This is a genomic window from Bacillus salacetis (genome assembly GCF_003581585.1).
GTDB lineage: Bacteria > Bacillota > Bacilli > Bacillales > Bacillaceae_B > Rossellomorea > Rossellomorea salacetis.
The window spans coordinates 1-57,671 of sequence record NZ_QXIR01000031.1 but is presented as its reverse complement, the minus strand read 5'-3'; the positions used below and the strand labels follow the sequence as shown (position 1 = coordinate 57,671).

Annotated in this window: 47 protein-coding genes, 16 tRNA genes, 1 rRNA gene and 2 pseudogenes (1 of these 66 running past the window's edge); 11 read left to right on the top strand and 55 right to left on the bottom strand. The window is 43.8% G+C overall.

The genetic code is table 11. From position 1 onward, the window contains the following. A protein-coding gene (locus D3H55_RS18655) for an MFS transporter (protein ID WP_168413172.1) crosses the window boundary here: on the bottom strand, positions 1-738 show its 5' portion. The gene continues 465 nt to the left of window position 1, outside the view; the window shows 738 of its 1,203 coding nt (coding positions 1-738); its start codon is at positions 736-738; its stop codon lies off the left edge, out of view. A gap of 397 nt (positions 739-1,135) precedes the next feature. Next, entirely contained in the window at positions 1,136-1,438 is a 303-nt protein-coding gene (locus D3H55_RS18650) for a DUF3889 domain-containing protein (RefSeq protein ID WP_119548810.1), read from the bottom strand. A 169-nt stretch (positions 1,439-1,607) separates the two neighbouring features. Between D3H55_RS18650 and D3H55_RS18645 the strand changes: the two genes are divergently transcribed. Both D3H55_RS18645 and D3H55_RS18640 read left to right on the top strand, forming a co-directional pair. Then, entirely contained in the window at positions 1,608-1,862 is a 255-nt protein-coding gene (locus D3H55_RS18645) for a YhdB family protein (protein ID WP_119548809.1), read from the top strand. A gap of 357 nt (positions 1,863-2,219) precedes the next feature. Next, entirely contained in the window at positions 2,220-2,579 is a 360-nt protein-coding gene (locus tag D3H55_RS18640) for a VOC family protein (RefSeq protein WP_119548808.1), read from the top strand. On the opposite strand, the gene D3H55_RS18635 is transcribed toward D3H55_RS18640, so the two are convergent. The 6 genes from D3H55_RS18635 to D3H55_RS24495 all read right to left on the bottom strand — a co-directional run bounded on the left by D3H55_RS18635 (position 2,576) and on the right by D3H55_RS24495 (position 8,856). Beyond that, the gene (locus D3H55_RS18635; protein ID WP_119548807.1) at positions 2,576-3,220 is read right to left on the bottom strand and encodes a response regulator; all 645 of its coding nucleotides are present in this window, start codon (positions 3,218-3,220) and stop codon (positions 2,576-2,578) included. The two genes, D3H55_RS18640 and D3H55_RS18635, sit on opposite strands and share 4 nt — an antisense overlap. A 14-nt stretch (positions 3,221-3,234) precedes the next feature. After that, positions 3,235-4,350 carry a GAF domain-containing sensor histidine kinase gene (locus D3H55_RS18630; RefSeq protein WP_119548813.1) on the bottom strand — a complete coding sequence of 372 codons (1,116 nt, stop codon included), beginning with the start codon at positions 4,348-4,350 and terminating at the stop codon, positions 3,235-3,237. 187 nt (positions 4,351-4,537) lie between these two features. After that, on the bottom strand, positions 4,538-6,283 hold the full coding sequence (locus tag D3H55_RS18625; protein ID WP_119548806.1) for a phospho-sugar mutase: 1,746 nt from the start codon (positions 6,281-6,283) through the stop codon (positions 4,538-4,540). A 190-nt stretch (positions 6,284-6,473) separates the two neighbouring features. Then, complete coding sequence (locus D3H55_RS18620) at positions 6,474-8,015, bottom strand: bifunctional GNAT family N-acetyltransferase/carbon-nitrogen hydrolase family protein (RefSeq protein WP_119548805.1); 1,542 nt, start codon at positions 8,013-8,015, stop codon at positions 6,474-6,476. Between the two features lie 62 nt (positions 8,016-8,077). Next, positions 8,078-8,629, bottom strand: a complete 552-nt coding sequence (locus D3H55_RS18615) for an NAD-dependent epimerase/dehydratase family protein (protein WP_119548804.1) — start codon at positions 8,627-8,629, stop codon at positions 8,078-8,080. Between the two features lie 65 nt (positions 8,630-8,694). Beyond that, a complete protein-coding gene (locus D3H55_RS24495) occupies positions 8,695-8,856 on the bottom strand; it encodes a hypothetical protein (RefSeq protein WP_168413171.1) in 162 nt (53 codons plus the stop codon). Positions 8,857-8,988: 132 nt separating this feature from the next. Here D3H55_RS24495 and D3H55_RS18610 point away from each other — a divergent pair, with 132 nt between their 5' ends. Continuing rightward, complete coding sequence (locus D3H55_RS18610; protein ID WP_119548812.1) at positions 8,989-9,894, top strand: nuclease-related domain-containing protein; 906 nt, start codon at positions 8,989-8,991, stop codon at positions 9,892-9,894. A 1,858-nt stretch (positions 9,895-11,752) separates the two neighbouring features. On the opposite strand, the gene D3H55_RS18605 is transcribed toward D3H55_RS18610, so the two are convergent. Then, a complete protein-coding gene (locus D3H55_RS18605; protein ID WP_119548803.1) occupies positions 11,753-12,148 on the bottom strand; it encodes a DUF5365 family protein in 396 nt (131 codons plus the stop codon). A 174-nt stretch (positions 12,149-12,322) separates the two neighbouring features. On the opposite strand from D3H55_RS18605, the gene D3H55_RS18600 reads away from it, so the two are divergent. Continuing rightward, positions 12,323-13,228, top strand: a complete 906-nt coding sequence (locus D3H55_RS18600; RefSeq protein WP_119548802.1) for an RluA family pseudouridine synthase — start codon at positions 12,323-12,325, stop codon at positions 13,226-13,228. A 92-nt stretch (positions 13,229-13,320) separates the two neighbouring features. Here the strand turns inward: D3H55_RS18600 and wrbA are convergent, their stop codons facing one another. The 6 genes from wrbA to D3H55_RS18570 form a co-directional block, all read right to left on the bottom strand. Then, positions 13,321-13,926 (bottom strand): NAD(P)H:quinone oxidoreductase, encoded by a 606-nt coding sequence (gene wrbA / locus D3H55_RS18595; RefSeq protein ID WP_119548801.1) that lies wholly within the window; start codon positions 13,924-13,926, stop codon positions 13,321-13,323. Between the two features lie 271 nt (positions 13,927-14,197). Further along, positions 14,198-15,028 (bottom strand): aldo/keto reductase, encoded by an 831-nt coding sequence (locus tag D3H55_RS18590; protein ID WP_119548800.1) that lies wholly within the window; start codon positions 15,026-15,028, stop codon positions 14,198-14,200. 91 nt (positions 15,029-15,119) lie between these two features. Then, positions 15,120-17,390: an RNA polymerase recycling motor HelD gene (gene helD / locus D3H55_RS18585; protein ID WP_119548799.1), complete on the bottom strand. Its 2,271-nt coding sequence runs from the start codon at positions 17,388-17,390 to the stop codon at positions 15,120-15,122. Positions 17,391-17,540: 150 nt separating this feature from the next. Beyond that, positions 17,541-17,978: a large conductance mechanosensitive channel protein MscL gene (gene mscL / locus D3H55_RS18580; RefSeq protein WP_119548798.1), complete on the bottom strand. Its 438-nt coding sequence runs from the start codon at positions 17,976-17,978 to the stop codon at positions 17,541-17,543. A 71-nt stretch (positions 17,979-18,049) separates the two neighbouring features. Further along, positions 18,050-18,616 (bottom strand): hypothetical protein, encoded by a 567-nt coding sequence (locus D3H55_RS18575; protein WP_119548797.1) that lies wholly within the window; start codon positions 18,614-18,616, stop codon positions 18,050-18,052. Continuing rightward, positions 18,613-19,500 (bottom strand): hypothetical protein, encoded by an 888-nt coding sequence (locus D3H55_RS18570; protein ID WP_119548796.1) that lies wholly within the window; start codon positions 19,498-19,500, stop codon positions 18,613-18,615. The genes D3H55_RS18575 and D3H55_RS18570 overlap by 4 nt, the downstream gene beginning before the upstream one ends. 799 nt (positions 19,501-20,299) lie before the next feature. Here D3H55_RS18570 and D3H55_RS18565 point away from each other — a divergent pair. Then, on the top strand, positions 20,300-20,917 hold the full coding sequence (locus D3H55_RS18565; RefSeq protein WP_119548795.1) for a nitroreductase family protein: 618 nt from the start codon (positions 20,300-20,302) through the stop codon (positions 20,915-20,917). Between the two features lie 557 nt (positions 20,918-21,474). Here the strand turns inward: D3H55_RS18565 and D3H55_RS18560 are convergent. Continuing rightward, positions 21,475-23,124: a M20/M25/M40 family metallo-hydrolase gene (locus tag D3H55_RS18560; RefSeq protein WP_420808768.1), complete on the bottom strand. Its 1,650-nt coding sequence runs from the start codon at positions 23,122-23,124 to the stop codon at positions 21,475-21,477. 176 nt (positions 23,125-23,300) lie between these two features. Between D3H55_RS18560 and D3H55_RS18555 the strand changes: the two genes are divergently transcribed. The 4 genes from D3H55_RS18555 (at position 23,301) to D3H55_RS18540 (ending at position 26,941) form a co-directional block, all read left to right on the top strand. Then, positions 23,301-24,599 (top strand): NCS2 family permease, encoded by a 1,299-nt coding sequence (locus D3H55_RS18555; RefSeq protein ID WP_119548793.1) that lies wholly within the window; start codon positions 23,301-23,303, stop codon positions 24,597-24,599. A 163-nt stretch (positions 24,600-24,762) separates the two neighbouring features. Beyond that, positions 24,763-25,710, top strand: coding sequence for an L-lactate dehydrogenase (locus tag D3H55_RS18550; protein ID WP_119548792.1), 948 nt, complete (start codon positions 24,763-24,765; stop codon positions 25,708-25,710). Between the two features lie 94 nt (positions 25,711-25,804). Further along, positions 25,805-26,266 (top strand): transporter, encoded by a 462-nt coding sequence (locus tag D3H55_RS18545; RefSeq protein WP_119548791.1) that lies wholly within the window; start codon positions 25,805-25,807, stop codon positions 26,264-26,266. A gap of 9 nt (positions 26,267-26,275) precedes the next feature. Further along, positions 26,276-26,941 carry an SIMPL domain-containing protein gene (locus tag D3H55_RS18540; RefSeq protein WP_168413170.1) on the top strand — a complete coding sequence of 222 codons (666 nt, stop codon included), beginning with the start codon at positions 26,276-26,278 and terminating at the stop codon, positions 26,939-26,941. A gap of 169 nt (positions 26,942-27,110) precedes the next feature. Here the strand turns inward: D3H55_RS18540 and proC are convergent, their stop codons facing one another. The 7 genes from proC to D3H55_RS18505 form a co-directional block, all read right to left on the bottom strand. Then, positions 27,111-27,917: a pyrroline-5-carboxylate reductase gene (gene proC / locus D3H55_RS18535; protein ID WP_119548789.1), complete on the bottom strand. Its 807-nt coding sequence runs from the start codon at positions 27,915-27,917 to the stop codon at positions 27,111-27,113. A gap of 83 nt (positions 27,918-28,000) precedes the next feature. Beyond that, complete coding sequence (locus tag D3H55_RS18530; protein WP_119548788.1) at positions 28,001-29,023, bottom strand: phosphotransferase enzyme family protein; 1,023 nt, start codon at positions 29,021-29,023, stop codon at positions 28,001-28,003. 140 nt (positions 29,024-29,163) lie between these two features. Next, the gene (gene yhbH, locus D3H55_RS18525) at positions 29,164-30,330 is read right to left on the bottom strand and encodes a sporulation protein YhbH (protein ID WP_119548787.1); all 1,167 of its coding nucleotides are present in this window, start codon (positions 30,328-30,330) and stop codon (positions 29,164-29,166) included. Positions 30,331-30,835: 505 nt separating this feature from the next. Beyond that, positions 30,836-32,731 carry a PrkA family serine protein kinase gene (locus tag D3H55_RS18520; protein WP_119548786.1) on the bottom strand — a complete coding sequence of 632 codons (1,896 nt, stop codon included), beginning with the start codon at positions 32,729-32,731 and terminating at the stop codon, positions 30,836-30,838. 658 nt (positions 32,732-33,389) lie between these two features. Then, positions 33,390-34,139, bottom strand: coding sequence for an oxygen-insensitive NADPH nitroreductase (gene nfsA / locus D3H55_RS18515; RefSeq protein WP_119548785.1), 750 nt, complete (start codon positions 34,137-34,139; stop codon positions 33,390-33,392). Between the two features lie 587 nt (positions 34,140-34,726). Then, positions 34,727-35,209 carry a tRNA (uridine(34)/cytosine(34)/5-carboxymethylaminomethyluridine(34)-2'-O)-methyltransferase TrmL gene (gene trmL / locus D3H55_RS18510; protein ID WP_119548784.1) on the bottom strand — a complete coding sequence of 161 codons (483 nt, stop codon included), beginning with the start codon at positions 35,207-35,209 and terminating at the stop codon, positions 34,727-34,729. A 64-nt stretch (positions 35,210-35,273) separates the two neighbouring features. Beyond that, positions 35,274-36,131 (bottom strand): amidase domain-containing protein, encoded by an 858-nt coding sequence (locus tag D3H55_RS18505; RefSeq protein WP_119548783.1) that lies wholly within the window; start codon positions 36,129-36,131, stop codon positions 35,274-35,276. A 192-nt stretch (positions 36,132-36,323) separates the two neighbouring features. Between D3H55_RS18505 and D3H55_RS18500 the strand changes: the two genes are divergently transcribed. After that, positions 36,324-37,220 (top strand): glycerophosphodiester phosphodiesterase, encoded by an 897-nt coding sequence (locus D3H55_RS18500; RefSeq protein WP_119548782.1) that lies wholly within the window; start codon positions 36,324-36,326, stop codon positions 37,218-37,220. Positions 37,221-37,260: 40 nt separating this feature from the next. Here D3H55_RS18500 and D3H55_RS18495 read toward each other — a convergent pair whose 3' ends face one another. The 5 genes from D3H55_RS18495 to queG all read right to left on the bottom strand — a co-directional run bounded on the left by D3H55_RS18495 (position 37,261) and on the right by queG (position 42,487). Then, entirely contained in the window at positions 37,261-37,560 is a 300-nt protein-coding gene (locus D3H55_RS18495) for a protein mistic (RefSeq protein WP_168413169.1), read from the bottom strand. A gap of 291 nt (positions 37,561-37,851) precedes the next feature. After that, complete coding sequence (locus D3H55_RS18490; protein WP_119548780.1) at positions 37,852-39,129, bottom strand: MDR family MFS transporter; 1,278 nt, start codon at positions 39,127-39,129, stop codon at positions 37,852-37,854. 13 nt (positions 39,130-39,142) lie between these two features. Beyond that, positions 39,143-39,754 (bottom strand): TetR/AcrR family transcriptional regulator, encoded by a 612-nt coding sequence (locus D3H55_RS18485; protein ID WP_119548779.1) that lies wholly within the window; start codon positions 39,752-39,754, stop codon positions 39,143-39,145. A 213-nt stretch (positions 39,755-39,967) separates the two neighbouring features. Then, complete coding sequence (locus D3H55_RS18480) at positions 39,968-41,197, bottom strand: Bcr/CflA family efflux MFS transporter (RefSeq protein WP_119548778.1); 1,230 nt, start codon at positions 41,195-41,197, stop codon at positions 39,968-39,970. Positions 41,198-41,338: 141 nt separating this feature from the next. Further along, entirely contained in the window at positions 41,339-42,487 is a 1,149-nt protein-coding gene (queG, locus tag D3H55_RS18475; RefSeq protein WP_119548777.1) for a tRNA epoxyqueuosine(34) reductase QueG, read from the bottom strand. A gap of 493 nt (positions 42,488-42,980) precedes the next feature. Between queG and D3H55_RS18470 the strand changes: the two genes are divergently transcribed. Then, positions 42,981-43,649 carry a B3/B4 domain-containing protein gene (locus D3H55_RS18470; RefSeq protein WP_119548776.1) on the top strand — a complete coding sequence of 223 codons (669 nt, stop codon included), beginning with the start codon at positions 42,981-42,983 and terminating at the stop codon, positions 43,647-43,649. A 674-nt stretch (positions 43,650-44,323) separates the two neighbouring features. Here D3H55_RS18470 and D3H55_RS18465 read toward each other — a convergent pair. The 27 genes and pseudogenes from D3H55_RS18465 to rrf all read right to left on the bottom strand — a co-directional run. Further along, positions 44,324-44,656 (bottom strand): annotated as a pseudogene (locus tag D3H55_RS18465) (redoxin domain-containing protein); the annotation flags it as partial. Positions 44,657-45,012: 356 nt separating this feature from the next. Further along, positions 45,013-45,981, bottom strand: coding sequence for a sugar phosphate isomerase/epimerase family protein (locus tag D3H55_RS18460; protein WP_119548774.1), 969 nt, complete (start codon positions 45,979-45,981; stop codon positions 45,013-45,015). Further along, on the bottom strand, positions 45,982-47,037 hold the full coding sequence (locus tag D3H55_RS18455) for a Gfo/Idh/MocA family protein (protein WP_119548773.1): 1,056 nt from the start codon (positions 47,035-47,037) through the stop codon (positions 45,982-45,984). 12 nt (positions 47,038-47,049) lie between these two features. Then, on the bottom strand, positions 47,050-48,078 hold the full coding sequence (locus D3H55_RS18450; protein WP_119548772.1) for a Gfo/Idh/MocA family protein: 1,029 nt from the start codon (positions 48,076-48,078) through the stop codon (positions 47,050-47,052). After that, positions 48,075-48,809: a ThuA domain-containing protein gene (locus tag D3H55_RS18445; RefSeq protein WP_119548771.1), complete on the bottom strand. Its 735-nt coding sequence runs from the start codon at positions 48,807-48,809 to the stop codon at positions 48,075-48,077. The genes D3H55_RS18450 and D3H55_RS18445 overlap by 4 nt, the downstream gene beginning before the upstream one ends. Positions 48,810-48,826: 17 nt before the next feature. After that, complete coding sequence (locus D3H55_RS18440; protein ID WP_119548770.1) at positions 48,827-50,410, bottom strand: response regulator transcription factor; 1,584 nt, start codon at positions 50,408-50,410, stop codon at positions 48,827-48,829. Further along, a complete protein-coding gene (locus D3H55_RS18435) occupies positions 50,385-52,196 on the bottom strand; it encodes a cache domain-containing sensor histidine kinase (protein WP_119548769.1) in 1,812 nt (603 codons plus the stop codon). Before D3H55_RS18435 ends, D3H55_RS18440 begins: the two co-directional genes overlap by 26 nt. Positions 52,197-52,327: 131 nt before the next feature. After that, a pseudogene (locus tag D3H55_RS18430) lies at positions 52,328-53,610 on the bottom strand (ABC transporter substrate-binding protein). Positions 53,611-53,681: 71 nt separating this feature from the next. Further along, a complete protein-coding gene (locus D3H55_RS18425; protein ID WP_119548768.1) occupies positions 53,682-54,509 on the bottom strand; it encodes a carbohydrate ABC transporter permease in 828 nt (275 codons plus the stop codon). After that, positions 54,509-55,450 carry a carbohydrate ABC transporter permease gene (locus tag D3H55_RS18420; RefSeq protein ID WP_119548767.1) on the bottom strand — a complete coding sequence of 314 codons (942 nt, stop codon included), beginning with the start codon at positions 55,448-55,450 and terminating at the stop codon, positions 54,509-54,511. The genes D3H55_RS18425 and D3H55_RS18420 overlap by 1 nt, the downstream gene beginning before the upstream one ends. A gap of 300 nt (positions 55,451-55,750) precedes the next feature. Further along, positions 55,751-55,824: transfer RNA gene (locus tag D3H55_RS18415), tRNA-Gly, on the bottom strand. A 10-nt stretch (positions 55,825-55,834) separates the two neighbouring features. Further along, positions 55,835-55,919 (bottom strand) — tRNA-Leu (locus D3H55_RS18410). Between the two features lie 10 nt (positions 55,920-55,929). Then, positions 55,930-56,003, bottom strand: a tRNA-Cys gene (locus D3H55_RS18405). Positions 56,004-56,008: 5 nt separating this feature from the next. Further along, positions 56,009-56,083, bottom strand: a tRNA-Gly gene (locus tag D3H55_RS18400). A gap of 5 nt (positions 56,084-56,088) precedes the next feature. Then, positions 56,089-56,163 (bottom strand) — tRNA-Gln (locus tag D3H55_RS18395). Between the two features lie 43 nt (positions 56,164-56,206). Beyond that, positions 56,207-56,282: transfer RNA gene (locus D3H55_RS18390), tRNA-His, on the bottom strand. Between the two features lie 12 nt (positions 56,283-56,294). Further along, positions 56,295-56,368 (bottom strand) — tRNA-Trp (locus tag D3H55_RS18385). An 11-nt stretch (positions 56,369-56,379) separates the two neighbouring features. Further along, positions 56,380-56,463: transfer RNA gene (locus D3H55_RS18380), tRNA-Tyr, on the bottom strand. A gap of 12 nt (positions 56,464-56,475) precedes the next feature. After that, positions 56,476-56,551, bottom strand: a tRNA-Thr gene (locus D3H55_RS18375). A gap of 13 nt (positions 56,552-56,564) precedes the next feature. Next, positions 56,565-56,640, bottom strand: a tRNA-Phe gene (locus D3H55_RS18370). 231 nt (positions 56,641-56,871) lie between these two features. After that, positions 56,872-56,948, bottom strand: a tRNA-Asp gene (locus tag D3H55_RS18365). 6 nt (positions 56,949-56,954) lie between these two features. After that, positions 56,955-57,028, bottom strand: a tRNA-Met gene (locus tag D3H55_RS18360). A gap of 8 nt (positions 57,029-57,036) precedes the next feature. Next, a tRNA-Val gene (locus D3H55_RS18355) sits at positions 57,037-57,112 on the bottom strand. A 91-nt stretch (positions 57,113-57,203) separates the two neighbouring features. After that, positions 57,204-57,278, bottom strand: a tRNA-Glu gene (locus D3H55_RS18350). A gap of 10 nt (positions 57,279-57,288) precedes the next feature. Beyond that, positions 57,289-57,380, bottom strand: a tRNA-Ser gene (locus D3H55_RS18345). A gap of 6 nt (positions 57,381-57,386) precedes the next feature. After that, a tRNA-Asn gene (locus tag D3H55_RS18340) sits at positions 57,387-57,461 on the bottom strand. A gap of 8 nt (positions 57,462-57,469) precedes the next feature. Then, positions 57,470-57,586: ribosomal RNA gene (rrf, locus tag D3H55_RS18335) — 5S ribosomal RNA — on the bottom strand. Between the last annotated feature and the right edge of the window lie 85 nt (positions 57,587-57,671).

The following is a 57,671-nucleotide window of genomic DNA, read 5'->3' as shown; positions in this document are numbered from 1 at the left end:
CTGCTGGTCTGTATACACATATAATATCGCTGCAGCCCAAACAGCTGTTGCGGCCGATTCTGTTGCATATATAATGAAGATATTCCTTAATTTTGAACTTTTCCAGATTTCTGCCCACCCTTCTGCCATTTCCCCTGCAGGGTTTAACTCCCTGCTTTTCTTCAAAGGAATTCCAGCGCCATACATAGGCAGACTATACATCATAAAGCTGCTTGCTAGGAATATGGCTCCTGACAAGACAATTGTCCATCCTTCTCCTGCAAACGACACAAGAATCCCGCCAACAGCCCATGCAGAAAATTGAACAGCTTGATCAATCGTGGACAAGAATCCATTCGCCCCCATCAAATCTTCTCTTCTAACAATTGATGGAACAAATGAGTTCCGGGCAGGCAATGCCCACCCATCCAAAAAAGCGACACTGCCCACAAGGAGAAACAGGAATGGAATATTCCCCAATCCGTTAAACAGGATCACTGCAGTCACGCCCATTAAGACAGTTTTCAGCATTTGTGAATGAAACAAAAGATTCTTTAAATGAAACCGGTCCAAAATCAAGGGTGCCAGGACACTGCTGACAAACCGGGAAAAGGTCATCACGACCGGAATGATGCTCATCATGAAAGGGGAATGAGTCCATTCATAGGTGGCTGCAATTACGGCTGCAATGAAAAACACATCTCCCCCATTCGCCAAAGCCTGTCCAACCCACAAGTAACGAAAAGCCCTTGTCTTCATCATTCTCCCTCCTTAAAAAGTATGAAATCGTCCGGAAAAAGAATGAACGTAATAATGAAAAGTCTCCATTCATATAACACGAAAGTGACCCGATCAAGCAGCGTACAGATTGAAGCACTCCCGCATCGGATAAAGGAAATACCGCCAGTGCAGTGGCCGATGTTCCTTTTTGGTAAGGAGGAGCCGGAAAGTACGCTGGCAGGTTTGTCCTTAAATCTTTATCCGCAAGGAAAGAGACCGAAATCTCCAGCCGCCGGGGCACTGTATCTGGATTAAATAGAAAGTTCAATTTGCCTTTTTCAATCTTTTCTTTCTATTAGTGTATTATCATTTTCCCTTTATTGGCAATCAAAAACAAAAAGCTTGTCCCTTTAAGGGCAAGCTCATTTCGCCTTGACTATAATTCATTGACTGAAATAGTTAAATCTGCAGGCTTTTTAGGATTATGGATAATATTCACCTTTACGGTTACATCTTTTCCATCCTTCACTACATCGAAAGTGAAAGTATCCTGTACCTGTCCTTCAGCCAAGGACTTCCTTCCATTGTACTTATAATCAGCAAGCTTTTCTCCTGTGTAATCTTCCTTCACCACAGCTGTTGCAATTCGTCCATATTTTTCGTAATCCTGTTGAGCGAATGTCTGCTGGCTTCCCAATAGAAAGAATACAAGTGAAAAAATCACGGTCCATTTTTTCATCTTTATCTCACCTCTGCATATAATTTCATATATAATATGCAGTTATATTCCGCTTACTATTCATCCAATAGAAGGAAAGCCCTGAACAAAGGGACAGCCAACTTTTTCAGTGAAGATTGAGCAGTGCAGTGAACATACTAGTAGTAACCCTTCAGAAGGAGGGAGACAAATGAACAAAGTCGATTACGATAGAGCTTTGTACTATACACATCGGAGTGAATGGGATAACCTTCTCATACTCATGGTACGGACCAAAGACGACCTTTTAGCTAAAAGGATCGAGCATTTCCTGCACGCTTATCATTTTTCCCATGACTACACAATAATTGAACAGAATATGTATACCCTTCTCAGATATATCGAACATGCCAATCTGACTGCAAGTCAAATTGAGCCAATCGAGGAACACGTCATGAAAATATAGGATTCCACCAATCCTGCGGGCTGAGTCATCAGCCCGCTTTTATTTTTGTCCCTTTTCGTAAACTTTGTGGCTATTCAATATAAATTGCAAATAATCTCCTTGGAGTCCGCAGCAAAAACCCGGTAAGCAGGACAGAAAAAAGTTGCTTCTTCTCTTCGAAAGTAAAACCTGGAATACAGGTGAAGAATCCGGCACTTGAAATTTTTTTCGAAAACAGCAGCATATGCGAAAGCAGCCTCCAATAAAGTTTATCACCTAAAAAAGCTGGTACAACTTAAAGGGATAAACAAAACTTTGTCAAATAAAACTATAGGAAGAGGTAATCAATTTGAAGCAAATACATAGTTCACTGAAAGTTTGGTATCTGACTTAAGAAGATCAAAGGAATTTTACGGGGAAAAGCTGGGGTGTGAAGTAACGGATTGGTGGGTCATCAGGGACGGATTCAGCGGGCTCGCACTCAAGCTCCTGCAGGCAGAATCCCCTGAGGATGTCAGGCCGAATAAAGCAGGCAAAGGATCACAAACCGCCTGCGATCTATATTGTTACACAGAAAACTGGAAAGGGCTGGACGAACTACACCGGGATTTCACTTCAAAAGACGTGCCAATCGCCGTCCAGCCATGGATAGATGAAGCCAACGGTCCCTGGAAAGAATTTGTGATTAAAGATCCCGATGGTTATCAGATTGCGTTTGGGGGCACAGACGGCCACTAATTCTTTTCAGACAGTCCATGCTTAACTGCATACAAGGCTGCCTGCGTCCTATCGGAAACTTCAAGCTTTGTGAAAATATTGGAGATGTGGGTTTTGACCGTTTTTTCAGTAATGAACAAACTGGAAGCAATTTCCTTGTTGCTTTTGCCCTTGGCCAGTTCCACCAGCACATCCTTTTCGCGTTTAGTAAGCTGGTGAATAAGATGCGGGGGCCGATTATTCCGTGAAACCCTCTTCAGCAAATGATTGGTAGCCTTGGGGTGAAGAGAGTTTTCGCCGCTCACGAGCTTTCGGATGGAATACACCAATTCATCAGGTTCTATGTCTTTCAGCTGATACCCCGCTGCACCGGCTTCAATGGCAGGAATTACATGATCTTGATCTGAAAAGCTTGTCAGCATCATGATCTCAATGGAAGGATGGGATTGCTTGATATGCTTTGTCGCTTGAATTCCATCCATTTCCGGCATGACCAGGTCCATCAAAATCACATCAGGTTTGTATTTTCCCGCCAATTCCACAGCTTCACGCCCGTTCGCCGCTTCCCCGACTATTTCTATATCTTGTTGGGTTTTCAAGAAGAAGGCCAGTCCCCTCCTTACCACATGATGGTCATCTGCAATCAGTACTCGAATCGTCATTTAGGTTCCCCTCTTCAATATGGAATTTCCACAGTTATTTTCGTTCCAGAGCCCGGCCTGCTGTCAATATGAAATTCCCCTCCCAGGTTTGCCGCCCGTTCCTTCATACCTTGAATGCCCATTGAAGGGATTGACCGGGAAGGACTATATTGAAAACCGCAGCCTTTATCTTCTATTTGCAGAACGACCAACTTTGGAGAGGTTTTCAAGAAGAAATAGATGCAATCTTGACCGGAATGTTTTTTGGCATTATTGACCGCTTCCTGCCCGATTCTCCAAAGGGCTTCCTCGATTTTGGATGGCAGTGCAACGACACCCTCGACTTTTACAATGGTTTCCATTCCAAGCATACCAGCATAGCCTTTTACAGCTTCACCAAAACCATTTTCCAGCCCTTGAGGTTTGAGCTGCCAAATCAAGGCGCGCATTTCCGTCAACGCTTCCTGGGCAAGGCTTTGGATAGTGGAGAATGTCTCCTTCACGTTTTGGTCTTCACTCAGCATCGTTCCCCCTCTGGCTGTCAATGTAAGGGAAAAAAGCAGCTGATTGACTGAATCGTGCAAATCCCTTGCCAGCCTGTTCCGCTCCTGCATCAGTGCCACTTCCTGTTCCTTTTTCGTGAGCATGACCCGCTTTATGGCTGAACCTATTTGAAATGCAACCGATTCCAACAAGGCGAGTTCATGGTCATGGAAATGAGTCTTCTCGGGAGCGGCTACGTTCAATAAACCGAACGATTCATTCCCGGATTGGAGCGGAACCGTTGCATGGTATACAATTCCTCCTGTATCGCCCCGTTCTTCAGTGATTGACTTCTCGATTCTCTGGCACTCAATAATGTTGGACGCTTTCGTCAACTTACCTGCCCTAAAGCGGTTTACACACCAGCAGCCTCCATTTCTGAGCAGGCAGCATCCTTCTTCAGAAAGAGAAGAGGGGATATTATGATAAGCCTCAAGCGAATGGCCGCCTGATTTATCTATAAAGAATATCCAGCCGGTTGAAAAATCTGTACCATTTATCAAGACCTGGAGAGCACAAGAGAGCATCTGCTGCAATTCAGTCTCTTCATTCAACAGTTCCGCAATTTTCTTTAGTAAATGTATATTGGAGTTGCTTCTGTTTTCTATATCCAAAAGGTTCTGCCTCCTTCATGAATAGTATATATACTTTCACGTATGTTTCGTTGGCATTTTGTATGAAAATTTCTACGACTTTAGTTGTAGAAGGAGAATCAAGCAGGGCTCCATCCCTTATTCAACCCCAATAAAAAACAGGCAAACCAATGTCTGCCTGCTATTTGTCAGCTGATCGCTGTTAATCTGCAAAAGAGTTGATCATGGCATGGATCTTTTCCATCAAAGCCTGTTTCAGCCCTTGAAGTTTCTCCTGGCTTTCACCTAAAGACTCTCCGGTAACGCTAAAATAGAATTTAATCTTTGGCTCAGTACCTGATGGGCGGAGACAAATCCATGAACCGTCTTCAAGGAAATACTTGATAACGTTTGACTTTGGCAGGGAAATGGTTTCTTCGATTCCACTTTCAAGTGTCGTGCTAAGACTTGTTTTGTAATCTTCCTGCTTCGTTACCGCAAGTCCGCTGATTTCCTTAAGCGGCTCTTTACGGAAGCTTGATAGGATGGACTGAATTTGTTCTGCTCCTTCTTTACCCTTTAACGTAAGGGATTCAAGACCTTCCTGATAGTAACCGAAGCGTTTGTAGAGATCGATCAACGCATCGTACAGCGTCATCCCTTGCTGTTTAAAGTATGCGGCTGCTTCAGCTGCCATAAGAACAGCCTGGACAGCATCCTTATCTCTTGCAAAATCCCCGATCAGATAGCCATAGCTTTCTTCATATCCAAACAAGAATTGATATTCACCGGATTCTTCGTAATTCTTTATTTTTTCTCCGATGAATTTAAAACCTGTCAAAACATCCTCTACAGACGCCCCATAAGATTCAGCCACTTTTCTGCCTAATTCGGATGTGACAATCGTTTTGAACACTCTTCCATTGGATGGAATCATATTCTTTTCTTTCTTTCGTCCAAGAATATAATCAATCAACACAGCACCGGTTTGGTTGCCCGTTAACAGAATGTACTCGCCATTCTGATCTTTAACAGCAACACCCAAACGATCCGCATCTGGATCTGTAGCAATGAGGATATCGGCGTCCTTCTCCTTTCCGTCACGAATCGCAAGTTCAAATGCCGCTTTGTCTTCTGGATTAGGAGATTTCACTGTCGAAAATTCAGGATCCGGTACAGCTTGTTCTTTAACAATATGAACACCGGCATAGCCAAGGGCCTCAAGTCCTTTTTCCACCATCTTCAAAGCTGTCCCATGAAGAGGGGAGAACACAATGCTTAAATCCACTTCTTTGGCGATCCCTGGCTTTTCGGAAATGGACAGGAGATGTTCCAGATAGGATTGGTCGATTTCTTCACCGATCATTTTAATAAGTCCGGCTTCTTTTAATTCATCTTCTGATTTCACATTGATTTTCAGCTCATTCTCAACTTCATTCACTTTGGCAATGACTTCATCCGCTTCTTTTGGCGGAAGCTGTGCTCCATCTTCACCATACACCTTATAGCCGTTGTATTCAGGCGGATTATGGCTTGCAGTCACCACTATTCCGGAAAAAGCATTAAGTGACCTTACGGCAAACGACAGCTGCGGCGTCGGTTTCAGTTCATCAAACACATAGGTTTGAATGCCGTTTGAAGCAAGAGTCCTGGCAGCTTCCATGGCAAACTCAGGAGACTTATGGCGGGAATCGTATGCGATCGCAACTCCCCGTTTTTTAGCTTCCTCTCCATGAGAGATTATGTATTGAGCCAGGCCTTCTGAAGCCTTTCGTACAGTATAGATATTCATGCGGTTGATTCCAGCGCCGATTTCCCCGCGCATACCGCCAGTGCCGAATTCCAAATTTTTATAGAATGCATCTTCCAGACTTTTTTCATCTTTTTTCAAATCAGTCAAAAGATTGCGCAATTCACTATCCAGATCAGTATGTGCATCCCATTTTTCCCAAGCTGATTTCCAATTCAAGTTCAATCTCCTCCTGTCGGTGACTTACAATATGTAATTCTTGGTGGATTGGTATTTTCCTGTTAAAAGAATCCGCCTTTTTTTGACAACCTTTTCATCCTTTCCATTTTATCATATGGCAAGGACTTTTATGGAGAGCAAACCTTGGAATCCCATAAAAAAATGACCGCTCGCCGGCGGCCATTTTCAATCATTTTTTATAATTTACATTATACACATCGTGACGGCGGTCCTTCAGCTGTCGGACTGTACCGGATTGGCGCTGGCGGCGAAGGACTTCAAGGTCCACATCCCCGATCATTACCATTTCGATATTCGGATTCGTTTCTCCGACGATGCCGTCGCGGGCAAATTCAAAGTCAGAAGGCGCAAAGATCCCTGACTGCGCATACTGGATATCCATGTTTTCAGTTTGCGGAAGGTTTCCGACTGTTCCGGAAATAACTGTATAGACCTGGTTTTCCACTGCACGGGCCTGGGCACAATAACGGACCCTCAGATAGCCTTGGCGGTCTTCTGTACAGAATGGGGTAAAGATGATTTTCGCTCCCCGGTCTGTTGCAATCCGGGCAAGTTCAGGGAATTCAATGTCATAGCAGATCTGGATGGCGATTCTTCCACAGTCCGTGTCGAAGACTTTGACACTGTCTCCAGGACTGATTCCCCACCATTTGCGTTCATTCGGCGTGATATGGATTTTGTATTGCTTTTCAATCGTTCCATCACGACGGAACAGGTAAGCAATATTGTAAATTTCTTCGTCTTCTTCTTTTACAAAATGAGATCCGCCTATGATATTCACATTGTACCGGACGGCAAGATCTGTAAATAATTCGATGTATTCCTCTGTATACTCAGTCAGCTTGCGGATGGCCAGGCTCGGCGACTTTTCATCAAGGAAGGACATGAGCTGTGATGTGAAAATCTCCGGGAATACGACGAAGTCCGACGAGGCATCTGATGCTACATCTGTAAAATATTCCACCTGATTCGCGAATTCCTCAAATGAGTTGATTTTTCTCATCATATATTGAACGACGCAGATCCTGACAGGATAGCTCGTCTTGAAATGGCGTTTGCTTGATGGACGGTAATCGACGTTATTCCATTCCATCAAGGTAGCGTACTTTTTGGACTTTGTATCATCCGGCAGGTAATTCGGATTGATCCTCATCAGGGTAAAACTATTCATCAACTGGAAGGACAGGACTGGATCGTATATTTTATGCCTTGAAACCGAATCCACATACTCCCTCGGTGACATTTCATCATCATGCTTATGGTAGTTCGGAATGCGGCCGCCGATAATGATGCTCTTCAAGTTCAGCTGGCGGGCAAGATCCTTCCTGGCTTCATACAGACGGTGCCCAACCTTCATACGGCGGTAATCAGGATGCACCATCACTTCTATGCCATAAAGATTATATCCATCAGGGTTATGGTTGGTAATATAACCGTTATCTGTAACATCATCCCATGAATGACGATCATCATACTCATCAAAGTTGATGATCAAGCTTGAACAGGATCCTATGATTTCCCCTTCCAGTTCAGCTACAAGCTGGCCCTCCGGAAATACTTCCAGGTGGCTTTCCAGATGTTCCGGTTTCCATGGATCCATTCCCGGGAAACAGAAACTCTGCATCTGAATGATATCGTTAATATCTTTGTGCTGCATCTGCCTTATTATCATCTTTTTTTCAAACTGAGATAAATCCAGTTTTTCTGACATGTATCGTTACACTCCTTTTGTACTCATCTTTATGTTGTACCCGGCAGGCTGCCGGCTTCAAACTAGTACCCCGGCCTCTTCTCCCAAGGTTCTGTAACCCCTGCAACTGTTAAGGGAATCCTTGTATTCAACGCTTTAATGACCCCTTCGGATATCTCATCATCCGTCAGCCATCTGGATTCACCATTCTCTATTTTAAACCCTAAAATGATTTGATGCATGTTTATTGACCGATATTCACTCGATGGCAGAGGGCTCCTGGAGGCAGAGCTGCCGTTCACCTTAAAAATATCGACAGGGCGCCCGTCCCTGCCCAGAATCCCCATAATGGCATCGAAAGATTCAGCCGCCGCGCTCCTCATCCAAATCACCGCTGCATCAAAAGCCCCTTCCGTTTTAATATGCTCATTCAGAAGTTCTACTACCTCATCGGTTTTGAAATAATCTGCCGGCATGAAGGAGACATCCCCATTCATAAGACCGTTATGTACCAGCATCCTGTTGAACTTATCTGTTGACCTGGCAAGGACGGTGACCTCGTCTCCCCTCTTCACCAAATGACGGACTGCTCCCCCGAGCATACCGGTACCTCCGATGACCAACGTATTTCTCAAGATATTTCCCCCTCTCAAGCATTTTAAAAAAGCTCCCTTTCATTCAAGAGAGCTTTTCCAGATTATTATTCATTTATATCCTTGCCATGAATAGATAAAAACTTTTGATAATCCTTCTCTAATTCTTCTTTCGTTTCTTCCCAGGTATAACCAGCTTCTTTAAACATTCTAACGACATCCCAGATTCCGACATCCCAGGGTATTTCTATTTTTTTCTTTTCGTTCATTTTTGGCAGCCTCCTTGTCCAGTTCTTTGACTAATTTGTACCGTATTATTATTGCCGTTGTCAATAGAACCTTTGTTTCATTTGTGGGAATTTATGGTATGATGAATTCAAAAGGAGTGATGTTTATTGAAAGTGAAAGAACGTTTGGAATCCGAAGAATTAAGGGTTTACAAATCCCTTGATCCCCGAAAAAAATTAACCCCTAAAGAAAAATACTACTTTGCCGGCTTGGAAAAAGGATTTATTGGAGAAAAATTATTCGACCAATGGCTGGAGCCGGTACTGGAGAATCGGATTCTGCTGCCTGACATGCAGTTCATGCCAAGTACCACCTTTGTGCAAATCGATACCCTCCTGCTGACTTCCAAGCAACTCTACTTATTTGAAGTCAAATACTACGAAGGCGATCATGTCATTGAAGGGGATAACCTTCTCAGGATGGACGGCACAGATGCCAAAAACCCCCTCCTTCAATTAAAACGGAACGAACCCGTCCTTCGAAGAATCCTGGACAACGTGGGATGCAGCCTCCCCATCCAACCCATCGCTGTCTTCGTCAATCCCCGCTTCCACCTCTATAATGCACCGGTCGGCCTTCCCATCATTTACCCCGCTCAGTTGGAACGATTCATTGCAAAGCTGAACCAGACTCCATCTTTCCTAAAAAGAACCCATACAGACCTCGCCGAAAAATTGATATTTTCTACAGTGGCGGATAATCCGTATGTGCGGCTGCCTGACTATCGGTATAGCGAATTGAGGAAGGGGATTGTTTGTCCTGGGTGTGGGAGGTTTTACAATGGATATTCCAGGGCCGTCTTAGTATGTAGTTTTTGCGGAGGTAACGAGACAGCTCATTCAGCAGTATTAAGAACCATTGAGGAATTTAAATTGTTATTTCCTGATGTCAGAATTACTGTTTCTCAAATTCATGATTGGTGCAAAATAGTAAAAGGGAAGAAAACAGTTAGAAAAATTCTTGAGGAAGAATACTTGTTGAAAAACCAAGGGAGAAGTTCTTTTTATATCGAAAAGTAACAATTTTTTAGCGTAATAGTTCCGGCCGCGATCTATATAGAATAATTAGCCCAAAGTTACATTTTTTAGCTGATTGCCCTCTTTCTGCTGGTTCTCTTCCCTTGATGGGACATTTCATTGCTAAGGATGAACGTTCACTGGGGGTTTTGCCTTTGTTAAGGTAGGTTTCTTGTTTATTCTTACCGCTTCAAATGGAATCCACTCTTTGAATGGTACGTTTATTGACTAATGGTATCTCTCCAACCAGGAATAGAGCCTTGTAGGGGTACGTTTGCTTTCTAATCGTACCTCTCCCTTAGGATTCTGCCCTTGAAAGGGTACGTTCCTCGGCTAATCGTACCCCTTCAACCTAGACTCTCGCCTTGTAGGGGTAAGATTACTGTTTAATCGTACCTCTTCCTTAGGATTCTGCCCTTGAAAGGGTACGTTCCTCGGCTAATCGTACCCCTTCAACCGGAACTCTCATTTTGTAGGGGTAAGATTACTGTTTAATCGTACCTCTTCCTTGAGATTCTGCCCCTGAAAGAGTACGTTCCTCGGCTAATCGTACCCCTTCAACCGGAACTCTCATTTTGTAGGGGTAAGATTACTGTTTAATCGTACCTCTTCCTTAGGATTCTGCCCTTGAAAGGATACGTTCCTCGGCTAATCGTACCCCTTCAACCTAGACTCTCGCCTTGTAGGGGTACGTTTGCTTTCTAATCGTACCTCTTCCTTGGGATTCTGCCCCTGAAAGAGTACGTTCCTCGGCTAATCGTACCCCTTCAACCTAGACTCTCGCCTTGTAGGGGTAAGATTACTGTTTAATCGTACCTCTTCCTTAGGATTCTGACCTTGAAAGGGTACGTTCCTCGGCTAATCGTACCTCTTCCTTGAGATTCTGCCCTTGAAAGGGTACATTCCTCGGCTAATCGTACCCCTTCCACCGGAACTCTCATTTTGTAGGGGTAAGATTACTGTTTAATCGTACCTCTTCCTTGAGATTCTGCCCTTGAAAGGGTACATTCCTCGGCTAATCGTACCCCTTCCACCTAGACTCTCGCCTTGTAGGGGTAAGATTACTGTTTAATCGTACCTCTTCCTTAGGATTCTGCCCTTGAAAGGGTACGTTCCTCGGCTAATCGTACCCCTTCAACCTAGACTCTCGCCTTGTAGGGGTATGTATCCCTCTAATCGTACCTCTCACTTAGGATTCTGCCCTTGAAAGGGTACGTTCCTCGGCTAATCGTACCCCTTCAACCGGAACTCTCATTTTGTAGGGGTAAGATTACTGTTTAATCGTACCTCTTCCTTGAGATTCTGCCCTTGAAAGGATACGTTCCTCGGCTAATCGTACCCCTTCAACCGGAACTCTCATTTTGTAGGGGTAAGATTACTGTTTAATCGTACCTCTTCCTTGAGATTCTGCCCTTGAAAGGGTACGTTCCTCGGCTAATCGTCCCCCTTCAACCTAGACTCTCATTTTGTAGGGGTAAGATTACTGTTTAATCGTACCTCTTCCTTAGGATTTTGCCCTTGAAAGGGTACGTTCCTCGGCTAATCGTACCCCTTCAACCTAGACTCTCGCCTTGTAGGGGTATGTATCCCTCTAATCGTACCTCTCACTTAGGATTCTGCCCTTGAAAGGGTACATTTCTGTCCTACCCACCCATCCACAAGCAACCTGCACCCCCACCTCCACCAAAAACAAAAAACCACCAAGCGCATTCCAAGCACTCAGTGGTTGATGATCCTGCACAAGGCAGAATAATAGAGGAGAATTACAAGATGAATCAATGAAGAGATTGGTGAGGATCTCTTCTTGATTATTTATAAGTATGCCTTACTAGACCTGTTTTATACGGAAATTTGAATTTTTTTAGACAAGCAGCTGATTGGCTGGTTTAGCGTAGAGGCTGACTTTATCGTGGTAATTGCAGCATCCGCGGAAATGGTACAGCTCGAATGGGAAGAATAGATTGAAGCTTTTTAAGATGCACAGATTGTGATCATACATTTCTTCATAATCATTTTTTGAAGAGTCTGCCTCGATTAAGGAAATGAGCGTTTGGAGACTGGAGATCAATTGAAAAGCCTCTTTCAGCGTACCATTATACTTTGCGTAATCTGTATTAGTGTGGAGAATTTCGAGTTCTTCAAATTGTTCGATCTCGTCATCTGTAAAATAACGAGGGAAAATAGTACAATAAATGTACGAAATTAATTCTTGGATGGTATCCTCCTGTTCCTCTGTGGAAGCCAATAATATTTTCACATATAACCCACCTTTGTAACGATTGTCATCTCTATGTAATAGTTATTCTAAGAATACCATAAATATAGTTCTTTCCGGGTGGTAATTATAGCCATGGTGACATCGGAACTAATTAAAAATAAGGATTAAATACCTATATAATGCGCTACCAGCCACGAAAAAAGGAGTTTTTTGATGAATACATGCGATAAAGGTCCTGAATTCAATATTTCCATTCCGGCGAAATGGGAGAAAGTAACAGCGGAGGCTTTAATGAGGGACATTTGGCGGGCACCAAAAAAGACAATCCATCAGTTAAGGATGGACAAGGCCATCACGTTGAATGGAAAGCCGCTCCATTGGAACCAGCCGCTTAATCAAGGGGATGTTCTTCATTTTTCCCTTCAGCGGTTTGATTACGGAGTGATCCCTGCCAAAATGCCGTTGATAGTTCTCTATGAAGATGCCCATTTGCTGATTGTCAACAAACCTGCCGGGATAAATACACACCCAAATGATCCCCATTCCGAAAAGGACACATTAGCCAATGCCGTTGCTTGGCATCTGCAGGATAGAGGAGAGAACGCCCAGGTGCAGCATATTCACCGGCTTGACCGGGATACAACGGGGGCCGTCATATTTGCCAAGCACCCCTTGGCGAAAGGGATTTTGGACCGCCTCCTTGCGGAAAGAGAAATCAAGAGAACCTATTGGGCGATTGTCCATGGATTCCTGAAACAGAAAAAAGGCACGATCAATAAAGCGATTGGCCGTGACCGGCATCATAATTCACGGAGAAGGACTTCTCCGGCAGGACAGTCTGCAGTGACACATTTTCAGTCGCTGGAGCAAAATACATCCAAGAGCCTGAGTTTAGTGCAGTTGATTCTTGATACGGGGAGGACCCATCAAATCAGAGTCCATATGAGTTCAATCGGCCATCCTCTTGCAGGGGACCTCCTGTATGGCGGAACTAAGATTGCCAATAGGCAGGCCCTCCATGCCAAGTATATTTCCCTGCCTCATCCTCTCACCGGGGAGAGGATGACATTTGAAGCCCCTTTCCTGGATGAACCGCCGTTGTTTCAGGCTTTTTTTTGAAAAAGCAGGGTTCCCAAAATAATTTCACATAGGGGATTATCCCCTCATAAAAAAGCAGATATCCCAATGGATACCTGCTTTTTTCGAAGAAATTATTTCAAGCCGTTTGCGACTGCTTCCGTCACAGCTACTGTGCGTTTTGCCTGATGTTTGACTGCTGCTTCAACATCCTCGACCATGTTGCCTTCCTGATCGACCGTTACGCTCGTTCCGTAAGGATTACCACCTGCCGCAAATAAAGCCTGGTCAGTGTATCCAGGAGCTGCAAGGATTGCACCCCAGTGCATCATTGTAGTGTAAAGGGCAAGGATCGTCTGCTCTTGTCCGCCATGAGGGTTAGCAGCTGAAGACATTGCACTTACAACTTTGTTGGCTAACTTGCCTTGTGCCCATAGGCCTCCTGTAGAATCCAGGAATTGTTTTACTTGTCCAGGTACATTGCCGTAACGAGTCGGTACACTGAAAATGATTCCGTCTGCCCACTCAAGATCATCTGTAGTCGCTGTCGGGATGTCCTTTGTGTTTTCAAGATGCTGTTCCCAGGCAGGGTTTGAAGATATTGCTGCTTTTGGCGCAATTTCTTCTACTCTTAATAACTTAACCTCTGCACCCGCTTCTTTAGCTGCCGATTCAGCCCATTGTGCAAGCTGATAGTTTGTTCCAGTAGAACTGTAATAAATCACCGCGATATTTGCCATCTTTAAAAACTCTCCTTTTCCTTCAATATATTTTTAACCTGTAACAGGTTAAATTCTTGCCAAATTTCATATGGCACAGCTTTTTACTCCATCCCATACTTTTCCCTTCGCAGTCTGGAATAAACCTTTCATATTCCAATATTACGAATATATTTATCTTTAATTCGAGATAATTATATATCCTATCTGACTTGTCTGTCAAATAAGAAATTTCCCTTTAACGCATTAACGCACCGGGGGACTGTCCCCCGGTGCGTTAATGCAATAATGTTTAAAAGTCTAATTTATCAGGATCTGCGCCGTATCGCTCGTCCATGTTTAATGAGTTGATCTGGCTCATATCTTCGAGACTAAGTTCAAAGTCAAAGAGATTGATATTTTCTTTCATCCTGCTTTCACGGACTGACTTCGGAATAATGATAACCTCATTCTGCAAGTGCCAGCGCAGGATGACCTGTGCGGCTGATTTGTTGTATTTTCCAGCGATATGGTTCAATGTCGGTTCTTCCAGCAGCCTTCCGCGCGCAATCGGCGACCAGGCTTCCACTGCTATTCCGTTTTCCTGGCAGTAGTTCCGCAGCTCCTGCTGGCTTAATCGCGGGTGAAGTTCAATCTGATTGATGACCGGTTTCTCATTACTGGCCTTCATCAAATCTTCCAGATGGTGCTCCTTGAAGTTACTTACACCTATGGCTTTAATAAGCCCCTCTCCATAAAGGCGTTCCATTGCTTTCCATGTGTCCTTGTATTTATCTGCTACCGGCCAGTGAATGAGATATAGATCCATATAATCCATATCAAGTTGCCTCAAACTCTCTTCAAATGACTTGAGAGTGGAATCGTATCCCTGGTCAGTATTCCAGACCTTGGATGTAATGAATAGGTTCTCCCTGCCGGCCCCTGATTCTTTCACTGCCTGCCCGACACTCTTTTCATTTTCATAAAATGATGCTGTATCTATGGAGCGATACCCTGTCTCTATCGCTTTTTTGATAGAGCCCACCGCTTGTTCATGGTCATCCATCTTGTAGACCCCGAGTCCGACAGACGGTATTTCCACTCCGTTATGCAGCCTTTGTGTACTTTGAAGATTTACAGCCAAATTCATTACCTCCTTTTCTTCTATTTTACTTTCATTAGGATCAAAACGCTAAAAAAATGGCCCTTCCTGAATTCAGGAAGAGCCATCCCTTTCATTCAAGAAGGAAATCCGATTTATCTTTACCAAAGAAGTACAGCCTGTGGAGCGGCCTGGTCATCCCGACATAAAGAAGCTTGATATCAAGCTCGTTCTCTTCTTTATATTGCTCTTCTATGGAGGCGATGATCACACAATCGAACTCAAGTCCTTTTGACAGATAAGAAGGAACAACAACGATCCTGTCCTTTGGAATGCTTTCCTGTTCTGCGAGAAGCTTGACTCCTCCCGGAAATTCAGATTCCAATAGTTCAGCAATTTTCACACAGTCTTTCATTGTCTTCCCTATTACCGCAAACGTCTGGAAATCCTCCTCTTCCCTCAGTTCCGATACCAGCTTGGCCAATCCGTATTTCAATTCTTCCTCTTTATGATACGAAAAAAATTCAGGCTTATCACCATGGCGCACTACCGGGTTAACCTGTGGGAAGTCATGTGGAAGCTTCTTAAGCAGCTTATTGGCTTCTTCCATGATTTCTATGGTTGTCCTGTAACTTTTCTGCAGTTCGGTATAGGTGGCCCTAGGGAAGATTTCTTTGTAAACCAGTTCCCAGGATTCCAGCCCGCGATAGGAATGGATGCCTTGTGCAAGATCTCCGACCAATGTGAACATGTCTGTCTGCAATGCGGTTTTCAGAGAATACAGCTGTAGATAACTGTAATCCTGAGCTTCATCAATCACGACATTCTTTGCTTTGTAAAAAGAATCGATTCCATAAAGAGCCGTCTGCATATACAGCATGGGGGCAAGATCCTCCATCTCGAATGTCTTCTTCTTCAGCCGTTTCATTGTATATTCACAGATTTCCCTAGCTTGTTCCTGCGAAATACGTCCGTTTCCGTACTCCACGAGTTTATCCCAATCGGAAAACAATTCCTCATAGTATTGAACCAGTGTTTTCTTTTCGAATTGTTTCATATATTGAGTCAGTCCCGAGCGGATCGCTTTCTGTACTTCCTTCATACGCTGCGCTTTTTTGTCCAGCGCCTGGGAAATATACTCCTTCCGATTGGCCGCGTATTTCTTATGATAGAGCGCTTTTTCAATCTTCTCATCGAAAAATTTCTCTACTTTATCAATCATCATCTTTTTATTGGAACGAACATAACTCTGCAAGAGGAGCTTCAGCTTTTCGACCCTTCGATAAATAGGCATGTACGTATAGTCCTCTTTCAAAAGAGAAGTGAACTTTTTAGCTGAAAACAGCCTGTACTTATCAATCACAAAGTCCTCTTTTGGGTAAAACCTGCTTTCAATGTCGGCAATATAGGCATCGAGGATTTTCCGGAAATCCCGCGACCCCTTCCAGCCCGATACCCAGGCTGCCCGTTTTGCTTCCTCGTCCGTCTTCTCTATCAAACGGATCAATTTGTCATCATCAGCCAGTTTCAGCTGTTTTTCCAGGCAGGTCATTACATAATCACTGAAAGTCGTCTGGCGTACTTTTTCAACCCCAAGCTCGGGGAGTGCTTCTGAAATATAATCTATGAACAGCTTGCTGGGTGCGAGAATCATGAGCTGGCGCGGATCAAAATGCTGCTTATAGTTGTAGATGAAATAGGAAATCCGGTGAAGGGCAATGGTCGTTTTCCCGCTTCCCGCCGCTCCCTGGACGATGATCGGCTTATTTAGATCTGCCCGGATGATTCTGTTCTGTTCTTCCTGGATAGTTGAAATGATCTCAGTCAAACGATTGCTGGAGCTTTTGGAAAGTGAATCCTGAAGAAGCTCATCAGTAGTTGTCAGGTCAATATCACGAATCTCATCCAGGTCTCCGTCCTCGATCATATACTGCCTCTTTAGAGAAAGATGGCCGTGATAGGTTTCATCTTCAGCTTCATAGGAAACATCCCCTATCCTTCCTTCATAATAAAGGTTGGCAACCGGGGATCGCCAATCGACTATGATCTGTTCCTGATTTTCCCGCTGATACAGAGAGGTTTTTCCGATATAGTGCTTTTCTTCATGTGGAGAATCATCATGCTTGAAGTCTATCCTGGCGAAATATGGTTTGTTTTTAGCCTTCTGTAGGGCCTCCAGCTCTTCTTTGGACATTTCAAAAAAGCTCGCATTTGTCAGGATATCGATATACGCTGCAGATGATTCAAGCCAGTCGGCGTCGCCGAAGGCATTTTCAATATTCTCTTTGAATTTGTCTTTGCTGGTCCGGGCGGTTTGAATTACAACATCGATGTAGCGCTTCGTAAATTCGAGCCTGTCTTTTTCCTTTGAAAAATCGGGGTGGTTTTGCGTTTCGTCCGTCATTTATTTCTCCCTTCCTTTGTATTCAGCCGCAATGGAGAAAGTTGACAATTATGTAGGCGTTTTGGTGAGCAGAAGAATATATTATCAGAAAAGTTGGACCTTTTCAATATTAAATAAAAAAATAAGACTGCGACTACAGAATGAGTCGAGTCAGTCACGTTTTTTAAAGCGTATGGATGTTCTTCTTCCTTGAATTGGAGGAAGTTTTTCCTTTTTCCCATCCTGCATCTTCTGGAGGAGCTCCCTGATCTCCATCAAAACTTCAAGTTGTGTGGCAGCTTTGATCTCGTAGGTTTTTCCCTTTCCCCTTAATTTGTTAAAGACTTTGATCATAAAAAAAATGGACGCAGCCACCAGAAAGAAATCAACAAGAGTCTGGATAAATACGCCATAATGAATAACTTCTGCTTTAATCCGGTAACTGAGACCAGCGAAGTTGATGCCCCCAAACATAATCCCTATGACCGGCATCATCAAATCTTTGACCAGGGACTCGACTATTTTACTGAACGCTGCCCCGACCATGACTGCAACAGCCAGATCGAAGACGTTCCCTTTTGAGATGAACTCCTTGAATTCCTTCCACATAAATCCTCCGTACCCTTACTGGATTAAGGCTTATTGACCACCTTGTAATACCTTATGCAGCTGACCCAAGGTTAAGAAGCCCGTTCTTTAAATGGAATGAATCGTTTAATGGAACTGATTTTTACAATAAACACAATCTCGATTATAAAGCCGGCAGCAATCAAGATGATTAGATAGAAGACAAGATCCTCCTGAAAAATCATCAGTGCAGGAAGGCTCATGATATTGATTAAGCTGAAGATAAGGTAAAACCTTTTGAACTTTTGAAGGGAGGAATACTGCCCTTTCAGGTAATTCTCATCTACTGAATCAAGCAGACCGGATAACAGGTTTATATGGAAGAAAAGAGAGAGAATGGCCAATACACCGGCAGCGCCAAGTCTGATAGTAAAATCCTGATTTAATTCATTTAAATTTATATACCCCAATCCAAAGATTTCAATAACGGATAAAATCCCGAGGAAAACGGCTGAAATTTTAGCATAGCCCAGCCAGCGTGACAACGGAAGCTTTTGGATTCCTTTGTATATAAAGATATAGCCGATTAAATCATGGATGATATCAAATGTAACAATCTTTAAATCTATGAGGACGAAAAGCAGTCCCCATACAATCAATTGAACAGCCCTCTCTTTCATCTTGGGCCCTCCTCTCTTAATTCTTTCAGCTCTTTGATCTGCGTGGAAGTCAGGTAGGGCTGTTCAGTAACATACATCAGATGTTGTTTGACTTCCTTCTCATTCAAAAGGAAGGTGCCGGTGATCCCAATCTGCAGTGCATGGATATCATTTTCATACATTTCTGTTTTATCCACAAATCCATTTACACGAATCATTTCACCTTTTATGAGGCTGACAGGCAATTCATCTTTAGGGAAACCGGACATATCCCCGCTTATCTTGAATTCTTCAGGCTCCGGGTTGATTGAAATGGATGCTGAATTGCTCTTATCCAGCTTCAGATCCAGAAATCCAGTAAGCTCGTTGGAATATGGAAGATTAATGGCTGCTAATTGGCTGTCCTTAAGTATGTTTACGGCTGCAAATGACTCGCCTGCATTGCTGCTGCCGCTTGAAGGAATGTCCACAACCATTTCATCTGCCCCTGGTCTATCTGCCTCCAGAAGCAGAATCGCACCAATATCGGTTTCAACCGAAGTCCCATCAGAAAACTCAAACAGAAAATTTTCAAGCATGATATCCCTTTCCTCAATGTTAGTCAGGTTGATAAGCGCTTCATGCTGATTATAGATCCCCTCAGAATATTGAATCATATCGTGGTCTACATAGAACTGCCTTCCCGGAAGCTCTTTTGACTTGGCACTGACAAGCTGCCGCTGGTCTCCCTTGTTGGTTATGTAGAAAATTGAAACATAATCATCTGATGAGTCAAAAATCTCCTTCTCATAATAATGAGTCAAAAATAATGGCTCCTCCACTCGGGAAAATTTCAAAAATGTATAAAAGCTTCCGAATATCAATCCATATACTAAAAATATGATCAACAGAGTCTTTATCTTCATCCCGCTTCCCCCCTCTCATTCATTTTACCAAAACCCGCTTGTGAACAAGCACACAAAAAAAGAGGGAGCCGCAATACAGCTTCCTCAAAATAAAAATTTCCTTAGTATGGCTATCAACAAAAATGCCGCGACGACAAACATTACAATGACAAGAACTTTTTCTTCTTTGTTTCCCAGCAACATGAACACCCTTCCTTTTACTGATTTAGTAATCAACCTGCTGTTTTTCGCTTTTGCTATTCGTTATATCCTGAGTGGTACTGTTATCCAATAAAATCTGGTATCTGCAGGGGAGATCCGGCTCTTAGATAATTTCTTTGGTAACATTCTATAATGGCATTTAACAAGAAAGGGAAAAATAACGATGTGTTTCGCTAAAAGAAAAGAACCGCTCTTCTTATCTGATTTCTCCCAAAGCCGTATACTGAACGATAACCTCTTTTATCAAAAGGCTTTTTTTCGTAAACTTTGTTGCTATTCACTACAACTTTCTAATAAAGTCTGGTTAATCACCATAAAACCCCGGTGTAGAGGGAAGAAAAGAGCTGTTCATTTTTTTTTCGAGAGTAAAACCTCTGAATACAGGTGAAAAATCCGGCATTTGGGATTCTTCCGAAAGCAACAATAAATGCGAAAACAGTCTATCAAAAAAACCGGTCATGCTCAGTCAAATGTATTATATATGCTGACCTTGACGGTGACCGCCTTCTTCTATAAGATGGCTGTTGAAACTTATTGAGAGTCATTCACTTTCTAAAAACATATCACAGGAATAATCAAACAGACAATTAAGGGGGCTATCATCTTGGAAAACATCTTTGACGCTATGCGGGAAAGACGTTCGACTAAAAACTATGATCCGAATAAAGAAATCTCTGCTAATGAACTTGTAGAAATACTTGAACTGGCAGGATTGGCACCATCTGCCTGGAACCTGCAGCAATGGCACTTCCTCACTTTTCATAACAAAGAGGCTCAGCAAAAATTGCTTCCGGTCGCTTATAATCAACAGCAAATCCTGGATGCTTCAGCAGTCATCGCGGTTCTCGGTGACTTAGAAGCCTACAAAAATGCCGATCCTGTCTTTGATCCCTCCATTGATAAAGGGGAAATGACCCAGGAGTTAAAAGAAGTACTCGTTAAACAAATCGATGGTGCCTATTCCCGTGAACCGTATGCCCGTGATGCAGCATTCAGCAACGCCTCACTGGCTGCTATGCAGCTAATGCTGGCTGCAAAGGGAAAAGGCTGGGACACTTGCCCGATTGGCGGCTTCAATCCTCAAAAATTGATGGAAGAATTCGATGTATCCGATCGTTATATCCCCATCATGCTGATTACCATTGGGAAACCCGCTGCAGAGGCACGAAAGACTGAGCGCCTTGATATCAAGAGCATCATAACCTGGGCGAAATAATCTGGGTAGCAAAAAAAGAAGCTGGCTTTTCAGCTTCTTTTTTGTTCATTCCCTTATTTGTATCAAGGTAAGCTAATTTGATAATAAAGATGGCTTACAGACCCCAATCAAGCTATACAGGGAGATTGAGGTTGTTGAATTATCGAATTCAGAGTTCAAATCGGAGGGCCTGATGAACCTGGGCTGTAAAAAACCATTCCACTTGGTCCGTTTATCTCGTGTACGGTCCAGTATCCTTCGGGTTCCCGATTCTCACTGGCCCATTTACCTCTTTATCGGCCCAGCATCCTTCCCTTTCCCGATTCTCATTGGCCCATTTATCTCTTTATCGGCACAGCATCCTTCCCTTTCCTGATTCTCATTGGCCCATTTACCTCTTTATCGGCACAGCATCCTTCCCTTTACCGATTCTCATTGGCCCATTTACAACTTAATTGGCCCACCATTCTTCAAGTAACAGATTCTTATTGGCCCATTTATCCCGCTTTTGGGCCAGCTTCCCGCTCATTCCCTGCTGTCCCTGGCCTATTTAACACAATCAATCAGCCTCCAAAGCATCATTCGACTTTAAGGAGTTCTGTCGCCACCCCTCTGATTATCCCCGGGAGGGTCGAGAAGGAATATGGCTTGTAGACCCTCTCTGTCCACTGATGTCCGTCCCTTCCATATACCCCAAGATTAATGGATGGAATATTAAGCTCACGAATCCGGTCGATGGGTACCGGATACAGTGACTCGATCATCGGCATATTGTCCTTGAAAGCCTCGATATCCTCATCACTTTCATGAAGAGATAAAAAACTTCCATCCGCCAGATAGGGAAAGAAGCGCTTGATTTCAAACTCTTCCCCGGTTTCTTCCTCCGTCTTTTTCAAACAATCCCTTAATACCTTATTGACTTTCTTTCCATATTCGTTTTCTTCATTTAAATAATTATGCGGCAGGAACGGCGGCGCAAAGAAAATGATGACCCTCGGAGTTTTATCAGGATCCAGCTGCTGCAATGCTTCCACAATGGAAAAGGCAATTTCTCGGTTGTCTTCTCCCTTCATATTCTCAAGGACCCCTTTCATTACCTCTTCAGGCCGCAGCCCTTTTCCCCGAAGGTCCGCTAGAAAATCTTCAAAGGTAACTACATCCACTTTCCAGGAAACCTCCCTTTCCGGAAAGCCATGGAGTGTGCGGTATTTTTCAAATTTATTCCTGGAAGAAGACTCCAATCGATCCACGGAGTCTTTTGCAATACTCACGAGCTCCTCCAACACTTCCTTGGATGTTTTTTCATAAACAAAGTAATTGAAATACATCCTTGTTTCCAGAGGAGTCTGCACGTTATAGACCGTTTTCTTATCTTTAAAATATAAGCAAGATGGCGGAAGAACGAACTCTCCTTCAATGTCCTCCAGCAATTCAATGTTTTGATTGATTCTCAGGTTGATATCAGAGGCTATCCTTGTTGGATCAATGGATGTCAGTATATCACCGACATGTGCTTCCCGTCCGACTATATAAAAACAAGGCAGAAGCTTCCCAGCAGCACCCGTGTAAATGTACCTTTTACAATCACCGTCGTATACAGGCGAGATGAAGTCATCATTGATCGCAGCCAAAAACTGAGTTCCCTCCTGCTTCAGCCGGTATAATTCATCAATTGCGGCAATCATCCCTGCATGCTCGCTTTCCTCGTCAGGATTGAATAAAAACAGCAGGTCGCCATCGGGCTCTTCCTCCATCTCGGAAAAATATAAAAGATTGGCTAAATGGACAGCTATTCCGCTTTGCATATCCAGTGCCCCCCTGCCAAACAGCCATTTGCCGGACCGGGCATCTTCCTTCACCTTGTCATCACCCTCAAATTCCGAAAAAAACGCTTCCAAAAAATCGGGGTCATGAGCGTGTTCTTTCAATATGCCATAGTCATCAGTGCCAACAGTATCAATGTGGGCATGGAACAGCAGCGTCCTTTTCGAATTTCCGCTCACTTTTGCAAAAACGTTGAATCGGCCGTGTGGATCATCAGGTATCTCCTGCGTCCAGAGGTTCTCAGGATGCTTCTCGAAATAGGGAAACGTATTGACGATATCTTTAATTTGCTGTGCTTTCCTTCTTTCCCCTTCTGTATTATTGAAGCTTTTATTCTCCATCAACCTTTTGGTCATCCATTCAATCTGGTCATACATTGACTTCCCTTGGAGTACACTATACACGTCCAGAACATCCTTTCACTTTTGTATTTATATCATCTTATCGAAGTCCCGTTTCCTTTGGAAGTCATGCGGGGAAAAATTTCAGAGATTTTCCTCTCCCTCTTGAAAAATGATAAATAAACGAATATTATAGAATTTGTGTTTAAAAATCGTTCGTCTTTTTTGGAGGTTTCTCTATGTTTAAATTAAAAGATCATAATACAAATGTAAGAACTGAAATCATTGCAGGGATTACTACATTTTTAACTATGGTATATATCGTCATTGTCAACCCGGTCATTTTAGCAGATGCCGGAGTACCGTTTGAGCAGGTATTTACGGCGACGATCATTTCTGCCGTGGTAGGTACTTTGTGGATGGCCCTGTTTGCCAACTATCCGATTGCCATTGCCCCTGGTATGGGGTTGAACGCCTATTTTACTTATTCAGTGGTGGGCGCAAACGAAAATATCACGTATGAAACAGCATTTGCTGCGGTTTTTGTTGCCGGGATCATCTTTGTGATTTTGTCTTTGACTCCTTTCAGGAAAAAATTGATTGAAGCGATTCCTGATAACTTAAAACATGGAATTACTGCTGGTATCGGCTTATTCATTGCCTTTATCGGCTTGCGCCTGACCGGGATCATCACATCCCACCCTGAGAACCTTGTAGCACTCGGCGACCTTCATTCCTCGTCAGTAGTTCTTGCTTTGATCGGTCTTGCTGTCACATTGATCCTGATGGTCCGCAATGTACACGGTGCTTTGTTCCTTGGAATGATTGTAACGGGAATTATTGCTTTTTTCACAGGCGAGTTGAAATTCGAAGGGATTGCCTCCCTTCCTTCACTTCCGGATGGAGTGATTGTGGCAAATCCGATCACGGCATTTGCTGATGTTTTCCAGCACAGCCTGTATGCTGTGGTTTTCTCTTTCCTTCTTGTGACCATCTTTGATACAACAGGTACCATGATTGGTGTTGCTGAACAGGCGGGATTGATGAAAGGAAAATCAATGCCGAGGGCAAGGGCCGCACTTCTTGCTGACTCTGCCGGAACAACGATTGGGTCTATGTTCGGTACAAGCCCGACAACCGCTTATATTGAGTCATCTGCGGGTGTTGCTGCAGGGGGAAGGACCGGGCTGACTTCTCTGACCGTGTCCGTCTTATTCATCGCTGCCGCTTTCTTCGGCCCGCTTGTAAGTGCCGTTTCAGGCATCTCCGCCATCACGGCTCCTGCCCTGATCATTGTCGGAAGCCTGATGATGGGAAGCATCTCTCATATCAAATGGGGTGAACTTGATGAAGCCTTCCCTGCGTTCCTGATCATTCTCAGCATGCCGCTGACTTCAAGCATCGCTACTGGAATTGCGCTTGGGTTCATCTCTTATCCACTGCTGAAAATCGTGAAAGGGCAATGGAAACAAGTCCATCCCCTTGTATACCTGTTTGCGGTCCTATTCATGTATCAATTGGCATTCCTGCCTCACTGATAAGCAAGCAAAACAGCCTGAACCCTCTCAGAGTGTTCAGGCTGTTTTTGCTTTGTGTTAAATTTTTATTTTGTCACATGCATTTTTTCATAGGATATGTTATATTAATATTGTGAAATATTTCACAATATAAAATACCAAATACTCATAAAGGGTGATATCCATGACAAATTTCAAAAGTAAAGTCGCTTTAATTGGAACAGGTTTCGTAGGCTCCAGCTATGCGTTTGCTCTTTTAAACCAAGGTATTGCACGCGAACTTGTATTGATCGACCTTAATAAAGATAAGGCGGACGGAGATGCCCGTGATTTGAACCATGGACTTCCTTTCTCTTCTCCTTTAAAGATCTGGGCAGGAGACTATAGTGACTGCAGCGATGCCGACCTTGTTGTCATAACGGCCGGTGCAAACCAGGCACCGGGCGAAACCCGATTGGATCTGGTTGAAAAGAATATAAAGATTTTCAAAATGATTGTAAAAGAAGTTATGGAAAGCGGATTTAACGGCATTTTCCTGATTGCCACTAATCCAGTTGATATATTGACTTACGCTGTCTGGCACTTTTCCGGACTGCCTAAAGAGCGTGTAATCGGATCGGGAACCATTTTGGATACTGCCCGTCTCCGCTATCTGCTGGGAGACCATTTCGATGTGGATGCACGCAATGTCCATGCTTATATAATGGGCGAGCACGGAGATACTGAATTCCCGGTATGGAGCCATGCGACAATAGGTGCAAGCCCGCTGCGGGAGATGATAGATACAGAGTCCCCTGAGACACAAAGAGAACTGGACGAAATATTTATCAATGTCCGCGATGCTGCCTATCATATCATCGAAAGAAAAGGGGCCACTTATTATGGAATAGCAATGGGGCTGGTGAGGATCACCAAAGCCATCTTCAATGATGAAAACAGTATTCTGACCGTTTCTGCTCTGCTGGATGGAGAGTACGGTGTGAATGACCTTTATATCGGTGTCCCGGCAATCATAAACCGCAAGGGAATACGGAAAGTTATTGAAATGCCGCTCAACCAGATGGAGAAAGATCAATTTACCCACTCTGCTAACACTTTAAGAAATGTCATCAAAACGTCTTTTGCAGAGTGATGGGACATTCGACAAATTCCGGGTTGTGACAGTCACCCAAACAGCCCCCTCTGCATATAGTGAAACTGACTATATTTGAGAGGGGTATTTTTTTATGTATTATGATTATAGACAAATGCAATTTCCCGGGTTTCCTCCCGGACAAGGCGGAGCAGGATTCCCTTCGTTTCCACCGGGCGGCGGAGGGCAGGGATTCCCTTCTTACCCTCCAGGCGGCGGACAGGGATTCCCGGGATTCCCGCCAACACAGCCAGGGGGACAAGGACAGGGACAGCAGCCGCCTGGACCGCCTCCTTCATTCACGCCATCACAAGCCCAAGCACAAACATTGACCACAACCAGCAGCCAGGGGGCCACCACATTCGCAGTAGACCCAGGCGCCATCCAAAGATGTCTGTTCCGCTACACCTTCATCTGGATGAGAGGCGGCCAATCCTTCTGGTTCTATCCTACCTTTGTCGGCCGCAATTCGATTGCTGGCTTCAGATGGACCGGTTTCAGCTGGTTCTACTTTGGAACAGACTTGCGTAGAGTTCGTTCATTCCAGTGCTTTTAGGTGATGAATATGTATTATCAGCAGCCCTACCGAACTCATACAGATAAGAAAAGCGCAAGGACTATCACGGTTACAGGCGATGAAACCATAGAGGTTCAGCCTGACATGGCAGTCGCACAGATCGGAATTGTTACAACTGACAAAGAGTTGTCAGAAGCTCAGCATAAAAATAATGAAATCAGCCATTCCATTTTAAAATCCTTTGCCCGGAACGGCATTGAAGAAAAAGATATTCAAACCTCAACCTATCAAATTTATCCTCAATATGACTTTATCGACGGCAAACAGGTTTTTAAAGGGTATGAGGTCAGGCAGGTTTTTTCAGTGAAAATCAAGGAGATCAACAAGATCGGGGAAGTTATAGATGATGCCGTCCAAAGCGGAGCCAATATCATTGAAAGGGTCCAGTTCACTATTGCAGAACCGCAAACTTTTTATATGCAGGCTTTATCAAAGGCGTATGAAGATGCGTTCAAGAAAGCACAAGTCCTTGCCAAGTCATCGGGGATGACATTGAACCCCATGCCGCTTGAAATCAATGAAGACCGCAGCATTCCTTTGGTTCCCGGACCTTCCAAGGCGTTTGTGCTTGCAGCTGAAAGCACTTCTCCTGTACAGCCGGGTGAAGTCGGTATTACAGCACGCGTGACGGTTAAGTATAAATTAATGAAATAAGAGGCTGGGACAAAAGCTTTTCAGCAACTAAAAAAGCCGGACTATTTTAAAAATGCTATTTCAGCATTCTAGAATAGTTCGGCTTTTTGAATTCAATTAGATCTAAAGTGAAATTAGCATTCGACTTTTGACGCTAACAAAATAGTTATGTCCCAGCCTCCTTTTTACATCAATCGATCATTTTCGAAGATTTTTTATAACAGCTTTCCATAGCAGATAAGACGGAAGCCCGGAAGCCCGTCTTCTCCAAGGTACTTACGGCTTCAATCGTTGCGCCGCCTGGAGAGCAGACTGCATCTTTGAGTTCTCCTGGATGGCTCCCTGTTTCGAGCACCATTTTCGCAGCACCCAAAACAGCCTGGGCAGCCATCTTATATGCTTTATCCCTTGATATCCCCTGCTTTACCGCACCGTCAGCAAGAGCTTCTATGAACATGAATACATATGCCGGGGATGATCCGCTGACTGCAGGGACTGAATCCATCAAACTTTCCGGAAGCACCTCTGCCTCTCCAAAGCTTGAAAACAATTCCACTACCTGAGCCATTTCTTCTTCGGTCACCTTTTCGTTAGGACACAAAGCGCTCATGCCTTCCCCGACCAGGGATGGTGTATTAGGCATCGTACGGACGATCTTTACACCTTGGCCAAGTTGTTCTCCCAATGACTCCAGAGTAACACCGGCTGCAATCGTAATGACAATCGTATTTTCTTTAAGGTGATCTTTCATCTCATTGATTACGCCTGCATACTGATCCGGCTTTACCGCTAAAAAGAGGTAATCCGAAACCGCTGCAACACTTATATTATCTCTTGTTGTGTTGATGTTGAATTCTTTTTTTATGGATTCAATGGTTGCATCGGTCAATGCACTTGCCATGATGTTTTCCGAGGCAGCAACCCCAGAGGAAAGCAGCCCGCCCAAAATTGCTTTTGCCATATTGCCGCTTCCGATAAATCCTATTTTCTTGTCCATTTTCTCACATCCTGTATCTATTCATTGCCTCTTCTACAGTATTATAACGCCAGACTGTTTTCAAGGATTAGGAGATGGGGGACTTACGCATTCTTCACGGATTTAAGGATTTTATCATAATCCAGTTCAACCATCAGTTCACCTTCCATGAGTCTCTTCCTTATACCTGCAACCGCCGCTGCTTCTCTGTCTGATAGATTGTTAATATCAAACTTCTTATGAAACACTGTGTAAAGTACAATATCCCTTAATTTCAAAAAAACAGGGATGCGCTTGATCCACTGGTCATGAAGTTCATTTTCTTTAAAATAGCCAACCAGGAAGTTTGTCAAAAATTCTTCCCCGAATGCCGATCGCTCTTCAAGGCTGCTTTTCCCCATCTTCCCCCAGGTAGAGTAATAGAGAGGGATGGCAATATCGCTGGAAAACCAATGGTAGGAGCTGTCATCGAAATCAAAGACATGTATTTCCCCTTCATGATAAAAGAAATTCCCGAGGTGGATGTCAGAGTGAATCAGCCCGTATTCATCCCTATTTGTTGTAAAACTGTGAAGGGTTTTTATAATTTCACCTGCTCCTTCAATGATTTCCTGGTCTTCTTCAGGAAGATAACTGCTGATATTCTTCAATAAATCGTCATCATACCACTGCTCCCTGTGTGAACTTCCCTTTTTGAAATCCCTGGTCACCCTATTCATCTTCCCGACAGTCCTTCCCCATTCCCGGTAAAGAGCAGACCCCAGAAGATCGGATTGAACACCGACAGGTACCCCTGGTGCTTTGTCAAGAAGGCAGACAAAGAAAGAGGACTCACCTGCGGGAATTTCCTCCACAAGATTTCCGCCTGCCGATTGGCTCGCTGGCGATACATTTACTGTCTTTAAGTGCAGATAGTTGACCCATTCCAGCTCTGCCACAATTTGGCCCTTGTCCCTATGAGAACTATGGGTCAGACGCAAAATATACGGTTTGCCATCTTTATGTATCTCATATACGTAATTTTCAAAATCCCCCAGCTTTTTAGCACTGGATATATCCCCGCCAAAATAATCAGCAGCCTTTTGCAAAATCTCTTCATTAAAAAGTTCTTCAACCCATTTTTCCATATCGGACCCCCAAAAGTAATTTCTTTAATAAATTCGCCGCAGGATTTCATTTCCCTCTAATACTTTATCGCTTTAAAGCACCCGGGGACTGTCCCCGGGTGCTTTAAAGCGATAAAGGAAAAGACAGGTTTCCCTGTCCTTTATGCGTACATTTTGTTTTCTTCCTGTTTGAAAAAGCTTTTCATGGCATGGAACACATCGGCTTTTTGCTTTAAGATGAAATACCGGAACTGTTCATCATTGATATTTTTGTAAGCACTCATCAGAGTGGAATGGCGGTTATACTGATTGACCTCACCATAACCAAACATATTCGACACCTTCATCAGTTCTTCGACCAGTTTTACACACCTTACGTTATCCGAAGTCAGGTTATCGCCATCTGAGAAATGGAATGGATAAATATTGTACCTCGATGGCTGATACTTTGTCTCGATCAGTTCCAGTGCTTTCCGGTAAGCTGATGAACAAATCGTACCTCCGCTTTCTCCTCTTGAAAAGAAATGCTCTTCGGATACCACTTTCGCTTCCGTATGATGAGCGATGAATTCAATCTCTACTGTTTCATACTTCGTACGGAGGAAGCGGGTCATCCAGAAGAAGAAACTCCTGGCCATATACTTTTCCCAGACCCCCATCGATCCGCTGGTATCCATCATGGCCAGCACCACTGCCTTTGATTCAGGCTTCAACACTTCATTCCAGGTCCTGAATTTCAAATCCTCCTGATAAATAGGATGAAAACTTGGTTTACCGCTGATCGCATTTCGCTTAAAAGCTGACATCATAGTTTTTTTCTTATCAATATTGCCCATTAACCCGGTCTTACGGATATCATTGAATTCTATATTCTCCACCGTCTGCACATCTTGTTCTTTTTTCTTCAGGTTAGGCAGTTCCAATTGGCTGAACAGCGCCTCTTCGATCTCCATCATTGAAACTTCCGCTTCATAGTAATCTTCTCCAGCCTGATCCCCTGCGCCCTGTCCTTTTCCAGGACCTTTTTGCTGTGAGCCGTCCCTCGCTACCACATCTCCAACCTGACTGTCTCCCTGTCCTTGGCCGACATGTTTATTTTTATCATGATTATATCGGATCTTATACTCATCCAATGAACGAATCGGTATCTTTACAACGTCCCGGCCGTTTGACATAATGATATTTTCTTCGGAGATTAAATCGGGCAGATTATTTCTTATGGCATCTTGAACTTTTTCCTGGTGTCTTTGCTGATCATCATAGCCTTTGCGGTGGAGGGACCAGTCTTCCTTTGAAATCACAAACTGATGATTATCCATTTGACTCATTCTTTTCCCCTCCTTATTTGATTTTTCACAAAGATACATAGGGTTGCATATACTGTCTTGAGTGCCAAAAAAAGAAAAAGCAACAGTGATAGATTCTATCGCTGATTACTCTATACTATGCAGAACCGGCAATAAATTTACAAATAATTTCGACAATTTTACATTCACCCGTAAAATGGTCAAGCCCTCATTCAACTCTTTGAACATGTGTATAAATAAGTATTAAAACCTTTATCCTCTTATGAGTAATAAAGAGAAGATAATGAAAAATGGGCGCTTTTCTTTCAAAGTTTCATGTGGCTTTTGCATCAGTATGGCGAGGCTGCCCTGAAATTAGCACATAAACCTGCAAGCTAGTGTTCCTTCTGGTGGCAATCCTGTATTTCTGTAGCTGGCACATCCCATGATTTCCGCTATAAAATATCCAGATTTTACTATGAAGTAGAGAAAAAAAGAGAAAGCCGGCAGTCTCCATCTGCAGGCTGCCAGCTCTTTCTCTACATATTTACCGATTCAATAAACTTCCTACATACTTTAACAAGTCATTGGCCGAAGTTGAATTATATCCATACTCATCAATCAATCTTGCTACGACCTCGTTGACTTTCTTCAGCTGCTGCTCATCCGGTGTTTTGGATGAAGTCGTGATTTTGACAACATCTTTAAGATCGGCAAACAACTTCTTCTGGATGGCTTCCCTCAAGCGGTCATGAGAGTTGTAATCGAACCTTTTCCCTTTGCGGGCATAGGCTGAAATCCTGATGAGAATTTCTTCACGGAATGCCTTTTTAGCATTTTCCGAGATTCCGATTTGCTCTTCTATAGAACGCATCAACTTTTCATCCGGATTTATTTCCTCACCTGTCAATGGATCACGAAGTTTTGCTTTATTACAATAAGCTTCAACATTATCCAGATAATTATCCATAAGCGTCTTTGCAGATTCCTCGTACGAATAGACAAATGCCTTTTGGACTTCCTTCTTCGCTATATCATCATACTCTTTCCGTGCGACAGAGATGAAATTCAGGTATTTCTCTCTCAACTCCTGTGTAATGGAAGGATGCTGATCGAGCCCCTCTTTCAATGAACGCAGGACGTCCAGTGCATTGATCGACGCCATTTCTTTACGGATGATCGTAGACGAGATCCTGTTGATGACATAACGCGGATCGATGCCGCTCATGCCCTCATCCTGGTATTCTTTCTTCATCTCTTCCACATCCGCTGAATTGAAGCCTTCAACACTTTCCCCATCATAAAGCCTCATCTTTTTGATTAAGTCGATGTCTCCCCGCTTCGGTTCCTTCAACCTGGTCAAAATCGTGAACATTGCCGCAACCCTGAGGGTATGGGGAGCGATATGGACATCCGAAACATCGCTTTCGTTGATCATCTTTTCATAGATTTTTTCTTCCTGTGTCACCTTCAGATTATATGGCACAGGCATGACGATGATCCTTGAATGCAGCGCCTCGTTCTTTTTGTTTGAAATAAACGATCTATATTCCGTTTCATTCGTATGCGCCACAACTAGCTCATCTGCAGAAATCAGAGCGAACCTTCCCGCTTTAAAATTCCCTTCCTGTGTCAGTGAAAGTAGATGCCATAAGAACTTCTCATCACACTTGAGCATTTCCTGAAACTCCATCAATCCTCTATTTGCTTTGTTCAACTCTCCATCAAAGCGATATGCACGGGGATCTGATTCAGAACCATATTCAGCTATAGTCGAAAAATCTATGCTGCCCGTCAAATCGGCAATATCCTGTGATTTGGGATCTGAAGGACTGAATGTACCGACCCCGACCCGCTTATCTTCAGAGAAAAATACCCTTTCGACCTGGACATCTTCTATCCGCCCGCTGTATTCTTTTTCTACTCTCATAGTATTTAACGGTGACAGATTGCCTTCAATTCTGATACCGTACTCCTCATAAAAATCATCTCTTAAATGCTGAGGTATCAAATGAAGCGGATCTTCATGCATCGGGCAGCCTTTGATTGCATAAATTGCTCCACGGTCTGTCCGCGAGTAGGCTTCAAGACCTCTCTTCAACATCGAAACCAACGTGGATTTCCCTCCGCTGACCGGTCCCATCAGAAGCAGGATCCTCTTTCTGACATCAAGTCTTTTTGCTGCAGGATGGAAATATTCTTCAACCAGCCTCTCCAGCGCTTCTTCAAGACCGAACAGCTGGTTGCTGAAAAATTTATATTTTCTTTTTCCATTAACCTCTTCTACCCCGGCATCCCTGATCATATTGAACACACGTGAATGTGCTGACTGAGCTACAATAGGGCTCTCTTTAATAATATCCAGATAATCTGCAAATGTACCTTCCCATTTCAGCTTCTCTTCTTCAACACGATAGCCTTCAACCTTTTTTAAAATATCCATAAAGGACCTCCCCTGTCACTTGTTGAGAGCGATTATTATACTCTATGCCCTCCATTAGACAATCATGCTAAATAAACAAAAATGTCCTGACGTTCGAAAAGTTTTCAAATATTGTCCAAAAAAATCGCGGTTAACGTTCACATAATCAGGGAAATAGGCTATACTAAGAGAAGAATTATCTGCGAATCATCAATTTGAGGAGGACTACATAGATATGGGTACTATTCTTATTTTGGGTGTAATCATTACATTCCTTTCCGCAATCTTCACAGCAGGCTACAATAACAAGCCGGGAACGAACAAAGACTGATACTGGACTTAAAAATCCCTGCCGGATGGCAGGGGTTTTTGTATTTAATGAGTGATTGAACCGTTTTCGATTTATTGGGCAAACCCTTGGTGGTTGGATTCATTTTTCATTTCCAGCACTGGTATTCCGGTCGATTACTTTGATTAATGAACCAATTTTTTTCGAGACCTTATACTATGGACAATTCTTCAGAAGAATGAACCAATTATCTCAGCCCGCCTTGGAATCATGGTTCATTCCCTGGATTATTGAATCATTTACCCTTGCTTCCACTGGAACTTTGGTCCATTAAACAAACAAATTCCTTTGCCCAGCACTCTGTTTTGGCATCTTCTTAAACAACCTGTTTCACTTCAAGTCATACTTCTTCTTCTCAATGAACTCTTTCATATACATCCGCTTTTTACCTTCAAGCATTCTCGCCATTTGTGCTGACCAGGTATCCGTTCTTCTTCCGCTGGTCCTCTCCTGATAATATTCCGAAACAGTTCGGTCATACTCTTCAAGCTCCCTGCGCACTGTTTCCTTATCAGATCTGTAGGTATTTTCATGATACACATGGGCAGACGGCCTTCTTGGTTTGACCTCGTTATCTTCAGCCGGAACCCCTACAGCAAGCCCGAATAACGGAATCACCCTGTCAGGAACCTGAAGGACTTCGCTTACAGCGTTCAAATCATTCCGTATTCCGCCTATGTAGCAAATTCCAAGTCCCATTGATTCAGCTGCAACACTTGCATTTTGCGCAGCAAGTGCCGCATCTATGAGGGCCACCATGAATTTTTCCGTGCTTTCAAGCGAGTCTGTCACTTCTGCCCCTTCCTTTTCACCAATAACTTCGTGTCGGTACAGATCCGCACAAAAGACAAAGAAGTGGCCATTTTTTTCAACATAAGACTGATTTCCTGCAATTGCAGCCAGCTCAGCCTTCTTATCTGGATCAGTCACACCAATGATTGTATATGCCTGTATCATACTGGAGGTGGAAGCTGCCTGTGCGCTTTTGACCAAAGTTTCAATTTGTTCCCCACTCAACTTCTCATCCTTGAACTTTCTCACTGATTTATGTGCCAATATTGTTTCGATTGTTGAATTCATATGCAGGACCTCCATTTTCCATTTACCTTCTATGTTAAGGGTACCCTTAATTCAAGACAAATAAAAAGAATCGGAAGAACATGATGTGAGTTTTGATATTATCTTGACCGTTACTGTCCAGGAAGGTAAATTCTGGATTTTATAAGAAGGCCGATTAAATAACAGGGGGTTATCACAAATCACCTGATTATAAAAGATGGCCGGTTCTATAACAGGGAGTTTATCGCGAAATCAACCGGTTATAAAAGAAGACTGATTCTATAACAGTGTGCTTACACCGAAATCACAAGGTTATAAACGAAACCCCCTTCCACAACAGGGTGTTTATCATTAAATCACCGGATTATACACGAAACCCGATCCTATAACCTGGTGTTCACACCGAAATCAACCCATTTTAATCGAAACCCTATTCAATAACAATGTAATCAAACCGAAATCAACAGCTTATAAACAGAACCAGGATTTATAGCAGTATGACCAGCTCCAAAAGCCCCTTTTACACTCCATCTCCCATCGCCCGTCCTTGCTCTGCCCATAAAACTTCACAAATAAAAAGAACCGGAATCATCCGGTCCAATTGATAATTAATATTTCCTGTTCAACTGAAGGTAGTCCTGCTGGCGCAATGCTTCATATACAAGGATTGCCGCCGTGTTGGAAAGGTTAAGGGACCTGACATTTTCATTCATCGGGATCCTAAGGCAGCGATCCTTATTGTTTTCGATGAGTTCATCTGGAAGGCCTGTTGTCTCCCTGCCGAAAATAAAGAAATGATCCTTATCCTTTGTGCTGTAATCATATCCTGAGTGTACCTTCTGACCGTATTTTGTCAGGTAGTAGAACTCTCCGCCTTCATTTTTCTCGAAAAATTCCTCAAGGGAATCATAGTAGATGATTTCGACAAACTGCCAGTAGTCCAATCCTGCTCTTCGCAGCATTTTGTCATCCGTTGAAAACCCCAATGGCCTGATCAAATGCAGTGTCGTACCCGTTGCCGCGCAGGTTCTGGCGATATTTCCTGTGTTTGCCGGAATTTCTGGTTGATATAGTACTACATGTATAGCCACTTTTCGTCACCTCGTTAGTAAACTCTATGTGACATTATACCATTGTTTGTTCGAGGAATAATATCTAGGCATCATCAACAATGGTGAAGAATTTATAGGTGATATTTGGAGTGTAAGCTGTTGAATCTTCATAATTCCAATAGCGAAGCCGGCTGTTGTAGGTATGGGCGTTGACCAGGGGCATACCAAAGGCATCCTTGGAGGTTACAATCGTGTTATGATTATATCTCCCGTCCCCTTCAAAATCATAGCAGATGACATCCCCAAGCTTTAATTGGTCAGGGCTGCCCACCTCTTCCGCCCTTAAGCCGGCAGTGGAAGCGGGCAGGTACATGCGGAGTGAGTGGGCTACAGTCCAACTGTAACTCCAGTTATTATCCCTCATCCACCAGCCTGTTCCCCGTTTTGGATAGCCCCTCATCGGCGCCTCGCCTGCACGAAGGCACTGCGAAATGTAATTCGTGCAATCATTTTCAAATTTTTTATAGGCAGGGTTATAGGTGTTCCACCACTTTTCTGCATATTGAACTGCTTTTAACCTGTCATAACGATAGGCAGTCCTTTCTTCGGGCTGATTCTGAAAGTTCACCTTTGGCGCTGGTTGCTGATTGTAAACAATTCGGACCTCATCATCGCTGACAAGCTCGCCTTTATAAAAAAATGCCTCTCTGCGTTCGATTTCTTCCTCTATGTGCATCAGACCCTCTTGTTTAATCAAATATTTCAGATGGAGCTTATAGTCCACCCTGCTCCCATTCTCAACCTTTTCAACCGTTTCGATTCTTCCTGTACCTTCGACTTTGACAATCTCACCGCTTCTTTTTCTCAGCAACATATTCTTTCTCTGAATTTTCTCAGACCCATCTCCATGAAAAGACTTTTCTATTCTCTCTCCCAGTCTTGCCATCAGCTGCTGTCTCATCTGTTCAGCCTCCTTCTCATTTATTTCTATGATGAAAGAATGCCGGGCAAAACAAAAATTTAGGCGAATAAGATGGGCTGCATTCCCGGAGAAATAAGTCCACTTGTACTGACCATCCGTCCCATGTATGCATATTTTATTAATAGGAAGGTAATCTTTTAACGGTTCCAATACTTAAAATGGGAAGGAGGAATGACTATCAGGATACTTCTCTCACTGTTTCTCAGTTTCACTGTTTTCTGCTTACTGAATGGAATAACAGAATCTCTGGTGGGAAAACAGGCTGATGATACGCTTATAGTTGCTCATCGAGGTGCTTCAGCTTTAGCTCCTGAGAATACAATTTCTGCATTTGATATGGCAGTCTCCCTTGGGGCGGATTATATCGAGGTCGACGTCCAGATGACAAAAGATGGCATGCTGGTCGCTATGCATGATGTGACAGTGAACCGAACGACAAATGGATCAGGAAGAATCAAAAGCTTGACCTATGAAGAACTCGCAGCTCTTGATGCGGGGAGCTGGTTCAGCCCTAAATTCAAAGGGGAAAGGGTTCCTGCGCTTGAAACAATTCTGGAGAGGTATATCGGGAGAATCGGAATCCTGATTGAAATTAAACATCCATCGATATATCCAGGAATCGAAGAAGAACTGGCAAGTGCATTAAGCAATAAACTTCCCGAAGATGGCCCCCCATCCCCGCTGATTGTACAATCATTTGACCGTCAGTCCATTCAGGAATTCCATCGACTCCTGCCTGTTATCCCGACTGGAATCATTGTCGGGGATTCGGAATTCTCTTCTGGAGAAGACTTATTTGCAATTGATGGTTTTGCCACTTTCATCAATCCAAAAGCGGCCCTTGTCGACGCGGATTTCATGCAGCGGGCAAAAGAGAGAAATTTGAATGTCTTAACCTGGACCGTCTCTGACTCGAAAACGGCACAAAGCTTGCGCAATCTCAATGTGAACGGCATCATTACCAACTACCCCGCGGAACAGTATTACACTTCAGTGTCCTTTTTGGAAAAAACCTCTCTCCTTGTCAGCGCTATCACCTTTCTCGCCATGCTTTTTATAAAAAAGTAATTCCATCTCTCAAAATCTTAAAAAACAGAGAAGATTTTACTTAATTCTCTGTTTTTTCACTTTTCGCCTCTTCTCCTTCATCACCTATGTTCGACTGAACATCATCAAGCGGAAGCCATTCGAGTAGCTCGGCTATTACTTTATTCACCTTTTCATTCACTTCATTTCCGCCGAATTTAATAATTGCTTTGCCCAGAAGCCCTTCATTTTCCTCCGTCAATTGCAGAAGGGGCTTATCTTCCACAGATTCATTGTAAAGCTCAATAAAAGCATCAAGCCCTTCTGATAACTGGTCGATTGCCTGGCTCAACTGATTCCTTTCCTGATCGTCAATTTTCACATATATCCGCTCCCGCTCGTTTTTTTCTTAGTATGCACCTTTAATCAGCCTGTCAATGCAGAGAATGTTGTTCCTTCCCGTTTCTCCTATTAATGAGGTTTTTTCAATGAATGAGGTATATAGAGATACCATTACGATAGAAGAAGATGCATAGTCCGATTGGGAGACCCTGCATACCCTGCATGCCGGAGCTTCATTTTTCCTTTTCCCTCTGGACTTATGGACATCGTGAAAACGAAAACCTCGATGTCTATAAGCAGAATTAAGATACTATTTTATCCGGTTCTGAAATTATGAAGAAACTGCAGTTTCAGCTTCCGCCTCATTTCCAACAGACTCCAGGTTTTTCATGATAACCGAATAAAATGCAGTGCCCGCAAGCCCCAAAATCATCATTATCGCCCCCATCATTACAGGAGAGACCCATTGGCCAGCAATGATGAGAAGTGAGGCAACAATCATTGCTCCATAAAAGGTTAAACTGTAAAATGCCATATACGTGCTTCTTGCATTGGAAGGCGCAAGGTCACCTATCATTGCTTGTTTAATGGGAACATACATCAGCTCTCCAATGCTTCCGATAAACATGGCAATAAACAGCACCCACAGGTTATTCGTGAATGCGAAAACGCTGAAAGAAACAGTGAAAACGAACATTCCTGTTACAAGGGTCCACCGATCTTTCCATTTCTTAAATAGAAACAATACAGCGGCCGAGAGAATTACGACAAGCAATGTATTCTCCGTCCTCAGAAACCCCAGAAGCTTTGTTCCATCAATCAGGAAATCAAATCCCAGGACTGATGCTGACTGAGCCGGAATATCCCTCTCCAGCCTGATTGCGATATAGTTTGTCAATGACTGCTCTAATGAAAAGATCAAGATGGCTCCAACGATATAGTACATAAAAAGTTTATCTTTCATCACAGCAGCAAAGTCATGCAGAAACGTATTCTTGGAATTTGGTTTCTTCTGAAGTTCGGGTGAATGGCTTGGAGTGTAGGTTTCTGAGATGAAGAGGATTGTTAAAAGGACAGATAACAATGAGATGGCCGATATTCCAATAAAGAGCTCAAACAGGTAGGTCTTGAAAAGAAATGCTCCCACGATCCCGCCAATGGCGGTTGCCAGATTCCCAAGCCAGTAACTGATCGTGAACACAAGCTTTCTGGAGTCCGAATCCGTGACATCTATTATCATTGCCTGGGCTGCAGGCTGGAACATTCCGCCGCAGAACATATTGATAACAAATAACAGTGCCGATACATATGGCAGATCGAACCAAGGAGAATTACAGACAGCGATGAATAAATAGGAAGAGAAAACTCCAATCTCGGAATGAATCATGATTTTCCTCCGCCCGATCTTATCAGAAATATGTCCGCCAATAAATCCGCCGGCTACTCCGCTGATGACAATCAGAATCAGGATGATTCCCGTCACCGCAGTGCCGATTTTTTGAGCAAAGTATATCGCCAGAAAGGGGATCACCGCCATGGAGATAAGTCCCCCTAAGAACTGCATCCCCAGTCTTAATTTAATATTGGGATGAATATCTTTCAATTTCATAGTTGCATTCTCCTCAATTTTTGATAATCGGTCCGAATAAGCGTAACGCTTGGACTGTCAAAGCATTCCACAATGAGTGTGTCGATTCATTGATATAAGTCAGCCTCATTCCATTCAAGATCGCCAAATAGGATTGTGCCATCAGTGCGGGGGTTTCCTCATAAAATACCCCTTGCCTCTGCCCCTCTTCAATGGTGGGTGAAATGATATTCACAAAGTCATCGACAAAAAGATCAAGTTCTTCAAACAGCTTCGGAAATCGTTCGGGCCTTCCAAGAACCTGCTGGATAAGGCGGAGGAATTCACTGCGTTCAGAGAACAAATCTACATGAGTTTCAATCATCTGCTGTATTTTCTCCAAAGGGGTTCCACTGAAATAGTCGTCCACTTTCAAAAAATACGGCTTTATTTCATCGAGCGGTTCCAGGACGGCTTTTTCATATAGAATTTCTTTGGTCTCAAAATACGTAAATACCGTTCCGAAACTGACCCTTGCCTCTTTGGCGATTACGGCAATGGTCGTTTCGGCAAAGCCCTTTTCACTGAAAACCTTGATGGCAGCTTTTAGGATTGCCGCTCTTTTTTGCTTCTTTTTTTCACTCATCGATAGTGGTTGTTGTGGCATTGAGTAAATACTCCTTCCAAAAAATGATTGATTAATCAATCAAAATATACCATGTCTTCTATGAAATGTAAATATTTACTTGGTGATAAAAAAAAACAGACACTACATGAGCATCTGTTTTCACAACTTTTATCAGCGTTTACAACTCCGGTTCCCGTATAAGCGATGGCGCCTGTTCATATGCATAAGCAAGTTTAATAAGACTGTGTCAGCTTACGTTCTTTTTGCCCCATAACTTAATGCTGTCTTCCTCTTTTCTCCCGTCAAGCCAAAAAGCGCAGCTGCACCAAGGGAAGCACTGGTGAACAACACCGCTCCCATTGGAACAGCTGTTGTTTCATTTATCCCGACAAGCGGCGCGACAACTGATCCAATCACCAGCGGAAGCATCCCCAAAACCGCACTTGCACTGCCGGCACGATGGCCTTGATGCTCCATGGCCAAGGTGAACGTACTCGTCAGGACCATCCCCATGGAGGTCATATAAATAAAAATGGAAATGACCACTGCTGCCAGAGGGCCTTCCATGATGGTCATCAACAGTAGAAATGAAGTAGCTGTCACCGCGATGACAGCAGCAGTCTTAAGAAGTCTGCGCTCTGGGACGATCCCGCCCAAACGGCCGATGATAAAGCTGCCACTGATGATGGCCAATCCGTTGATACCAAAAAGGATACTGAAAGCCTGCGGGGACACGCCATAGATTCCTTGGTAAACAAATGGTGTGCCCGCCACATAAGCAAAGCTTCCGCCGTGGATCAACCCGACAGTCAAAGCATATCCGATGAATGAACGGTCTTTGAACAGGCTGATCATCGTTCGTACGGAACTCCCCACAGAGCTGGGAAGGCGCCTCTCAGGCGGGAGTGTTTCTTTAAGCTTCAAAGAGATGACGATAACAATAAGGATTCCGAGAAAGCCAAGGAAATAGAAAATCGTATTCCATGTGGCAAAGGGCAGCAGCAAAATAGCTCCTCCTGTAATCGGCGCAATCATAGGGGCAGTGGCATTGATGACCATAAGCAGGGCAAAGAATTTAGTCAGTTCCCTACCACTGAAAACATCCCTCACCACTGCCCTGGATAGTACCACTCCTGCGGAGGCAGTGAATCCCTGAAGGAAACGGGCGGCTATCAGGACCGAGATACTCGGGGCAATTGCACAAAGAATCGATGATAAGGCGAACAAGAAGATGAACAGCAGCAAAGGGCTTCTTCTCCCTTTCGCATCGCTGATCGGCCCTACCACAATCTGGCCGACTGCCAGTCCGATGAGGCAGCTTGTCAAACTGAGCTGGACCTGGGATGCACTTGCACTTAAATCCGAAGCTATCCCTGGAAAACTGGGTAAATACATATCTATATTCAGGGGACCGAGCACACCGAGCATCCCAAGGAGAAATGCCAGCCCGATCCGTTCCTTCCCTGTTGGTTGCTGCATCATGAGCTCTACCTTCCTTCCTGCTGCCTTTTGTGTTTTTTTCCAATTAATCTATTGATTCTAGCAAAGGTTCCCTTTGGGATTCAAAAGAAACGACTTGGAATTTGCATTGCACCATATAAAAAAACAGCTAAAGCATGAAAGCTATAACTGTTTTAAATCTCCAGATAAGATTTCCAGCCCTTTATGAATCTCTGTAATGACTTCTTCATCTTTTTCTTGTGCCAGGATCTTTTGCAAAGCTTTCCCAGCTTCTTCACCACCGATTTTACCCAGGGCCCAGGCAGCCGTTCCCCTGATGACAGGCCTGACATCATTCTGCATCACAGCAATCAAGTCCGGGATCGCTGTTTCATCTTTGTAATGAGCCAATGCAATGATGGCGTTCCTTTGAATCGGCTTCTTGCCTCTCCACGATCCTGACACATGACCGTACTTTTCTTTGAACTCTTTATTACTGATAGTCAGAAGCGGTTTCAACAACGGCTTGGCGATCTCGGGATCAGGTTCCATTTCCCAATGATTATGAAAATCCTTTCCTTTGTTCTCAGGACATACCGTTTGACAGGTATCACAGCCGTACAGCCTGTTGCCCAGCTTGTTCCTGAACTCATCAGGCAGAAACCCTTTGGTCTGTGTCAAGAAAGCAATGCAGCGCTGTGCATTGAGCTGCCCGCCTTCGACGAGTGCACCAGTCGGACAGACATCTACACACTTGTTGCACGTCCCGCACTGGTCCTCCATTGGTTCATCCGGGGCGAAAGGCAAATTGGTAATCATCTCGCCCAAATATACATAGGAACCGAATTCGGGGGTAATGACTGCACAGTTCTTGCCGCTCCAGCCAATACCTGCCCGCTTTGCAACCGCCCTGTCCACAAGCTCCCCGGTATCCACCATGGATTTAAACTGAGCCTGGGGAACCCTGGATTTGATATAGTCCTCCAATTTTGATAAACGGTCTCTTAAAACATGATGGTAGTCCGTTCCCCATGAGGCTCTGCAGAAGATACCGCGGCGTTCGCCTCTTTTGCTCTGTGGAGCATTTTTCATTCTGGAAGGATAAGCGAGAGCAATCGCTATGATTGATTTCGGGCCGTCAAAAATCAGTGAAGGGTCGACTCGCTTTTCAATATCTTTTTCTTCAAAGCCTGACTGATATCCTAGCATTTCCTGCCTCAGCAGCCTGTTCTTCATTTCAGAAAAAGTACCGGCAGTCGTGAATCCAATTTTGTCTATCCCAATTTCTTTGCTGTATTCAATTATATCCTGCTTCAACTTATCAAAATCCATTGCTCTCTCCTCCTTTCAAATATCCGTATTAGATTTCCGTTTCAGGTGCGTGACTCCGCGGGGCGGGCGGTGAATTTAAAAGCGGAAGCGGCCGTTCAGCACTGTACAGATTGGAGGTCTCTCGGATGAGATAAAGGAAACACAACGAACAACGTGAGTTGATGTTGACTTATCGCAAGGAGAGAAACCGAAATCTGCTAGGTGCTGGCCGCTGGAACTAGATTCGCCTCCTCAGCTTCGCCTGCGGGGTCTCACCTGTCCCGCTAATCCCGCAGGAGGTCTCACACCTTCCGCTCCAATCAAATATTAATGTAATCTAGAATCTGATGTTTTTTTATAACAAGCTAAGATAAGTATTATATTATTTCAGCATATAAGACAACTCGTAATAGTTCTTACCGAATTCTATAGTTAAAAACATTAAATTCGCTTAAATGAAATATAGCCGTGTATTATGATAAACTATTTTAAAATAAATGTGGAGGGAAAATTAGTGGAAATTACAATTAACCCTGCGATTGCAGCCAAAGTTCACGGCTTTAAGGCCGGCTTCATTCAATATAATACTATCGAAGTAGATGCATCCCCTCAAATGCTGAAAGGGAGACTTCAGCTGTTTCAGGAATCGATATTCTTTGATTTGCAGGAAAAGCCTGTGACGGAAATCGATGGGGTCTCCCAATGGAGGAAGGTCTTCAAAGCGATCGGGAAAGATCCCAACCGATACCGGCATTCAGCGGAAGCCTTGTACAGAAGGATCAAAAAACAGAATTACCTGCAGACAATCAATTCCGCCATTGACCTGAACAACTTCTTTTCCCTGCAATTTGAAGTACCTATCGGCATCTACGATCTTGATAAGTTACAAGGAGACAGCATTGAACTTAGACTCGGAACAGAAGGTGAAACATACACCGGCTTGAACGGCCGCGAAAATTCCCTTGAAAACCTGATCATTGCTTGTGATGATGCCGGCCCGTTCGGCAGTCCATTCGTCGATTCCTCAAGAGCCCCTGTCTCAGAAGGAACGAAAAACGCTGTGCAAATCATTTTCCTGAAGCCTTCCCTTTCACTAGAAGAAAGTGAAAAGTTGACGAAATCGCTAATGGATATGTTTGTCTCGATACATGGAGGGACAGGCAGCTTTTCAGTTATTGAATGATAAACTCAGTAAAGCAGAGACCGCAGGGTTTCTGCTTTTTAAATAGGCTCTGTTAAATAGTATTGTTGTTTTTTCAAAGGGTAAGTTGACTTCCACTCCAGGTGTGCGATTCCGCTTGGCGGACGGTGAAATAAAAAGAGGAAGCGGCCGTTCAGCGCCGTACGGATTGAAGGGCTCTCGCATGAGATATATGAACCGCGACGAGCAGAGTCGATGATGACTTATTGTAAGGAGAGGGATCGAAATCCGCTGGCCGCTAAGTCCGTTCCGGTGGGTACGGACCCTCGGCCGCTGCAGCTAGACGAGTCCCGCTAGATCCTCAGGAGGTCAAACACCTTCCGCTCCAGTCAACATATACCGAGAAAATAAGAGTCCATTGTAAACTACACGTATCCAAATAATTCCGCATAGATTGGACTGGAATTAATGACCAAAAAATGAACCTAAAAATAAAAGGCTGTTTTCGCATATATTGTTGCTTTCGGAAAAATCCCAGGTGCCGGATTTTCCCCTGTATTCAAAGGTTATGTTATACTCCCGAAAACTTCTCACCGGGGTCTTTACGACGATATACCAGGATATTATTTAAATTTTTTATTGAATAGCAGCAAAGTTTACGAAAAGAGCCAAATAAAAAAACCGCAGAATCTCTCTACGGTCATAGCCATATCTATTTATTCATTTGAAAGCTTATTATATTCATCGTTAATTTCTTTCATTGTTTCGGCAAGCTGTTCTCCCCAGTGATCATTTTTCTTTGTAAATACTACCTCGCCATCCGAATCCAGCATACCATAACCTCTATACGCGACATCTTCATTCTTCATCCCAAACTTATCAATCAGTTCCAATTCAGGGTCAGATATGAAGGGGAGGCTTTTTCCGTATTCTTCCTTCAGTGCTTTGTACAATTCTGACTGCTCTTCAGGGGTATCACCACTTATTATGTACGCATTAACATCCAAGTCTTTAAGAACTTCCAAGTTTTCATGCAGCTGAACCAGCTGCTGTTGACAAAGGCCTCAGGTGTATGTGGTAATAAAAAAGAAGAGGACGGGTTTCTCCTGAGGGAAGGATACTTCATCCTTATCCTGGTTCAAAAGAGTTATCTGTTCACTCATCTTAGCGGCACCACAACCTGAAAGCATTACCGCAGCTATGAGTATAAGTATGAGAAACTTACTTTTCATCATTTAATCCTTTCTCTAATCCAGCTATTAGATTTATTTACTAATTTATAACATTGTTCCCCTCAGTATTGCAATCAATCGACCTTTTTTTATACATCACCATTTTGGCCCTTCCCCTGTCCTTGACAAGCAGGTGCCAAATCTTTATGACTTGGCACCCTGGATACATATTTCTATACCCACCACATATCCGCAGGCTGCTCTTCGATCAAAATCGCTTTCAGGTTCTTCACAGCTCTGGAAAAGCCCTCTTCTATAGACATGATTGGATCTTCGTGTTCAATGCTGACAACATAGTCATACCCGAAGGTCCGCAGCGCACTCATCATATCGGACCACTCCTGCATACTGTGGCCGCAGCCGACCGAGCGGAAAGACCAGGCTCTCGTTTGGACGTTTCCATAAGGCTGCATATCAGTCAGGCCATACATGTTTACATTGTCTTGGTCAATGTAGGTATCCTTGGCGTGAAAGTGATGGATCGCTCCTGCCTTACCCAAGATCTTGATGGCGGCAACCGGATCGATTCCCTGCCACCAAAGATGACTAGGATCAAGATTGGCACCAATCGCTTCGCAGGTTTCTTCCCGCAGCTTCAACATTGTGTATGGTGTGTGGACAAGGAAACCGCCATGCAGTTCCAGCCCGATCTTCACGTTATTCTCTTGGGCAAGCTTGCCCATCACTTTCCAATAGGGGATGAGTTTCTCTTCCCATTGCCATTTCAGAATATCCCCGAATTCATTGGGCCACGGTGACACCGGCCAATTCGGGTATTTTGCTCCTTCGTGATCACCAGCCGTTCCGGAGAAACAATTAACGACCGGAATATTCATGAGCCCTGCAAGTTTTATTGTTTGTTCCAATGCAAGGTGAGATTCTTCAGCAAAGGCTTTATCAGGGGAAATTGGATTTCCGTGGCAGCTGAATGCACTAATGACAAGCCCTCTTGATGTAACTTTCTCCAGATATTCTCTACGTAATTGCTCACTTTCAAGCAGGGAATCCAGGTCACAGTGTGCGCTGCCTGGATATCCCCCTGTACCGATTTCAACAGCATTAAGTCCTGCTTCTTTTACATAATCGAGCATTTCTTCAAAGTTCTTCTGGGAAAATAGAACCGTAAATACACCTAGTTTCATTTATTCTCTTCCTCCTATAGGCAGCCGGATACTATGACCCTTTTCACTGCTCTCGTAAATGGCATCAATGATTTGTGAAACTTTCATGGCCTCCTCAGCTTTGACCACAAGCTCCTCGACCCCTAAACAGCTTTTGATGAAATTCTCCGCTTGCGGCAGACCAGGATCATCTTCCCCTTCTGTCCAATCGATATTACTGTTCAGCAGCATGCCGTGTTTCCGCTGATTAAGGTGAAGAGGGAACAAATCAAGCCCCCCTGTCAGACCGGAGATGCTCATTATTTCTTCATCACCCTGAACATTTGCACTCCAGGACGTTTCAAAGAGCAGGGATGCTCCGTTGTCAAACTTGATGTAGGCGGTTACGTGATCATCCACTTCAAAGGCTTCACGATCGAAATCTCCCCACATATTAACTTCATCTGCAATTCTGCTGAGTTTATTATAGGCAGTGCCAGTGATTTCAACGGGAGACGGGTTTCCCAGCAGCCAGAGGGATAAATCAAGAAAGTGACAGCCGTAGTCAATCAGGCTTCCCCCTCCTTGAAGTTCTTTATTGGTGAAAACTCCCCAGCCCGGGACCTTCCGTCTGCGGACCGCCCTTGCCCTTGCAACAATCGGCTCGCCTATCTCATTCTGGTCAATCAGTTTTTTTGCGGCCCGACTTTCTTTCATAAAGCGATAGTGATAAGCAATGCTTAATATCTTTCCTGACTCTTCTGCCGCATTAATCATGCTCCGGCATTCTTCAGGAGTCAAGGCCATTGGTTTTTCACAAAGAACATGCACCCCTGCTTTCAAGGCAGCAATTGAAATCCCGGCATGAAATTTGTTCGGTGTGCATATGGTCACTGCATCTACATGCGTGAACATGTCATGGTAATCCGGAAACACTTTTGGTATATCAAAAGCTGCAGCCGCTTCTTTTGCTTTTTCCATGTTAGTATCACTGACTGCTTCTATAGAAACACTATCTCTCAAGTGAATATAAGCTGGGATATGCCTGGATTGAGCAATGCCGCCGGCACCTATGATTCCCATCCGTAGTTTTGCCATGTTGTATACACCTCAGCCTATTCTAACAATTCGTTTGGTTTCATTTGATTCAAGCGCAGCCAGTACTACTTGAAGCGACTTCATCCCTTCAAGTCCTGTAACAGCAGGTTCTGTGTCCTCAACAATTGCAGTGACGAACTGATCGATGACATGCGATGTGGACTGGCCTCCGTCTTCATTGGTTTGAATCCCGCCAAGCTCATACTTGACTATTTCCCCTGTTGCATATTGGATGATCAGGGAATGAACCGGATCATCTTCCAAGCGAAGGATTCCCTTCTCACCGTAGATAATAGTTGAGTTGTCTTCATTAGATACATATGACCAGCTTGCCGCGAGAGTCCCTATAATGCCGCTTTCTGTTTTCAGGACACAAACAGCCGTGTCATCTACATCAGCGTTCTTTTTGGCAGTGGTTTCTATGAAGGATCCGACCTCTATGAATTCTTCTCCGAGTATATAGCGCAGAAGGTCTGTTTTGTGGACACCCAGATCACCCATAGCCCCGATGAAGGCTTCATCCTTTCTGAAGAACCAGCTGTCTTTTCCATCTGCGCTCCACCCTTCAGGTCCTCCATGCCCAAAGGCAGAACGGAAGCTGTAAATCTTTCCGATTCCGCCGCTTTCAATAATTTCTTTTGCTTTCTGATGGGATGGAACAAAGCGTTGATTATGGGCAATCATCAATTTTTTACCACTTGTTTCTGCAGCTTGTATCATTTCCAATGCTTCTTCTGCTGATGTAGCCATCGGCTTTTCACATAGAACATTTTTTCCTGCTTTTAATGCGGTCACAGTTATAGGTGCGTGCAGATAATTAGGCGTACAGACACTTACTGCATCAATTTCGGCATCTGCCAGCAGGTCTTGATAAGTTGTATATGCTTTGGCCTGAAACTGGCCAGCCAGCTCTGAAGCACGTTTCTCCACAATGTCACAGACAGCTGCAATTTCAACATACTCATTAGCTTCATATTCAGGGAGATGGCGGTGCCGTGCGATGCTGCCGCAGCCAATTACACCGATTTTTATTTTTTTCATGATATTTCCTCCGTTTCTTTTATTGTTTCCAGCGGTTTGGCATTTCCATATACAGGCCTTTCGTAATTAACAGGTGAAGCCCACTTGATTGCGTTAATGATTACTTTTTGCACATCCTTGTTATAGTAGGTTGGATACGTTTCATGCCCGGGGCGGAAGTAAAATACTTTTCCATTTCCTCGTTTATAAGTGCAGCCGCTCCTGAAGACCTCTCCGCCTTCAAACCAGCTTACCATCACCAATTCATCAGGGGCGGGGATATCAAAATGCTCACCATACATTTCTTCTCTTTCAAGCTCGATGTACTCCCCCAGACCATTAGTAATCGGATGGCCAGGATTGATGATCCATATCCTCTCCTTCTCATCAGCTTCTCTCCATTTAAGGTCACAGGAGGTTCCCATCAACGTTTTGAATATCTTCGAAAAGTGGCCGGAATGCAGGACAATCAGCCCCATACCGTCCAGTACACGCTGCTTGACTCTGTCAACGACTTCATCAGATACCTCCTCGTGTGCGATGTGCCCCCACCATAATAGGACATCTGTCTTTTTGAGCACCTCATCTGTAAGACCATGCTGCTCTTCATCGAGCGTGGCCGTCTTCACCTTGAAATCTTCCTGTCCCAAAAATGAAGCGATGGCACCATGAATCCCTTCAGGATAGACTTCCCGGACTTTTTCATTCTTTTGTTCATGCCGGTTTTCATTCCATATAGTAACGTTTAACATTTTCATACCTCCATAGTTCAGGATTTCGCCGAAATGGATTGCCTGTAATCATTAGGTGTGATGCCTTCATGCTTTTTAAACACTTTACTGAAATACTTTTCATTTTGGTATCCTACTTCATAGGCAATTTCATAGATTTTTAAATAGGAATTCTCGAGAAGTTTTTTTGCTTTCTCCATTCGGATCCCGGTCAAATAATCAGTTATTGTTGCGTCATAATCCTGCTTGAATTTTCTTGAGATATATTCCCTGCTGAGATAGAATCTCTCAGAAATCTGCTGAAGAGTGATATCTTCCTGATAATGGTTTCTCAGATACTCTTCGATCTTCTGTATACTGTTTTTCTCCTTCAGGTACTTTGCGCAGGAAAGGAGCATGACCAATTCCCTGAAATCTTCCGCTTTTTCTTTCTTGAATTTCTCAAGAGAAAATGAGCCATCTTCCTTCCAATAATCCATTTTCTTAATAATTGGAGTGTTTTCGTTTATCTCATATTCTTTTATCCAGTTATTCTTCAGTAACAGAAATTGAGTATCCCAGCTGTCGATTTGCTCAAGGGAAAATACATATTTTTCTTCCAGCAGTTCAAGCAGCCGCCTGACTTGGGATTGGACTTCCTCTACACTTCCTGATTGAAGCCCCCATTTCAATTCATTGGAATAGTCGAGGAGATGGAGCAATGACCTGCTTGTAACTTCCTTGGACGTGACGACTTTTTTAGAAGATAAAAGATCATGCTTCCTTAAAATGTGGTGAGAAGAACTATATGCCTCTTTCATGCTGACTGAACTGGAGCCGAGTGCGACAATAGGCTGGATTTTGCAATATTGATAGATAGCCATACATATATCACTGAGGAGCAGCGGCGCATTCTGTTCATTCCATATTAAGACCACCAGTTCCTCTTCATTAGTGATGTTCCGGAAGCAGACACCTTCATTGTTCTTACTTAACAATTCATTAGCAATGTTGCTCAGTGTGAAAAAGGCCAATTCTTCTTCACATTGAAATGCCTTCATTGCCAGCGGCCTGATCGGTATTAAAGCGATTTTCTTCCCGATATCCTGAAGGCATTGGCCATATTCACTCTTGATCCGGTTTTCAGCAGCCGCCGGCAGTTCACCAGACTGGCATAGACGGGAAAATACCCGGTCCCAATAAAGGGGCTTGACCTCGTTCAGAACCTGGCTTTCTTTCACTTGATTCTTTCTGGACAAGGCCTGTTCATTCCACTCCTCTACCGCTTTTCTCAAAACGTCATTAAGAACTTCAGGTTCAATCGGCTTAAGGATGTAATCAAAACTCTTATAGTAAAGGGCGTTTCTCATATATTCATAATCATCATGTCCGCTCACTACAATGGTCTTACTGCGAAGTTCACATGAGTGCAGCCACTTTAACAGACTGATGCCATCTCTTCGCGGCATTCTCATATCAGTGAAAATAATTTCCGGACGGTGCTCCTTGATCAGTTCAATGGCTTCCTCTCCATCTTCAGCTTCCAAAATGGTGTCAATTCCATGCACTTCCCAATCCCCGAGTAACTTAAGTCCTTCTCTCACATGCCTTTCATCATCAATGATGATTGCCTTCATGATCATCACCTTCCATCCTAGCAGGCAGCCTCATGGTGACTCTGAAGCCTCCGCCTTTTATGTTTTGGAAATCAAGGCTGGCCTGTTGATTGTAGTAAAGCATCAATCTAGTGTATACGTTCTTCAATCCGATACTGGTATTCTCACCAGTCTTATTCTTGGTATCTGTTTTAAAGTAGGCATGCACCTCTCGAAGCCTTTCCTCTGTCACCCCCGCGCCATTATCTTCAATCGTAATGACAAGTTCATTCCCTTTCTGATGGCACTTTAACGCAATCCGCCCTATCCCTTCCCGGATGTCGAACCCATGCTTGAAATAATTTTCAATGACTGGCTGCAGGAGCATCTTGGGTATTTCCGTTTCCCTGATTTCTTCCTCAACTTCCACTGAATATTCAAGATGATCACCAAACCGTTCTTTTTGTAAAAGAAGGTAAGCAGTGGTATAACTGATTTCCTTACTGAGCGGAACGATATCTTCTTCCATATCCATCCCATATCGCATGATTTTGGAAAGGTGCGTAATCAAGGTATAAATCTGCGGCACTTTATTTTTCAAAGCGACCGTACCGATCGATTGCAGCGCGTTATATAAAAAATGCGGATTGATTTGCGATTGAAGGACCTTTAACTGATTTGTCTTATTCTCCAATTCTAATTTGTATTCCCTGTTGATGAGGTGATTGATTCTCGCGATCATCTGCTGAAAACGGGAACCGAGCAGTCCTATTTCATCCGTTCCAAATGATTGGCTTTCAATTTCCATATCCCCTTTTTCCACCTTCTGGATATTTCGGAACAGAACCCGGATTGGAGATGTAATCTTAAAGGATACGAACAGAATCGACAGAATGACAAGTGAAAGCCCGATGATGCCAAACAGAATATTGATTTTGGCTACACTGAAAGCACTCTCATAAAGATTTGCATAAGAAACCCTTTTCACTAAAATCCAGCCGCCGGCAGACGGCGAGAGGCGGTCATACATCATCACGCCATTAAAGGAATCTTCTTTCCAATCAAGAGTGCCTGACCCTTCCTTTGCATCTGCAATTTTCGTTATCCATTCCTGGCTGTCTTGATTACGGGCTATATCCTTACTGGAACTGTAGATCATCTCCCCTTCAGAAGTCAGGAGATAAAATTCTTCGGTATCACTGTTGTATAAGTTCCTGCTTAAATCCAGAATTTTGTCTGGAAGAATCTCCATGGAAATATAAGATAGAACTTCATCATCAGGAACATTTGTAAAAGCACGATGAATAGTGACGATATTCCTCGATTGTTTCTTCCCTTCTTCCTGCTGCGTATAAGACGGCTCAATATACATGTTATAAGGACTTCGCTTTGCCTTCATGAATACATCGTGCATTGCTTCTTTATTCCTTGTAGTAAACACAACTGTAGTATGCTTCGTAGCGGTGATCATACGGTCATCTTCCGCGAAAGATATGCTGACCTTGTTGATGGTATCTTCCGTATAGAGAATCGTTTGCACAACGTTCTTGACCATCCCGGTGGTAAGATAATTGTTCTCATCCCCAGGTAATCTAAGATAATTGATGAAATCAGGATTATTATAGAGTGATAGAGTTAAACTATTTAATTCATTGATATAGTTTTCCAGATTTATTTTTCCTTGGTAAAGCAAGTTGCTGCTTTCCTGGACGACCTCTTCCTCGATTGAATTCTTCGTATATAGATATGTAATGATGATGGAACTGCCAAAAGGAATAATGGTTGAGACCATCAGCAGGATGACAAGCTTGTTCCGGATACTATTCTTCAACATAAAGGTGATCCTCCAAGACCTTATATATACTAGTATAGAATGTATCACAGCAGCATTGGAAGCGTTTTTTTTGATGGCTGCTTTAAAATATAAACAGAAAGCATGCCTATGGAAGACATGCTCTCTATTTCTTATTTCAAATTATCCCAGGTTGTCTGGAAACGCTCAAGCAGGGTATCATAATCGATTTTTCCCGCAGCATATTCCTGGATGGCTGCTGCAAATTCTTTATTGGCACCATCCGGCCACCTGAACCAGGTCCAAGGAATCGTTTTTTCTTCCTTGGAATACTCAAGGATTGATTGTCCGAGATCACCTAGTCCTGCCGGCTCAATATTATCAAAAGCCGGAATGAAGGCAAATTCTTCAGTGATATAGCGTTTACCTGTTTCTGAAGTGACCATCCATTCCAGGAATGTTTTGGCTTCTTCAAGATGTTCGGAGTTTTTATTCAATACCCAGTTATTCGGCACTCCTACAGGCAGTCGATCTGCACTGCTTTCATCATTGCTGAGCGGAATTGGCAGAAAGCCCATATTGATTTCAGGATCAATCTCCGTAATCATATTCTCCGTCCAGTTCCCCTGCTGAAGCATGGCAGTTTCCCCTGAAGCAAACAGCGTAACTTGTGTATTGTAGTCTGTTGTCAGCGGATTATCGTTTGCATATTTCAGTTCAGTATCAAGAACCTCTTTAAACTCTTTGAATTTCTCATTTCCGGTGATTTTTTCAGAGCCGTCATAAAGGCCTTCAATGAATGCAACTGGATCCTCTTGCTGAGCAAATGGGATGTTCAGAAGGTGCTGTCCAATAACCCACCACTCCCCATAGCCTGCAGAGAATGGAGTGATATCCGCTGCTTTCAACTTTTCAGAAGCTGCTTTTAATTCATCGATGGTAGCTGGAGGCTCTGTGATTCCTGCCTTTTCAAATAGATCCTTATTATAGACAAAGCCGTATCCTCCAGGTTTACAGGCATCCCGTAAAGTTTGCCGTCTTCATCCGTCATAGGAACTTTACCGATAGGGAGGACATGGTCAACCCAAGGCTCCTCTGATAGATCTGCCAATTTTTCTTTCCATAGCTCCAATTCTTTAAATCCACCATTATTGAAGATATCGGGCTCTTCCCCAGAAGCAAACTTTGCCTTCAGTGCTGCACCGTAATCCGCGCCGCCTCCCACCGTTTCAAGCTTGACCTTGATGTTCGGATGCTCAGCTTCGAATTCTTTAATCATCTCAGCAAGCTGGTCGGCAATTTCCACTTTAAATTGGAAGAAATTAAGGGTAACTACATCATCCCCTGACTCCGAATTGCCATCTGAATTACCGGAACTGTTTTCAGATGAAGAGCATCCGGCCGCAATACCGAATACTAAAATTAGAGACATACATAAAAGCAGAAATCGTTTCATAAATCGTTAGACCTCCCTGGTACTTAATATTATTTTATATAAATTCCCGGCGTTTACCAGGAACTTTATATCTACTTAATTGATCCTGCAGCAATTCCCTTAATGATATGTTTCTGTAAAAACAGGAAGAAGATGATGATCGGGGTAATCCCAAGTACCAATGCCGCAAGCCCCATGTCCCATTGCTTGGTATATTGAGCAAAGAAAGAACTTGCTGCCAAAGGAATCGTCCTCAGTTCGGCATCCTGCAATACAAGCAAAGGAAGAAGATAGTCATTCCAGATCCACAAAGTGTTTAGGATGATGACAGTGACAGTGATTGGTTTAAGGAGAGGAAAAACAATCCGCCAGAATACACCGAACTGGCTGCACCCATCTATCATTGCAGATTCTTCAATTTCCACCGGCACCGTCTTTACAAAACCATGGTAGAGGAATAAGGACAATGGAACACCAAAGCCAAAATACATGATGATCAGGCCCGGGATGCTATTTGTAAGATGTAATGACCCTCCCAGCTTCATCAGCGGGATCATCACTGTCTGGAATGGAATCACCATCGCTGATACGAACAGGATAAACAAAATCTTGCTGAACTTACCTGGCGTCCGCACCATCTTCCAGGCCGCCATTGAGCTGATGATTACCAAACCGATATTGCTGAAAACGGTTATGATCAATGAATTCCAAAAAGCCCTCGGAAAATTAATGATCTCCCATACCTTTGAGTAGTTGGAGAAAAGAAACTCTTCCGGCCAGGCTGCAGCATCAATCAATATGGCAGCAAACGGCTTAACAGAGTTGATCAATACAAAGTAGAAAGGGATAAGGAAGATCAAGCCGACTGAAATCCCGATGACTTCAAGAATAAACGTCTTTTTTGTATACCGGCCGCCCATTATGCCTCAACCTCCTTCTTCTTCGTAATCATCACTTGAGCTGTCGTAAAGATAGCCACTACCAAAAAGAACAGGATGGACTTTGCAGTTCCCAATCCGTAACGGTTATTTTGAAAAGCTTCCTGATAAATATTGATGGCCACTGACTGAGTCGAATTGAATGGCCCTCCACCAGTCAGGGAGATATTTAAATCAAAGATCTTGAACGCCATTGATATCGTCAGAAAAAAACATATAGTAAATGCAGGAAGTATCAGGGGTATAATGATTTTTGTCAGCATAGCCCAGCCTGAAGCTCCATCGATTTTGGCTGCTTCAAGCAACGATGTATCAACCCCTTGAAGAGCGGCTACATATATAACCATCATGTAGCCGCTGATCTGCCAGGCAAAGACAATGACAATTCCCCAAAAGGCGGTCGTTTCATCCCCGAGCCATGGCATCTTAAAAAATTCGATTCCAGTCAGATTTCCAACCGAAGCAAACCCTTTGACGAAGATGAACTGCCAGATAAAACCCAGAAGCAGACCACCAATCACATTCGGTATGAAAAATACTGTCCGTAATATATTTCTTGTTTTCAAGGCTGCGTTCAGAAGAAGAGCAAAGCAGAAGCCGAGCAGATTACTGATCACAACAGCCGCCAGCATAAACTTTGTGGTGAATTTGAATGATTCATAGAATGCAGTGTCATTCGTAAAGATCTTCGTATAGTTTTCAAACCCTACCCACTGAACAGCAGAACTGACTCCATTCCAAGATGTAAACGAATAATAAAGCCCCATTAAAAAAGGAACAATTTGAATCACAAGGAAAAACAACATTGCTGGACCTACAAAGGCTGCGTAGGTAAAGACGCTCTTATACCTTCTTCTTTTTCTCGCTGCCGCCTTAAGCTGCATCTCCGGCCTCACAGGCCCTGTTTTGATTTTTGTTTCCACCAATATCACCGCCTGTAATATAGTACTTTATTAAAGTATAATGGAAGCGCTTTCCTAAAGAGGTACACTGTATTGACAAAGAAGGGGGAAAATTTTGATTTGTTTGATTTTTCAAAGCGACAGTCACTACCCGATATTCGTCGGAGGTTGTCGATGCTGATTAGAGATCCGTGGAGATTGGTGCAGGTCTAATGCTTGATTTGCTTTTGAGGGATTTAAGGGATGCTTGCTTGAAAGACATTTTCAAGCAGAACACAAAAAAACCTCTCTCTAAAAGAGAAAGGTTTGAGTTTGTATGTATGGAGCGGGTGAAGGGAATCGAACCCTCATCATCAGCTTGGAAGGCTGAGGTTTTACCACTAAACTACACCCGCAATATACATATGGTACCGGTGGCCGGGGTCGAACCGGCACTCCAGAAGGAACACGATTTTGAGTCGTGCGCGTCTGCCAATTCCGCCACACCGGCAAGTGTTGTTTGGAGGCGGCAACCGGATTTGAACCGGTGATAGAGGTTTTGCAGACCTCTGCCTTACCACTTGGCTATGCCGCCAACTATGGAGCGGAAGACGGGATTCGAACCCGCGACCCCCACCTTGGCAAGGTGGTGTTCTACCACTGAACTACTTCCGCAAGATTGGCTGGGCTAGCTGGATTCGAACCAACGCATGTCGCAGTCAAAGTGCGATGCCTTACCGCTTGGCTATAGCCCATTGATATATTGTATGCAGCTAAGAAGTAATTGGTGAAAACTTATGGGGCGACTGATGGGAATCGAACCCACGAATGTCGGAACCACAATCCGATGCGTTAACCACTTCGCCACAATCGCCACAAGTTAAATTGGCAGGGGTAGTAGGAATCGAACCCACACCGGAGGTTTTGGAGACCTCTGTTCTACCTTTAAACTATACCCCTATTTGAAAAGATGGTGGAGGGGGGCAGATTCGAACTGCCGAACCCGAAGGAGCGGATTTACAGTCCGCCGCGTTTAGCCACTTCGCTACCCCTCCACATATTTCCGATGGTGCCGGCAAGAGGACTTGAACCCCCAACCTACTGATTACAAGTCAGTTGCTCTACCAGTTGAGCTACACCGGCACTTCTTGAAAAATGGTGGCTCAGGACGGAATCGAACCGCCGACACATGGATTTTCAGTCCATTGCTCTACCAACTGAGCTACTGAGCCATATTTGTTTCGGCTTCCGCTAAGCTGCGAATCTCTTCGTCAGCGCCCTCATTCACATCCTCACGCACCACAGTGCGCTCCGGTGTTCATTCGGTTGCTTCCTCGACCTTCTTGCTTATCGAAACCCTCTTATTTTGGATGAATATCCATTGAATATCGCTAAGCTGCGAATCTCTTCGTCAGTTCCATCAGCGAAACCCTCTTAGTATTGAGCTATATATTTTATAAAAATGGCGGTCCGGACGGGACTCGAACCCGCGACCTCCTGCGTGACAGGCAGGCATTCTAACCAACTGAACTACCGGACCATGGTATTGCGGGGGCAGGATTTGAACCTGCGACCTTCGGGTTATGAGCCCGACGAGCTACCGAACTGCTCCACCCCGCGACGATTTATGGTGGAGGATGACGGGATCGAACCGCCGACCCTCTGCTTGTAAGGCAGATGCTCTCCCAGCTGAGCTAATCCTCCATAATAATGGTTTTAAAATTTTTCCGCTTCTATATTGCGCTGATGCTTTTTCAAAGGAGGTTTTTCACTTCATTACGCTTGGTAAAAAACCTGGTGACCCGTACGGGATTCGAACCCGTGTTACCGCCGTGAAAGGGCGGTGTCTTAACCGCTTGACCAACGGGCCGTATGTATAATGGCGGAGAGCAAGGGATTTGAACCCTTGAGACAGGGTTACCCGCCTACACGATTTCCAATCGTGCTCCTTCGGCCACTCGGACAGCTCTCCATTTTTTGGCTCCGCAGGCAGGACTCGAACCTGCGACCGATCGGTTAACAGCCGATAGCTCTACCACTGAGCTACTGCGGAATAATAAAGCCTGGCGACGTCCTACTCTCACAGGGGGAGATCCCCCAACTACCATCGGCGCTGAAGAGCTTAACTTCCGTGTTCGGCATGGGAACGGGTGTGACCTCTTCGCCTTAGTCACCAGACAATGTCTTTTTTAAGGACAAGTTCTATTATATCGAGTTATATAATTTTTTCAAGCCTTTTTTAAAAGGTTTTTCAAAAAAATTA

What these genes read in the sequence shown, in the direction of transcription:
- D3H55_RS18650 (WP_119548810.1), bottom strand. Translation starts at nt 1,438, where the DNA reads ATGAAAAAATGGACCGTGATTTTTTCACTTGTATTCTTTCTATTGGGA.
- D3H55_RS18645 (WP_119548809.1), top strand. Translation starts at nt 1,608, where the DNA reads ATGAACAAAGTCGATTACGATAGAGCTTTGTACTATACACATCGGAGT.
- D3H55_RS18635 (WP_119548807.1), bottom strand. Translation starts at nt 3,220, where the DNA reads ATGACGATTCGAGTACTGATTGCAGATGACCATCATGTGGTAAGGAGG.
- D3H55_RS18620 (WP_119548805.1), bottom strand. Translation starts at nt 8,015, where the DNA reads ATGTCAGAAAAACTGGATTTATCTCAGTTTGAAAAAAAGATGATAATA.
- D3H55_RS24495 (WP_168413171.1), bottom strand. Translation starts at nt 8,856, where the DNA reads ATGAACGAAAAGAAAAAAATAGAAATACCCTGGGATGTCGGAATCTGG.
- D3H55_RS18600 (WP_119548802.1), top strand. Translation starts at nt 12,323, where the DNA reads ATGAATACATGCGATAAAGGTCCTGAATTCAATATTTCCATTCCGGCG.
- wrbA (WP_119548801.1), bottom strand. Translation starts at nt 13,926, where the DNA reads ATGGCAAATATCGCGGTGATTTATTACAGTTCTACTGGAACAAACTAT.
- helD (WP_119548799.1), bottom strand. Translation starts at nt 17,390, where the DNA reads ATGACGGACGAAACGCAAAACCACCCCGATTTTTCAAAGGAAAAAGAC.
- mscL (WP_119548798.1), bottom strand. Translation starts at nt 17,978, where the DNA reads ATGTGGAAGGAATTCAAGGAGTTCATCTCAAAAGGGAACGTCTTCGAT.
- D3H55_RS18575 (WP_119548797.1), bottom strand. Translation starts at nt 18,616, where the DNA reads ATGAAAGAGAGGGCTGTTCAATTGATTGTATGGGGACTGCTTTTCGTC.
- D3H55_RS18570 (WP_119548796.1), bottom strand. Translation starts at nt 19,500, where the DNA reads ATGAAGATAAAGACTCTGTTGATCATATTTTTAGTATATGGATTGATA.
- D3H55_RS18555 (WP_119548793.1), top strand. Translation starts at nt 23,301, where the DNA reads ATGTTTAAATTAAAAGATCATAATACAAATGTAAGAACTGAAATCATT.
- D3H55_RS18550 (WP_119548792.1), top strand. Translation starts at nt 24,763, where the DNA reads ATGACAAATTTCAAAAGTAAAGTCGCTTTAATTGGAACAGGTTTCGTA.
- D3H55_RS18545 (WP_119548791.1), top strand. Translation starts at nt 25,805, where the DNA reads ATGTATTATGATTATAGACAAATGCAATTTCCCGGGTTTCCTCCCGGA.
- D3H55_RS18540 (WP_168413170.1), top strand. Translation starts at nt 26,276, where the DNA reads ATGTATTATCAGCAGCCCTACCGAACTCATACAGATAAGAAAAGCGCA.
- proC (WP_119548789.1), bottom strand. Translation starts at nt 27,917, where the DNA reads ATGGACAAGAAAATAGGATTTATCGGAAGCGGCAATATGGCAAAAGCA.
- D3H55_RS18530 (WP_119548788.1), bottom strand. Translation starts at nt 29,023, where the DNA reads ATGGAAAAATGGGTTGAAGAACTTTTTAATGAAGAGATTTTGCAAAAG.
- yhbH (WP_119548787.1), bottom strand. Translation starts at nt 30,330, where the DNA reads ATGAGTCAAATGGATAATCATCAGTTTGTGATTTCAAAGGAAGACTGG.
- D3H55_RS18520 (WP_119548786.1), bottom strand. Translation starts at nt 32,731, where the DNA reads ATGGATATTTTAAAAAAGGTTGAAGGCTATCGTGTTGAAGAAGAGAAG.
- nfsA (WP_119548785.1), bottom strand. Translation starts at nt 34,139, where the DNA reads ATGAATTCAACAATCGAAACAATATTGGCACATAAATCAGTGAGAAAG.
- D3H55_RS18505 (WP_119548783.1), bottom strand. Translation starts at nt 36,131, where the DNA reads ATGAGACAGCAGCTGATGGCAAGACTGGGAGAGAGAATAGAAAAGTCT.
- D3H55_RS18500 (WP_119548782.1), top strand. Translation starts at nt 36,324, where the DNA reads ATGACTATCAGGATACTTCTCTCACTGTTTCTCAGTTTCACTGTTTTC.
- D3H55_RS18490 (WP_119548780.1), bottom strand. Translation starts at nt 39,129, where the DNA reads ATGAAATTGAAAGATATTCATCCCAATATTAAATTAAGACTGGGGATG.
- D3H55_RS18485 (WP_119548779.1), bottom strand. Translation starts at nt 39,754, where the DNA reads ATGCCACAACAACCACTATCGATGAGTGAAAAAAAGAAGCAAAAAAGA.
- D3H55_RS18480 (WP_119548778.1), bottom strand. Translation starts at nt 41,197, where the DNA reads ATGATGCAGCAACCAACAGGGAAGGAACGGATCGGGCTGGCATTTCTC.
- queG (WP_119548777.1), bottom strand. Translation starts at nt 42,487, where the DNA reads ATGGATTTTGATAAGTTGAAGCAGGATATAATTGAATACAGCAAAGAA.
- D3H55_RS18460 (WP_119548774.1), bottom strand. Translation starts at nt 45,981, where the DNA reads ATGAAACTAGGTGTATTTACGGTTCTATTTTCCCAGAAGAACTTTGAA.
- D3H55_RS18455 (WP_119548773.1), bottom strand. Translation starts at nt 47,037, where the DNA reads ATGGCAAAACTACGGATGGGAATCATAGGTGCCGGCGGCATTGCTCAA.
- D3H55_RS18450 (WP_119548772.1), bottom strand. Translation starts at nt 48,078, where the DNA reads ATGAAAAAAATAAAAATCGGTGTAATTGGCTGCGGCAGCATCGCACGG.
- D3H55_RS18445 (WP_119548771.1), bottom strand. Translation starts at nt 48,809, where the DNA reads ATGTTAAACGTTACTATATGGAATGAAAACCGGCATGAACAAAAGAAT.
- D3H55_RS18440 (WP_119548770.1), bottom strand. Translation starts at nt 50,410, where the DNA reads ATGATCATGAAGGCAATCATCATTGATGATGAAAGGCATGTGAGAGAA.
- D3H55_RS18435 (WP_119548769.1), bottom strand. Translation starts at nt 52,196, where the DNA reads ATGTTGAAGAATAGTATCCGGAACAAGCTTGTCATCCTGCTGATGGTC.
- D3H55_RS18425 (WP_119548768.1), bottom strand. Translation starts at nt 54,509, where the DNA reads ATGGGCGGCCGGTATACAAAAAAGACGTTTATTCTTGAAGTCATCGGG.